General features: G+C 66.1%; 49 protein-coding genes (1 of these 49 running past the window's edge). 23 read left to right on the top strand and 26 right to left on the bottom strand.

Annotated features, from left to right (window positions below; translation table 11 throughout):
• A protein-coding gene (locus GRX31_RS21575) for a PhnE/PtxC family ABC transporter permease (protein ID WP_160854716.1) crosses the window boundary here: on the top strand, window positions 1–1,191 show its 3' portion. It extends 375 nt beyond the left edge of the window; the window shows 1,191 of its 1,566 coding nt (coding positions 376–1,566); its start codon lies beyond the left edge, outside the window; its stop codon occupies window positions 1,189–1,191.
• Here the strand turns inward: GRX31_RS21575 and GRX31_RS21570 are convergent.
• Entirely contained in the window at window positions 1,188–2,120 is a 933-nt protein-coding gene (locus tag GRX31_RS21570; RefSeq protein ID WP_160854734.1) for a LysR family transcriptional regulator, read from the bottom strand. The genes GRX31_RS21575 and GRX31_RS21570 overlap by 4 nt on opposite strands.
• A 145-nt stretch (window positions 2,121–2,265) precedes the next feature.
• Between GRX31_RS21570 and GRX31_RS21565 the strand changes: the two genes are divergently transcribed.
• The 4 genes from GRX31_RS21565 to GRX31_RS21550 all read left to right on the top strand — a co-directional run bounded on the left by GRX31_RS21565 (window position 2,266) and on the right by GRX31_RS21550 (window position 5,847).
• On the top strand, window positions 2,266–3,213 hold the full coding sequence (locus GRX31_RS21565) for a DMT family transporter (RefSeq protein ID WP_160854714.1): 948 nt from the start codon (window positions 2,266–2,268) through the stop codon (window positions 3,211–3,213).
• 211 nt (window positions 3,214–3,424) lie between these two features.
• Window positions 3,425–4,033 carry a peptidoglycan recognition protein family protein gene (locus GRX31_RS21560; RefSeq protein ID WP_013802750.1) on the top strand — a complete coding sequence of 203 codons (609 nt, stop codon included), beginning with the start codon at window positions 3,425–3,427 and terminating at the stop codon, window positions 4,031–4,033.
• A gap of 3 nt (window positions 4,034–4,036) precedes the next feature.
• Window positions 4,037–4,498: a hypothetical protein gene (locus tag GRX31_RS21555; protein ID WP_012205170.1), complete on the top strand. Its 462-nt coding sequence runs from the start codon at window positions 4,037–4,039 to the stop codon at window positions 4,496–4,498.
• Between the two features lie 239 nt (window positions 4,499–4,737).
• Complete coding sequence (locus GRX31_RS21550) at window positions 4,738–5,847, top strand: hypothetical protein (protein ID WP_237426742.1); 1,110 nt, start codon at window positions 4,738–4,740, stop codon at window positions 5,845–5,847.
• A gap of 58 nt (window positions 5,848–5,905) precedes the next feature.
• Here GRX31_RS21550 and GRX31_RS21545 read toward each other — a convergent pair whose 3' ends face one another.
• From GRX31_RS21545 to GRX31_RS21525, 5 genes are all read right to left on the bottom strand, one after another.
• Window positions 5,906–6,409 (bottom strand): flavodoxin family protein, encoded by a 504-nt coding sequence (locus GRX31_RS21545; RefSeq protein ID WP_160854710.1) that lies wholly within the window; start codon window positions 6,407–6,409, stop codon window positions 5,906–5,908.
• 43 nt (window positions 6,410–6,452) lie between these two features.
• Window positions 6,453–8,786 carry a TonB-dependent receptor gene (locus tag GRX31_RS21540; protein WP_337193967.1) on the bottom strand — a complete coding sequence of 778 codons (2,334 nt, stop codon included), beginning with the start codon at window positions 8,784–8,786 and terminating at the stop codon, window positions 6,453–6,455.
• 180 nt (window positions 8,787–8,966) lie between these two features.
• Window positions 8,967–10,301, bottom strand: a complete 1,335-nt coding sequence (locus GRX31_RS21535) for a sigma-70 family RNA polymerase sigma factor (protein WP_160854706.1) — start codon at window positions 10,299–10,301, stop codon at window positions 8,967–8,969.
• A 44-nt stretch (window positions 10,302–10,345) separates the two neighbouring features.
• Complete coding sequence (locus GRX31_RS21530) at window positions 10,346–11,704, bottom strand: sensor histidine kinase (protein ID WP_160854704.1); 1,359 nt, start codon at window positions 11,702–11,704, stop codon at window positions 10,346–10,348.
• Window positions 11,685–12,383 (bottom strand): response regulator transcription factor, encoded by a 699-nt coding sequence (locus GRX31_RS21525; protein ID WP_043790363.1) that lies wholly within the window; start codon window positions 12,381–12,383, stop codon window positions 11,685–11,687. Before GRX31_RS21525 ends, GRX31_RS21530 begins: the two co-directional genes overlap by 20 nt.
• Window positions 12,384–12,663: 280 nt before the next feature.
• Here GRX31_RS21525 and GRX31_RS21520 point away from each other — a divergent pair, with 280 nt between their 5' ends.
• A complete protein-coding gene (locus GRX31_RS21520; protein WP_160854702.1) occupies window positions 12,664–14,676 on the top strand; it encodes a TonB-dependent receptor domain-containing protein in 2,013 nt (670 codons plus the stop codon).
• 69 nt (window positions 14,677–14,745) lie between these two features.
• Here GRX31_RS21520 and GRX31_RS21515 read toward each other — a convergent pair whose 3' ends face one another.
• Window positions 14,746–15,135, bottom strand: coding sequence for a hypothetical protein (locus GRX31_RS21515; protein ID WP_128422617.1), 390 nt, complete (start codon window positions 15,133–15,135; stop codon window positions 14,746–14,748).
• Between the two features lie 161 nt (window positions 15,136–15,296).
• The gene (locus GRX31_RS21510; protein ID WP_046987936.1) at window positions 15,297–16,196 is read right to left on the bottom strand and encodes a LysR family transcriptional regulator; all 900 of its coding nucleotides are present in this window, start codon (window positions 16,194–16,196) and stop codon (window positions 15,297–15,299) included.
• A 211-nt stretch (window positions 16,197–16,407) separates the two neighbouring features.
• On the opposite strand from GRX31_RS21510, the gene GRX31_RS21505 reads away from it, so the two are divergent.
• Together GRX31_RS21505 and GRX31_RS21500 are read left to right on the top strand one after the other, a co-directional pair.
• Window positions 16,408–17,019 carry a glutathione S-transferase family protein gene (locus tag GRX31_RS21505; protein WP_016452899.1) on the top strand — a complete coding sequence of 204 codons (612 nt, stop codon included), beginning with the start codon at window positions 16,408–16,410 and terminating at the stop codon, window positions 17,017–17,019.
• Window positions 17,020–17,065: 46 nt separating this feature from the next.
• Window positions 17,066–19,141: an FAD-binding oxidoreductase gene (locus GRX31_RS21500; protein WP_160854700.1), complete on the top strand. Its 2,076-nt coding sequence runs from the start codon at window positions 17,066–17,068 to the stop codon at window positions 19,139–19,141.
• An 86-nt stretch (window positions 19,142–19,227) separates the two neighbouring features.
• Here the strand turns inward: GRX31_RS21500 and GRX31_RS21495 are convergent, their stop codons facing one another.
• Window positions 19,228–20,259, bottom strand: a complete 1,032-nt coding sequence (locus tag GRX31_RS21495; RefSeq protein WP_160854698.1) for an AAA family ATPase — start codon at window positions 20,257–20,259, stop codon at window positions 19,228–19,230.
• A gap of 154 nt (window positions 20,260–20,413) precedes the next feature.
• Here GRX31_RS21495 and GRX31_RS21490 point away from each other — a divergent pair, with 154 nt between their 5' ends.
• From GRX31_RS21490 to GRX31_RS21475, 4 genes are all read left to right on the top strand, one after another.
• Window positions 20,414–21,112: a hypothetical protein gene (locus GRX31_RS21490; RefSeq protein ID WP_160854696.1), complete on the top strand. Its 699-nt coding sequence runs from the start codon at window positions 20,414–20,416 to the stop codon at window positions 21,110–21,112.
• A 15-nt stretch (window positions 21,113–21,127) separates the two neighbouring features.
• A complete protein-coding gene (locus tag GRX31_RS21485; protein ID WP_026062350.1) occupies window positions 21,128–21,340 on the top strand; it encodes a hypothetical protein in 213 nt (70 codons plus the stop codon).
• A gap of 111 nt (window positions 21,341–21,451) precedes the next feature.
• Window positions 21,452–21,916, top strand: a complete 465-nt coding sequence (locus GRX31_RS21480; protein WP_160854694.1) for a GNAT family N-acetyltransferase — start codon at window positions 21,452–21,454, stop codon at window positions 21,914–21,916.
• A gap of 555 nt (window positions 21,917–22,471) precedes the next feature.
• Entirely contained in the window at window positions 22,472–23,401 is a 930-nt protein-coding gene (locus GRX31_RS21475) for a hypothetical protein (RefSeq protein ID WP_160854732.1), read from the top strand.
• On the opposite strand, the gene GRX31_RS30620 is transcribed toward GRX31_RS21475, so the two are convergent.
• From GRX31_RS30620 to GRX31_RS21410, 13 genes are all read right to left on the bottom strand, one after another.
• Window positions 23,373–23,708, bottom strand: coding sequence for a hypothetical protein (locus GRX31_RS30620; RefSeq protein WP_202396668.1), 336 nt, complete (start codon window positions 23,706–23,708; stop codon window positions 23,373–23,375). The genes GRX31_RS21475 and GRX31_RS30620 overlap by 29 nt on opposite strands.
• Before the next feature lie 272 nt (window positions 23,709–23,980).
• Window positions 23,981–25,825 carry an acyl-CoA dehydrogenase gene (locus GRX31_RS21465; protein WP_016452906.1) on the bottom strand — a complete coding sequence of 615 codons (1,845 nt, stop codon included), beginning with the start codon at window positions 25,823–25,825 and terminating at the stop codon, window positions 23,981–23,983.
• 108 nt (window positions 25,826–25,933) lie between these two features.
• Complete coding sequence (locus GRX31_RS21460) at window positions 25,934–27,109, bottom strand: acetyl-CoA C-acyltransferase (RefSeq protein WP_016446755.1); 1,176 nt, start codon at window positions 27,107–27,109, stop codon at window positions 25,934–25,936.
• Between the two features lie 59 nt (window positions 27,110–27,168).
• Window positions 27,169–29,280, bottom strand: coding sequence for a 3-hydroxyacyl-CoA dehydrogenase NAD-binding domain-containing protein (locus GRX31_RS21455; protein ID WP_160854692.1), 2,112 nt, complete (start codon window positions 29,278–29,280; stop codon window positions 27,169–27,171).
• A 150-nt stretch (window positions 29,281–29,430) separates the two neighbouring features.
• Entirely contained in the window at window positions 29,431–30,126 is a 696-nt protein-coding gene (locus GRX31_RS21450) for an ABC transporter ATP-binding protein (protein ID WP_016446753.1), read from the bottom strand.
• Between the two features lie 10 nt (window positions 30,127–30,136).
• Window positions 30,137–30,964: an ABC transporter ATP-binding protein gene (locus tag GRX31_RS21445; protein WP_013802770.1), complete on the bottom strand. Its 828-nt coding sequence runs from the start codon at window positions 30,962–30,964 to the stop codon at window positions 30,137–30,139.
• 3 nt (window positions 30,965–30,967) lie between these two features.
• Entirely contained in the window at window positions 30,968–32,332 is a 1,365-nt protein-coding gene (locus tag GRX31_RS21440; RefSeq protein WP_160854690.1) for a branched-chain amino acid ABC transporter permease, read from the bottom strand.
• 4 nt (window positions 32,333–32,336) lie between these two features.
• Window positions 32,337–33,290 carry a branched-chain amino acid ABC transporter permease gene (locus tag GRX31_RS21435; RefSeq protein WP_016452908.1) on the bottom strand — a complete coding sequence of 318 codons (954 nt, stop codon included), beginning with the start codon at window positions 33,288–33,290 and terminating at the stop codon, window positions 32,337–32,339.
• Between the two features lie 52 nt (window positions 33,291–33,342).
• Window positions 33,343–34,578, bottom strand: coding sequence for a branched-chain amino acid ABC transporter substrate-binding protein (locus GRX31_RS21430; protein WP_043790376.1), 1,236 nt, complete (start codon window positions 34,576–34,578; stop codon window positions 33,343–33,345).
• A 241-nt stretch (window positions 34,579–34,819) separates the two neighbouring features.
• Window positions 34,820–36,055 (bottom strand): branched-chain amino acid ABC transporter substrate-binding protein, encoded by a 1,236-nt coding sequence (locus tag GRX31_RS21425; RefSeq protein ID WP_016452910.1) that lies wholly within the window; start codon window positions 36,053–36,055, stop codon window positions 34,820–34,822.
• Window positions 36,056–36,225: 170 nt separating this feature from the next.
• Entirely contained in the window at window positions 36,226–37,863 is a 1,638-nt protein-coding gene (locus GRX31_RS21420; RefSeq protein WP_016446749.1) for a 3-(methylthio)propionyl-CoA ligase, read from the bottom strand.
• Window positions 37,864–37,974: 111 nt separating this feature from the next.
• Window positions 37,975–39,810 carry a CocE/NonD family hydrolase gene (locus GRX31_RS21415; RefSeq protein ID WP_160854688.1) on the bottom strand — a complete coding sequence of 612 codons (1,836 nt, stop codon included), beginning with the start codon at window positions 39,808–39,810 and terminating at the stop codon, window positions 37,975–37,977.
• 90 nt (window positions 39,811–39,900) lie between these two features.
• Entirely contained in the window at window positions 39,901–41,613 is a 1,713-nt protein-coding gene (locus tag GRX31_RS21410) for a carboxylesterase/lipase family protein (RefSeq protein WP_160854686.1), read from the bottom strand.
• 187 nt (window positions 41,614–41,800) lie between these two features.
• Between GRX31_RS21410 and GRX31_RS21405 the strand changes: the two genes are divergently transcribed.
• The 6 genes from GRX31_RS21405 to GRX31_RS21380 all read left to right on the top strand — a co-directional run bounded on the left by GRX31_RS21405 (window position 41,801) and on the right by GRX31_RS21380 (window position 46,702).
• Window positions 41,801–42,817: an AraC family transcriptional regulator gene (locus GRX31_RS21405; protein ID WP_047327614.1), complete on the top strand. Its 1,017-nt coding sequence runs from the start codon at window positions 41,801–41,803 to the stop codon at window positions 42,815–42,817.
• A 69-nt stretch (window positions 42,818–42,886) separates the two neighbouring features.
• The gene (locus GRX31_RS21400; protein WP_126312202.1) at window positions 42,887–44,419 is read left to right on the top strand and encodes a protein adenylyltransferase SelO; all 1,533 of its coding nucleotides are present in this window, start codon (window positions 42,887–42,889) and stop codon (window positions 44,417–44,419) included.
• Window positions 44,416–44,829 carry a peptide-methionine (R)-S-oxide reductase MsrB gene (gene msrB, locus GRX31_RS21395; protein ID WP_016446744.1) on the top strand — a complete coding sequence of 138 codons (414 nt, stop codon included), beginning with the start codon at window positions 44,416–44,418 and terminating at the stop codon, window positions 44,827–44,829. The genes GRX31_RS21400 and msrB overlap by 4 nt, the downstream gene beginning before the upstream one ends.
• A gap of 128 nt (window positions 44,830–44,957) precedes the next feature.
• A complete protein-coding gene (locus GRX31_RS21390; protein ID WP_017406454.1) occupies window positions 44,958–45,557 on the top strand; it encodes a septation protein A in 600 nt (199 codons plus the stop codon).
• Window positions 45,554–45,835, top strand: a complete 282-nt coding sequence (locus GRX31_RS21385) for a BolA family protein (RefSeq protein ID WP_013802780.1) — start codon at window positions 45,554–45,556, stop codon at window positions 45,833–45,835. The genes GRX31_RS21390 and GRX31_RS21385 overlap by 4 nt, the downstream gene beginning before the upstream one ends.
• An 81-nt stretch (window positions 45,836–45,916) precedes the next feature.
• Window positions 45,917–46,702 carry a foldase protein PrsA gene (locus tag GRX31_RS21380; RefSeq protein WP_160854684.1) on the top strand — a complete coding sequence of 262 codons (786 nt, stop codon included), beginning with the start codon at window positions 45,917–45,919 and terminating at the stop codon, window positions 46,700–46,702.
• Between the two features lie 218 nt (window positions 46,703–46,920).
• Here the strand turns inward: GRX31_RS21380 and GRX31_RS21375 are convergent, their stop codons facing one another.
• Window positions 46,921–49,122 (bottom strand): TonB-dependent receptor, encoded by a 2,202-nt coding sequence (locus tag GRX31_RS21375; protein WP_160854682.1) that lies wholly within the window; start codon window positions 49,120–49,122, stop codon window positions 46,921–46,923.
• A 115-nt stretch (window positions 49,123–49,237) separates the two neighbouring features.
• Window positions 49,238–50,017, bottom strand: coding sequence for an ankyrin repeat domain-containing protein (locus GRX31_RS21370; protein WP_047327611.1), 780 nt, complete (start codon window positions 50,015–50,017; stop codon window positions 49,238–49,240).
• 196 nt (window positions 50,018–50,213) lie between these two features.
• Between GRX31_RS21370 and GRX31_RS21365 the strand changes: the two genes are divergently transcribed.
• Entirely contained in the window at window positions 50,214–50,690 is a 477-nt protein-coding gene (locus GRX31_RS21365) for an SH3 domain-containing protein (RefSeq protein WP_160854680.1), read from the top strand.
• A 21-nt stretch (window positions 50,691–50,711) separates the two neighbouring features.
• Here GRX31_RS21365 and thiD read toward each other — a convergent pair whose 3' ends face one another.
• Entirely contained in the window at window positions 50,712–51,593 is an 882-nt protein-coding gene (thiD, locus tag GRX31_RS21360; protein WP_133073022.1) for a bifunctional hydroxymethylpyrimidine kinase/phosphomethylpyrimidine kinase, read from the bottom strand.
• Between the two features lie 354 nt (window positions 51,594–51,947).
• Here thiD and GRX31_RS21355 point away from each other — a divergent pair, with 354 nt between their 5' ends.
• From GRX31_RS21355 to thiE, 4 genes are all read left to right on the top strand, one after another.
• A complete protein-coding gene (locus tag GRX31_RS21355; RefSeq protein WP_160854678.1) occupies window positions 51,948–53,066 on the top strand; it encodes an FAD-dependent oxidoreductase in 1,119 nt (372 codons plus the stop codon).
• 120 nt (window positions 53,067–53,186) lie between these two features.
• Entirely contained in the window at window positions 53,187–53,384 is a 198-nt protein-coding gene (gene thiS, locus GRX31_RS21350; protein ID WP_034392649.1) for a sulfur carrier protein ThiS, read from the top strand.
• Between the two features lie 32 nt (window positions 53,385–53,416).
• Window positions 53,417–54,226 carry a thiazole synthase gene (locus GRX31_RS21345; protein WP_016452920.1) on the top strand — a complete coding sequence of 270 codons (810 nt, stop codon included), beginning with the start codon at window positions 53,417–53,419 and terminating at the stop codon, window positions 54,224–54,226.
• Between the two features lie 11 nt (window positions 54,227–54,237).
• A complete protein-coding gene (gene thiE, locus GRX31_RS21340) occupies window positions 54,238–55,161 on the top strand; it encodes a thiamine phosphate synthase (RefSeq protein ID WP_043791457.1) in 924 nt (307 codons plus the stop codon).
• Window positions 55,162–55,225: 64 nt separating this feature from the next.
• Here thiE and GRX31_RS21335 read toward each other — a convergent pair whose 3' ends face one another.
• Entirely contained in the window at window positions 55,226–57,310 is a 2,085-nt protein-coding gene (locus GRX31_RS21335) for a type IV pilus assembly protein FimV (protein ID WP_237426741.1), read from the bottom strand.
• Between the last annotated feature and the right edge of the window lie 202 nt (window positions 57,311–57,512).

Here is a 57,512-nt window from a genome sequence, read left to right as displayed (position 1 = left end):
CCCGAGCTGGTCTGGGCCCTGGTCTTCGTGCGCGTCTTCGGCCTGGGGCCGGCCGCTGGCGTGCTGGCCCTGGGCCTGACCTATGGCGGCATGCTGGCCAAGGTCTATGCGGAAATCCTGGAGTCGGCCGACCCCGCGCCCGCACGCGCCCTGGCGCAGGCCGGCGCGCGCCGGCCGATGGCCATGCTCTACGGCCTGCTGCCCCAGGCCGCGCGCGAACTGACCTCGTACACCGTCTACCGCTGGGAGTGCGCCATACGCGCCTCGGTGGTCATGGGCTTTGTGGGCGCGGGCGGCCTGGGCCAGCTCATGGACCAGGCCATGAAGATGCTCAACGGCGGCGAGGCCTCCACCATCTTGCTGACCTTCATGCTGCTGGTCTGGGGTGCCGACCTGCTCTCGCGCGGCCTGCGCCGCGCGCTGGACACGCCACCCGCCGCACGCGCCAGCGCCTGGGGCTGGCGCAGCGCCCTCACCTGCGCCGCCCTGGCGCTGGGCGTGGCCGCCAGCTTTGCCATGCTGGAGATGGACCTGCCCTCGCTGTTCACCGGCGCGGCGGGCCGGTCCATGCTGGAATTCGTCATCAGCTTCTTCCCGCCCGACACCAGCGCCGAATGGCTGCGCAAGGTGGCCGTGGGCGTGTGGGAGACGCTGGCCATCTCCGTGGTCGGCACCTTGCTGGCGGCCGTGCTGGGCCTGCTGCTGGCGTTGCCGCGCTGGCGCGCTCCCTGGAGCCTGGTGCTCAACGTGCTGCGCTCCGTGCCCGAGCTGGTCTGGGCCACCATCACCGCCCTGGCCGTGGGCCTGGGCCCGTTCGCAGGCGCGCTGGCGCTGGCGCTGCACACGGCGGGCGTGCTGGGGCGCCTGTATGCCGAGGCCCTGCAGAACCAGCCCGCCGCCCCCACCCAAGCGCTGCGCCTGTCCGGCAGCGGCCGCGCCATGGCCTTCCTCTACGCCACCCTGCCCGGCGCCGCGCCGCAGTTGCTGGCCTACACGCTGTACCGCTGGGAGATGAACATCCGCATGGCCGCCATCCTGGGCTTCGTGGGCGCGGGCGGGCTGGGGCAGCTGCTGTACTTCGAGCTGTCGCTGTTCCACTACGCCCAGGCCAGCACCGTCATCATCGCCATGCTGGCGCTGTCCGTGGCCGTGGACTGGGCCAGCGCGGCGCTGCGCAGGCGCATGGGTTAGGTGGTGGAGGCCACGGCGCCATCACCCTCCACCTCGACCAGGTAGTCGATCAGCGCCCGCAGCTTCAGCGGCACATGGCGCGTCGGCGCATAGACCGCATGCACCACGCGCGGCGCGTACTTGCCGCACAGCCCCCAGCCCGGCAGCACGGGCGCCAGCTGCCCGGCCTGCAGCGCCGCCTGAGCCGCAAAGTCGGCCACCACGCCTATGCCCGGCCCCTGCTGCAGCGCGTGGATGATGCCCAGGCTGCTGGCAATGGTGATGGGCGTATTCACCAGCAGCCGCATGGCGGGCGCGGCCGCAGGGTGGAGCGGGCGCAATTCCACCTCGTTCTGGAACTGCCCGTAGCCCAGGCTGATGAAGGGATGCGCCAGCAGTTGCCCGGGCTCCGTGATCTGCGCATGCCGCGCCAGATAGCCGGGCGTGGCCACCAGCACATAGCGGATGGTCTTGAGCGGCCGCGCCACCAGTCCCGGCGCGATCTGGCCCGGCACGCTGATGCGCAGGCCCAGGTCCAGCCCCTCGGCCACCAGGTCCACCATGCGGTCCGTCATGTCCACCTGCACCTGCACCTCGGGCCAACGCGCGCAAAAGCCCGGCAGCAGCGGTGACAGCCAGAGATCGCCCAGCACGGCCGGCGCGCTGATCTTCAGCAGCCCGCGCGGCTGTTGGCGCAGCTGGCCGGCCAGCGCCTGCACGGCCTGGGCATCCTCCACCAGCCGTAGGCAGGCCTGGTGGATCTCGGCCCCCGCCTCGGTCAGCGACAGCGAGCGCGTGGTGCGCTGCAGCAGCCGCAGCCCGAAATGCGCCTCCAGCCGCCCCACGCTGCGGCTCACGGCCGAGGTCGTCAGCCCCAATTGCCGGGCCGCGCCCGCAAAGCTCTGGTGCTCCACCACGCGGGCGAAGACCAGCATTTCATCCAGGGGCATGGCGGTATCGGGCAAGGCGCTACTCCGGTCTTTGTTGCATGGCAGGCAATATTAATTTGAATGACTGGCGGATTGTTGATTGATTGCAAGGTCCGCAAGATACGCCCATGCGCTCCATACCGTAGCGCGCCCAGGAATCGACACCATGTCCCACAGCCCCAGCCTCACCTCTGCAACCTCACCCACACGGCCCCGAACCAGCCAGGGCGGCACCTGGCGCATGCTGCTGGCCATGGCGCTGTCGGGCACCATCGGCCTGCTCGTCGTGGAAAGCGCGCTGCCGCCGCTGCTGGTCGTATTTGCCCGCTGCGTGCTGGGCGCACTGGGCCTGGGCCTGTGGCTGGCCTGGCGGCGCGACTGGGTCAAACCCCAAGGCCGGGAATGGCTGTGGCTGGCCGGGGGCGGCATCGCCCTGGTATTGAACTGGGTCGCCCTCTTCAGCGCCTACCACTACAGCTCCATCGCCGTGGCCACCGTGGTCTACCACGTGCAGCCCTTCATGCTGCTGGCTCTGTCGGCGCTGCAGGGCGAGCCCGTCGAACGCCGCAAGCTGCCCTGGCTGCTGCTGGCCCTGCTGGGGGTGGCGCTGAGCAGCGGCCTGGTCGGGCTGGATGGCGTGGATGCATCGCATGCTGGAACAGGCGCCTGGATAGGCGTCGCCCTGGCCCTGCTGGCCGCCGCTCTCTACGCAGGCACCACGGTCGCCACGCGCCGCCTGGGCCACATGCCCTCGGCCCAGATCGCCATGCTGCAGATGCTGGCGGGCGGACTGGTGCTGAGCCTGTGGGCCCTGCCGCTGCTCACCCATATCGCCGCAGCCAGCCCGCAGTTGCTGTCAGCGCGGGCCGCCTCCATGGTGCTGATCCTGGGACTGGTCCATACGGCCTTCATGTACACGGTGATGTATGCCGCATTCCAGCGGCTGCCGGCGCCCGCCATTGCGGCACTGTCCTTCGTCTACCCCGCCATGGCCTTGCTGGTGGACCTGGCCTGGTTTGGCGCCGTGCCGTCGGCGGCGCAGTGGGTCGGGATGGGCTGCATCCTTGTCGCAGTCGTGGGCCATCGCGCAGGCATTGCATTGCGTCGCCATTGAGCCCCTGTGAATTCCGGAGATTTCCGGAATTCATACATCCTTCATGAACTCCACCCAATTGTTTCAATATATTTCCAATAAAGAGGTACACAGTACATTTCGAATTATTTTTATCCCTTCAGCCCGTATGCTCTCCCGGCTTTCCGCCATTCGCATTCACTCAGCCGGAATACAGAGGGAGAAATAATTGGCCACTATCGAAAAAGGATTGATGGTAGACAAAAGCGTCGAAGTCAAGACCTATCCGTCCATAGAGCACGGCGCCTTGCTGTCCGTCACCTCCATCGTGCTGCACCGCACTGACTCGTCCACGGCCGCCAGCGTGCTCAATGCCTACAAGAGCGGCCAGAAGACAGGGGCGCACTTCCTGATCGAGAAGGACGGGAAGATCTACCAAACCGCCAGTCTGGAAAAGATCTGCTGGCATGTGGGAATTCTTCAGCCGCGCTGCGTCAACGAGAGCACCTGCGATCCCACGGAACTCAAGAACATCAATGCCCTGCTGCACCAAAAGGGCCTGAGCTTCAGCAAGCGGGCCAAGAATGTGTCATCGCATGAGAACACAAAGGCCTATCCGTTGCGTTATCCGGCCAACAGCGACTCCGTGGGCATCGAGGTGGTGGGCCGTTTCCTGCCATCGACCAAGGACTACGAGGCGCCCACCCAATCGCAGCTGTTCCAGACCAAATGGCTGACCCAGCAATTGGTGGACCACTACAAGCTCAAGCTGCTGTCCGATGTCTACTCCCACGGCGCCATTGCCCGCAAGGAAGCGACCGAAGGCGCCCAATTGCTGCGCTACATCTTCACGGGAGCCTGAGCCATGCCATCCAGCCAGCTTTTCAACAATCCCTCTCGCAGCCTGCGCATTGCCGCCTGGGCTGCCGTGATGCTGTGCCTGCATGCGCCGCTGCAGGCCTCATCTACTTCCACATCCACGCCCAAACACGCGGCCAAGGCGGCGCCCATTTCCGTCATCGGCCCGGTCACCCGTTCCGTGGGCACGGGCGAGACCATGGGATGCGAGAAAGTCAGCCTGGACGCCGCCGACGTGGCCCGCTATTTCGCGACGGCAAAGCAAGTCTCGGCTGGCAGCTTCCATGAGGAATCCATCATCCTGCCCTGCAGTTTCAGCGGACGGCTGCTGCGCTCGGGCAAGGTCTATGAATGGAACATCAACGCCGCCGGCGCCGGCTACCTGCGCAGTGAAGATGGTGAACAGGACCTGCGCTACCTGTGCCGCAAGGCCTGCGAGAAGGCATTGCCGCAGTTGACGGGGCTTTGACCTGTTGTTCAGACATTGTCTGCACGGGCGTCTTATCGCTCCCATTGAGTGGTGCCCCATCCTCCTGTCAAACACAGCGGATACGATGGCGCCTCCCACAATATTCCCAACAGACCATGGAACGACTGATTTCCCAAGGAATGCATGCCCTCAGCCAGGGCGACCACGCGCGAATGCATGCGCTATGGTCTGGCACCACGGTTTTCAGCCATCTGGACAATGAAGCGATTGCCAGCCTCTTGACCAGCATTCAGGCCACTGCCGAATCAGGCCAGGGTAGCGAATGGTCATGGCTGATGCTGTGCCTGGTGTATCTCGATTCCAGTGACCAATTCACCGAGGACCGCAGTGCGGCATTGCGCCAGGTCGGCGAATGGGCGCAGCGCGCACTGGCAATGTCACCAGGCAATGCCTATGGACACCGCTATTTGGGCAGTGCCCACTATTGGCTGGACGAACCCGAGCCCGCGCTGGCCGCCTACCGCAAGTCTCATGCCTTGCAGTCCCAGGTGGACTTGCAAGCCCGCATTTTCGAGATGGAGCATGCCGTGCCCTGGCGCAGCATCTTTTCCTATCCCGAGTTGGCTGATAGCCCGGTGGCACCCGACTACTACACGGCCGGCGTGACCGTGGGCAAGTGGAAGCGCCCCGACACGGATGCAGCAGCCCTGCAGGAAATCGAGCGCCTGCAGACCACACTCTACGAACGCTGTCTGGAGCGCTTCGCCAGCGCCGGCACGCCGGCAAACGGCCAGGAGGCCGCGCCCGCCGCGCTGGACATCCACACCTATGCCATGTGCTGCAACAACCTGGGCGTGCTGTACAACGCGCAGGAACAGTACGAGCAGGCGGCCACCGTCCTCGAAGCCGGGCTGCAGCAGACCTGTTTCCAGGCCCTGCTGGAAAACCTGCGCCATGCCTATCGGCAACTGGGGAACCGCAAGCAAGCCACCGACCTGTCCCTGCTGCTGATGGAGGACTACGCGCTTGACACCGGCCTGTATCTGGACTGCGCGCAGACCGCGTGCGCCTATCTCAACGAGACCAGCCACCACCAGGACGTCCTCGACATCGTGGCCGAAGCCGAGCGCCGCTATGCGCAGCTTTCGTCTCAGCAACAGCAAGCGCCATGGGAAGTTCGCAGCATGAGCTTCGTTCATGCGCACAAGGTCACCGCCCTCAGGGCCCTGGGCCAGCTCAAGGCCTCGCACCTTCAGCCTGAACTGGTCGAGATCGCCCTGCGCCACGATCCGGACGATGCCCAATTGCTCGGCATACGCGCCCACATGCAGGGAGCCCGGCAGCAGGTGGGTGGAAAAGGCGGATTCTGGTCGCGCCTGTTCGGCTGAGCCACACCGGGCGACCGGGCCACCAAGAAATGTAGGGCACCCAAGATGCTGGCAACCCTCAAAAGACTCCCAGCGCCAGCCCGGCCCCCATCGCCTCCCCCAGCGCCCGGCACTGTTCCAGCTCAGTTGCGGCAATCTGCTTGGGCGCCAGGATGGCTTCGGTGGTCTGGGCGTGGGTGCAGATGATCAGGGGCTCGGCCACGGGCTTGAGGCGCCAGCCGGTGGCGATGCGGGCGATCTGGCGGGCCGCATTCTGGCCGTCGCTGCCGGCGCAGATGAGGCTGGCATAGGGCCGGCCGTTGATGCGGTCCAGCGCCGCGTAGTAGCTGCGGTCGAAGAAGTCCTTGAGCTGGCCGCTGATGGCGGCCAGGTTTTCCGGGGTGGCGAAGAGGTAGCCGTCGGCGGACAGCACATCGTCCGGGCCGGCCTCTGAGGCATGCAGCAGGCGCACCTGCACGCCCTGGCCTTCGGCCGCTGCGCCGTCGCGCGCGGCCTCGGCCATCTGGCGGGTGCCGCCGGTCATGGAGTGGTAGACGATCAGCAGGGTCTTGCTTGCGTTCATGCCTCAAGCATAGAGCGCGGCCCGCCCAGCCACCGCGCCGACCTCAGAAATCCATCGATGCCGACACCACGAAGGTGCGCGGAATCATCGGCGAGACGGCGCCCCAGGACGTGACGCCGGCCCAGGCCTTGCGGTCGGCCACGTTCTGCACCGTGGCGCGCAGCGTGGTCTTGCGGCCCGCGATGCGGGTGGCATAGCGCAGGCCCAGGTCGGTGCGTGTCCAGCCCGGGATGCGCAGGCGGTTGGCCTGGTCCACGAACTGGGCGCCGGTGTAGGCCAGGTCGCCGACCAGGGTCAAGCCTTCCGCGGCGGGCACATCCCATTCCACGCCCAGGTTGGCCAGCAGGCGCGAAGTGCCGATGGGCCGGTTGCCCACCAGCGCAGGCGTGGCCGAGCGCGTGATCTCGGGCTTGAGCCAGGTCACGCCACCGAGCAGGCGCAGGCCGCGTGCGGCCTCGCCGTAGGCATACAGCTCCATGCCCAGGTTGCGCTGCTCGCCGTTGGTCTTGTAGACGCCCTGGTCCAGGCCGCCGCTGGGTTTTTCAATGCTGAACAGGGCGGCCGTGGCCATGAAGCTGCCGAAGTCGTACTTGCTGCCCACTTCGTACTGGCGGCTCTTGTAGGGGCGCAGCACCTCGCCGTAGTTGCTGGCGGCGGGCGGTGCGATGTCGCCCTTGCTCAGGCCTTCGATGTAGTTGGCGTAGAGGCTCCAGTTGGGCGCCTGGCGCCAGACCACGCCCACGGCGGGCGTGGTCACGCTCTCGTCGTAGACATTGGCGGCGCCGCCCGTGAGCACGTTGTAGTTGGTGGACTTGATGGCCTGGTGGCGCAGGCCCAGCGACAGTTGCAGCCTGTCCTGCAGCAGCGAAAGCGTGTCCACCAGGGCCAGGCTGGTGTTGCGGTTGTCATGGATGCGCGGAATGGCCGAAGGCCGCGCAATGCTTTGCGGCGCATGGGCAACAGGCGCATAGATGTTGGACGCCACCGCCGAGCCCGCCTGCAGCGCACGGTGGAAATCCTCGCGGTAGCTGGCCAGCTGCAGCGTGACCGAATGCTTGACACCGGCCAGCGCAAAGCGCGAGCGCAGGCCTGCGTCGATGGTGCTGCGGTCCACGTCGAACACCGCATAGGTGGGCGTGATGCTGGTGGCACCCGCAGCACTGGTCAGGCGCGGGGCGGAGTCATAGATGCGGTCCACATTGGCGCGCGACTGGCCGATGTTGGCGAACAGCGTGAGCTGCTGCGTGAGGTCCAGCTCGGTGCGCAGCAGCACGGCGCGCTCGCGATTCCTGGACCATTCCCAGGGCTGGGTCACGTTGAGTGTGCCGTCGGGCGCAGCAGGCATGGAGGAGAGCCCCGTGGGCATGATGGGCCGGCCCACGCCGTCGATGCGCTCGTCCTGCGAGAGCAGGTCCAACGTGGCGCGGAAGCGCTCCACCTCGTAGTCCAGCGCCACGGCCAGCACATGGCCGTCGGTGCTTTGATGGTCCATGGACGTATCGCCGCCGTACTTGCTGGCGTTCACACGGATGCCGTACTGGGCCTCGTCGCCAAAGCGCCGGCCCACGTCGGCATGGGCACGCCAGAGGCTGTCCGAAGTCCAGCCCGTGGTCAGCCGCGCCACATCTTCATTGGCGCGCTTGGGAGCGATGTTGATCACGCCGCCCACCGAGCCGTTGGGCGACATGCCGAACAGCAGCGCGCCCGGCCCCTTGACCACCTCGATGCGGTCCACGTACTCGGTGCGCACGCGGTAGTTGGGGGCAATGCCGTAGATGCCGTCAAAGGCGATCTCGCCCGAGTTGCCCTCCCAGATCGGAAAGCCCCGGATATAGAGGTTGTCCACGTTGCCGCCCGGCAGCACGGTGTAGCGCACGGAAGGGTCGCGGTTCACCGCCTCGGCAATGGTGCCGGCCTGCTGGTTGCGCACGGCCTCGGACGTGTAGCTGGTGGTGCTGAACGGCGCCTGCATGTTGCCGGTATTGCCCAGCACGCCCAGGCGCACGCCCTTGGCCACCTGCCCGCCGGCGTAGGGTGCGGGCAGCAGGCTCACATACTGGTCGCCGGCCGTCACGGTGATCTCGGACAGGCGGTGTGCATTCTCAGGCGCGTTGGCCGCAGCGGGAAGCAGCGTCAGCGTGCCGCCCTCGATGCGCCCCTGCAGGCCGCTGCCCTGCAGCAATGCCGCCAGGCCCTGGCGCACATCGTGGCTGCCGTTGAGCGCCGGGGCCTGCCGGCCCTGCACCAGTTCGGAGGAGTAGGTGAGCTGCAGCCCCGCCTGGCGCGCAAACAGGCTCAGCGCCTGGGCCAGCGGCTGGGCCGGCACGTCGAAGGACACCGATTGCGCGGCGGCCAACTGCAGTTGCAGGCCCAGCACCAGGCCTGCACATGCATGAAAAACCGCTGTGCGGCGGAGGCGGAATCGGAATCGGGAGGACTTGGGAGCGGACATAAGGACTTTCTGGAAGACAGGCTCATTGCGAATCGCCGGCACAGGCAGGACGCCCGGCCTTTCATATGCAAATACGAGTCACTCCCAAAAACCCTGAAAAAAACTTCACGGCTCCGCGCGCCCGCCGCGCCGCGCAATCCGCAGCCCGCCGTCGTCCAGCACGCTGACCTGCACCGGCGCGAACTGCGGCAGCCCGCGCAGCCAGCGCTCGGTCTGGGCAATGCGCACATGGCCGCTGATGGCCAGTTGCGCCGCGCCCTCCTCCACCACCAGGCGGCGCCGCGTGTAGCGGCCCAGCCGGTGGGCGACGCGGCCCAGCGGTTCCTGCTCGAAGACCAGCTCGCCCTCGCGCCAGGCCGCGGGCCGTTGCTGGAGCTGCGGCTGCCAGGCAGCGCCGTCGGTATCTCCCGCACCGCCGTCCAGGGGAATGCGCAGCGACTGGCTGTCCTGCAGCAACTGGCTGCGCCCGGTGGCCGCATGCTCCACCCGCACCTGGCCCGACTCCACCTGCACGCGCACCGCATCGGGCTCCAGTTCCACACCAAAGCGCGTGCCCAGCACGGTCACGCGCAGGGGGCCGGCCTCCACCACAAAGGGCCGTGCCGCATCGCGCGCCACGGCAAAGAAGGCGGCGCCTTCCAGCAGCCGTGCCTGTCGCAGGTCGGCACGGTAGGCCAGCGCCACGCGGCTGGCGGCGTCCACGCGCAGCACGCTGCCATCGGGCAGCTCCAGGCTGCGCTGCACGCCCGGGGCGCTGGCCAGTTCACCTTGCCACAGCACGCGGCGGCTCCACATCTGCCAGGCGGGCCAGGCCGCGCAGGCCATGCCGGCCACGCCCAGCAGTGCGCCAAGGGCACGCCGCCGCCGCTTTCTGGAAGAGGCCTGCAAGCCCGCATCCACCCCGCCGCGCCAGCGCAGCAAGGCGGCTTCCAGGCAGGCATCGGCCTGCATCAGGTCACGCTCCACGGTATTCAGGGAGACCTGCAGACGCTGGGCGATGTCGGCCTGCCGCTCGCCATGCAGGCGGTGGGCCAGCAAGGCGGCCTGCATGCGCTCGGGCAAGTCTGCAATCGTGCGCTCCACCACGGCCAGTGCCTGCCGGTACATGGCGCGGTCGGCCACATCGCCTTCGGCCTCGGGCTGCAATTGCGCCCAGTCGTCCATGCAGCGCTGCTGCGCACCGCGCTGGCGCAGCCGGTCTATGGCCAGATGCTTGGCCGTGGCAAACAGATAGGCCCGCGCGGCTTCGAGCGTGGGCGAGCTGCCATCGGGCAGCTGCGGCGGCACATCGGCCAGGCGCAGCCAGGTTTCCTGGGCCAGTTCCTGCGCCTCATCACGGCTGCCGGTCTTGCCGGCCAGATAGGACACCAATTGCTGCTGGCAGGCACAGAAAAGCTGGTGCCAGCGCGCAGCGGTCCAGGAAGCGGAAGGGGTGGGCATGGCCGGGGGGAGGTGATGAATCGATAACGAGAATGACTATCATTTTAGTTTTGTTTGCCAATGGCCCCTGGCGCAACAGCCCCATGCGATGCACTCCTGAAGCACAGTTCCAGCTCGCAATGGGGACTGCCCAGAAAGCGGATGTCCCCGCCTGCATTGCGCAATATCTTGCGGGTGATGGCCAGTCCCAGGCCGGCGCCCCTGCTGCCGGGCCGCGCCTTGCTGAAGCGGGTGAACATGGCTTCCTGCCGGTCGGACGGAACGCCTGGCCCCTGGTCGGCCACCGTCAGGCGGATCACGTCACCTTCAACCGCCGTCATGACCACCAAGACATCTCCCTGGCCATGGTGAAAGGCGTTCTCGAGCACATTGGAGATGGCGGTGTGCAGCAGGCTTGCGTCGCCCTGGCAGTGCACGCCATCGATGAGGTCCACCTGCATGCTGCGCGAGCCGGCCTCGAACAACGGCAGGATTGCGGCGATGGCCTCCCTCACCAGCCGCGTGAGATGCGTGGATGCTGCTGCGGGAGCAGCCTCGCCTGCGCCCAGGTCCTGCTCCTGGCGCGCCAGCAGCAACAGCTGCTCGGCCACGCGGCGCAGGTAGCGCACGTCGCCGTCCACGGCCTGCCAATCGGGGCTGGGGTCCGTGCGCGCCTTCTGCAGGCGCAGGTCCAGCACGGTCAGGGGCGTGCGCAGTTCATGCGCCGCGTCGGCGACCAGGCGCTTTTCGTTGGCCAGCGACTGCGCCAGATTCTCCAGTGCGCGGTTGACGGCTTCGGCCAGCGGCAGCAGTTCGCGCGGCAGCCGGGCGGTCGGAATGGGCTGGACCTGACCTGGCTTCATGCCCTGCACAAAACGTGCGGCCTGCTGCACGGGCCTGAGCGTCCAGCGCATCATCCAGTAGATGAGCAGCAGTGCCAGCAGGCCTACAGGCACCAGCATGACCAGGCTTTGCAGCAGCTTGGCGTGCAGCAGATCACCAATGGCCTGGCGCTCCAGCACATCGCGCTTGGCCACCATCAGGGTGGCTCCATCGGCCAGCGGTGCGGCCACGTTGACAACCTGGCCGCTGTAGATGGGCAGCCGCAACAGCGGCGCCCGCGCACGGTCGGGCGGCAGGCGCAGGCGGCGCGGGGATTGGAGGTTGTCGGAGAACCAGAGCACCCTCCCCTCGGGCGAATACAGCGTGTACGACAGCTCGCCGCCCGCATGGCTTTTGGGCAGCCGGGCCGGATCGCTTTGCATGGTGAAGCCTTCGGCGATCTCCCGCGCCTGGATCACCATCGCCACGCGGCGCAGCTGGTCGCGCGTGTCGTACAGCGACAGCGACAGTGCTCCGGCGCCAGCCGCAAAGGCCAGCGCCAGCCCCAACAGCACGCGCCGCTCAAGACTGGTGCTCTTCATGCGCGGCAGCGGGCAAGACCATGCGATAGCCCACGCCACGCACGGTATCTATCAGCACATTGGCGCCGCCGTCGCGCAGCTTGCGGCGCAGGCGCGAGATCAGCGCCTCCACGGCATTCAGGGTCACGCTCTCGCGCGAGGCGTACAGGTGCTCTTCCATGCGTTCCTTGACCACGATGCGGGGCCACACGCGCAGCATCTCCTCCAGCAGCATGGCCTCGCGCCGGAGCAGATCGATGTGCCTGCCATCCACGGTCGCATGGCGGGAATCGGTTTCAAAGGCCAGATTGCCCAGGCTCAGCCGAGGCTCGCGGCCGCCCTGGGCACGGCGCAGCACGGCGCGTACGCGCGCTTGCAGCTCGGAGATGTCAAAGGGCTTGAGCACATAGTCATCGGCGCCGCAATTGAGCCCGGCCAGACGGCTTTCCAGCGCGTCGCGTGCCGTGAGGATGATGCAGGGGGTTCTGCGGCGGCGGTCATCACAGCGGGCCAGCACCTGCATGCCATCCATATCAGGCAGCCCCAGGTCCAGGATCAGGGCCTCATAGTCGGTGACGGCAAGCGCGTCCAGCGCCTGCCGTCCGGTGGCGGCCACATCCACCGCGAATCCCATGCGCTCCAGATGGGCCTGCAACAGCGCTCGCAAATCTTGGTGGTCTTCAACAACGAGCAGCTTCATCGGTCAGACGTTGATCAGGAATGTCAGATACAAATACGAATCAGACGTATTTTAAATTTGAAAGCTGCAAGGCCAGCGCCATGACACCGCAAGATCCAGAACCTGCGCCCCCACAAGCCCTGAGCCGGCTTAGCCAGCCGCCTGCAGCGCAGTCCCCCGCTTGACCGTTGCCCGGGCGAGCGCCCCACCCCACCCCAACCCATCACCCGCACCGCCTGCCCGGCGGCGCGTGCCGTCGTGTACGGACAACCCCATTTTCAATAGCGACCGGAGCCAACCAGTGATCGACTCTTTCCTGCAGCCGGCCAGGGCCTGCACCCCTGCACACCCGCTCACCCTTATCGGCAAAGGCCTAGCCTGTCTGCTGACCGGCAGCACCGTGCTGCTGGCCCATGCACAGCAGGCGGCCGGCGAAGGCAAGCTGTCCGAAGTGGTGGTGACCGCCACAGGCTTCGAGCAATCGCTGGCCGACGCGCCTGCCTCCATCACCGTGGTGACAGCCAAGGAGCTGGAAGGCAAGCGCTACCGCGACGTGACCGATGCCCTGCTCGACATTCCAGGCGTCACCATCGAGGGAGGTGCGGGCGGCAAGATCGAATCCACGCAGATCTATATCCGCGGCCTGGGCGAGGACTACACCCTGTTCCTGGTGGACGGCAAGCCCCTGGGCAGCTCCTCCCAGGCCTACTACAACGGCTTTGGCGGCGCGCAGCAGACAAGTTGGCTGCCACCCATGTCGGCCATCGAACGCATCGAGGTCATTCGCGGCCCCATGTCGTCGCTGTACGGATCCAGCGCGCTGGGCGGGGTGATCAACATCATCACCAAGAAGGTGTCCACGCAATGGACCGGCAGCGTCACCGTGGACGGAACGATGCAGGAAAACCCGCAGGCCGGCAGCGAGGGCCAGCAGCGCTTCTACCTCAGCGGCCCGCTGGTACAGGACCGGCTGGGCCTGACGCTGTACGGCTCGCGCTTCAAGCGCCATGAGGACCGGTTCACCGGCGGCTACGCCGCCCGCGAGAACCGCGACATCACCGCCAAGCTGGCCTGGAAACTCACCGGCAACCAGACCCTGGGCCTGCAGGCCACGCGCGGCACCGGGGACAACGAGCGCACGGCCCGCACGGGCGCCGCAGGCTCGGTGCAGAACGAACGCAACTACTACGCGCTGACGCATGACATCGAATGGGGCTCGCGCATCCGCACCAGCTCCTTCATCACGCGGGAGAACGTGCAGGTCACCAATGGCGCCTACCAGTCCGAATACCGGGCCACCTACCTGCAGTCCAAGACCGTCGTGCCGCTGGACCGGCACATGGTCTCGTTCGGTGCCGAGTACAAGAACGAAGAGACTGCGCATGACGGCAGCCGCTTTCCGGGATCGCGCAACATCAACCTCGAACGCTGGCAGATGGCCCTGTTTGCCGAGGACGAATACTTCCTGACCGACCGCTTCTCCGTCGTGGGCGGCATACGCTACGACCGCAACCAGCACTACGGCAGCGAATGGATTCCGCGCCTGTACGGCATCTACCGACTGAGCAATGCACTGACCCTCAAGGGCGGCATCAGCGGCGGCTACAAGGCACCCACCCTCAAGCAGGCCGACGACAACATCGTGGAAATCGCTGCACGTGGCGCGGCCTGGGACATGGGCAACAAAAACCTCAAGCCCGAGAAAAGCACCAACTACGAAATTGGCCTGAACTGGACGCCCGCGCAGGACGTTAACGCCAGCATCACCGCCTACCAAACCGACTTCAAGGACAAGATCAGCACGCAGACCATCTGCACCAGCCCCATCTCCGCCCCAGCCTGCGAATACAACGGCGAAGTGCGCTCGCGCATCAACCAGTACGTCAATGTCAGCTCGGCCACCATCAAGGGACTGGAGCTGGCCTACGGCATGCCCATCGCCCTGCCGCTGGGCCGAGGTCGGTTCAACACCTCGTACACCTTCACCTCCAGCGACGTGGCCAGCGGACCGGATGCCGGCAGGCCTCTCAACAACCTGCCCCGCCACATGCTCAATCTGGGCGCGGACTGGAACATCACAGGCCAGATCAAGCTCTGGGGCAAGGCCCGCTACAAAAGCAGGAGCATAGACGGCGGCACGGCCCAGCTACCCGCCTACACCCTGGTGGACATCGGCGCCAGCTACCAGGCAACGCCCAACATCCAGCTGTTCACGGGCCTGTACAACCTGCTGGACAAGACCGTGAACCTCGCCGACTACGGCAAGACGCTGGATGGACGGCGCTTGTATTTGGGGGTGACGGCGCAGTTTTGAGGGTAGCGGCATAGAAGACCGAGCTATTTCACCGCATCAGGTGGAGAAAGCTACGGGCACGAGTATTAATCAGTCCCAGACACTGGGAACGTGCAGGGTCTCGGCCTTTCTCGCCCTGGGAACCGGAATATATTTAGACAGGGCATCTTTTTCGCGCCGGACTTCATTGCAGGTGATTTCCGCGCTGCGGAAGATGCGCTTTCCCTGCGGACCACCGCTGGAGAAAGGCCTCACTTCAATGCGCACGCTTACGGTCTCAGGCATAGGAGACCCGTTTGCCGCTTCAGCGCCGCATAGCAGGTTCAGTTTTCTCTGAGCACTACTGTGAGATGAGTGACGAGAACTCTTGGTGGGATTGCCCTGGGCATCGAATCCGAGAACATTCCAGTCCAAAACCGGTTCAGCACGAACAAGGCATGCGCTGCACGCCACTAAAACAAAAGCAACAAGGGATTTCATGGTTCTATCGAGAAATTGCACCGGCTCTTAACGCCCATTCATCAATGGGCATTGAATGAAAGTGCCTGCCTGTAGAAAGATGACTAGCTGTCCGGATTATGCAGTGACTTCAATAGGCGGACTTGCCGCCAGTGTGCCGAGGAAAACCCAATCCGGGCCCGCTACCACTTCAACGCCGCCACCCGCAGCGCATCCACCGCCATATCGATGAACGCCCGCACGCGGTGCGCGGCGTGCCGTCCTTCCCTGTGCACTACATGAATCGGTAGCGGCGGCCGCTCGAAGGGCTCCAGCACCAGGCGCAGTGCGCCGTCCTGCACGGGCTTGGCGATCTGGTAGAGCGGCAGGCGCGTGATGCCTTGCCCGGCCAGGGCGCAGTCTGCCGCAGCCTCGTTGGTCATGGACATGAGGCGCGGCTGCAGGCGCACGGCCAGTGCCTTGTCGCCTTCGAGAAACCGCCATTCGGGCGTGGAGGTGAGGCCGGATGCGGTGATGGTGGTGTGCTGCGCAAGCTCCTCGGGCCGCTGGGGCACGCCGTGGCTGGCCAGGTATGCGGGCGAAGCGCATAGCACCTGCCGCACGCTGCCCACGCGGATCGCCTGCAGCGAGGAGTCGGGCAGATCGCCGATGCGCACGGCCACGTCCACGCCCTCGTCCACCAGGCTGACCACGCGGTCCACAAACCAGCAGTTGACGTCCACCTCGGGAAACCGGCCCAGGTAGTCGTGCACCACGGGCAGCACGTGCATGCGCCCGAAGTTCACGGGCGCCGTGAGCGTGAGCCGGCCACGCGGTGCGGCGTGGGCGCTGGCGGCATGCTCGTCGGCCTCTTCCAGCTCGGCCAGGATGCGGCGGCAGCTGTCGGCGTAGGCGGTGCCGGCCTCGGTCACGCGCACGAAGCGTGTGGTGCGCGTGAGCAAGCGCACGCCCAGGCGCTCCTCCAGGTCGGAAACCGCGCGCGTCACCACCGAAGGCGAGACCTTGAGCCGACGTGCAGCCGAGGCGAAGCCGCCCGTGTCCACCACTGCGAGAAATGCCGTCATGGACTGGAAGCGATCCATCTGTGCCTGCCTTGTCTGTGTCGTGTATCTGCCCGGCTGCGAGCGGCCCGCGCAGGACTGCCCAGGTTTGCCCAGGTTTGCGCCGGCGCTTTGTTCGCGTTCCCGCAAGAGTGACTTGCCGCCGCCAGGGATTCTAAAGATGCGGGCGGAGAAGGAGGATACGTCCCGTGGTGCCGACAACCGGCGCCTTCACCAACCCCAAGGAACCGCAATGAAGCTCTACCACTTTCCCCTGTCCGGCCACGCCCATCGCGCCCGCCTCTTCCTCGGCCTGCTGGGCGTGGAGCATGAGTTGGTCCACGTGGATCTGGCCAACGGCGCGCAGAAGAAGCCCGAGTTCCTGGCGCTGAACCCGCTGGGCCAGGTGCCGGTGCTGGATGACAACGGTACGGTGATTGCCGACTCCAACGCCATCCTGGTCTACCTGGCGCGCAAGCTGGACCGCCAGGACTGGATGCCCCTGGGCGCCCGGGCCGAGGCCGAGATCCAGAAATGGCTGAGCATCGCCGCCGGCCCCATTGCCTTCGGCCCGGCGGCGGCCCGGCTGGTCACGGTGTTCAAGGCCTCCTTCCAGGCCGAGGAAGTGATAGCCCGCGCCCACGCCATCCTCGGCAAGATCGAGGCGCAATTGACCACTCGCCCCTTTCTCACCGGCAGCGCGCCCACGATTGCCGACGTGGCCCTGTACAGCTACATCGCCAGCGCGCCCGAGGGCAATGTGGACCTGCAACCCTACCGCGAGGTGCGCGCCTGGCTGGGCCGCATCGAGGCGCTGCCGGGCTTCGTGGCATTCGCCCAGACACCGGCCGGCCTGCGGGCCTGAGTGCCTGAGCCACACCTCACCTGAAACCCCGGCAAAGGAGCGCACCATGCACCCGCAACCCCTGCAAAACCCCGCCTCGCCCTGGCATGCGGGCGAACTGGCAATCCAGCACAGCGTTGGCGTCGTGGGCCGCATGGACATGCCGGGCCGCAAGTTCCTGCGCCCCTTCCTGCTGGACCAGCACCGCGAGTTCTATCCTCTGCTGCATTTCGTGGTGCTGGGCAGCGTGGATGCGCAAGACGATGCCTGGGCCACGGTACGGGCCGGCGAGCCGGGCTTCCTGCACTCTCCCGATCCATCGACCCTGCATGTGGCGGCGGGCCGCGATGCGGCCGACCCGGCCGAGCCGGGCCTGGGCGACGGCCATGCCGTGGGCCTGCTGGGCATGGACCCCATGACGCGCCGGCGAAACCGGCTCAACGGCACGGTGCGGCGCAAGGCGGGCGTTGATGGGGCGGGCGCCTTCGACATCGGCGTAGTCCAGAGCTTCGGCAACTGCCCGCGCTATATCCAGAACCGCAGCGTCCGGTTTGTCCGGCCTGCCGGGGAGCCTACGCAGGTGCCGGCGGTCGAACTGGCATCGCTGGACCCGCGCGCACAGGCCCTGATTACGCAGGCGGATACGTTCTACGTGGCGTCCTACGTTGATGGGGAGGATGGCCTGCGCCAGGTCGATGTCTCCCACCGTGGCGGCAAGCCGGGCTTTGTGCGGATCGACGCCGATGGAACGCTGACCATCCCCGACTTCTCGGGCAACCTGTTCTTCATGACCCTGGGCAACTTCCTGGTCAATCCCAAGGCGGGCCTGCTGTTCATCGACTCCGAAACCGGGGAAATGCTGCAGATGACGGGCGAGGCCAGCGTCATCCTCGACTCCCCGGAAATCGCCGCCTTCGAGGGCGCCGAGCGCCTGTGGACCTTCAAGCCCCGCCGCATCGTGCGCCGGCCCGACGCCCTGCCGCTGCGCTGGAGCATGGCGGCCGACGGCTGGTCGCCCCACCTGCAGATGACCGGAAGCTGGGCCGATGCCAGCCAGCGCCTGGCCGCCGCCCGGCTGGGGCGGCAGTGGCGACCGTTCCGGGTGGCGCAGGCCGTGGATGAGAGTTCCACCATCCGCTCGCTCTACCTGGAGCCGGCCGATGGCATGGCCACGGTGGCTCCCCTGGCCGGCCAGCACCTGCCGCTGCGCCTCACGCTGGCGGACGGCAGCCATCTGCAGCGCACCTATACGCTGTCGCTGGCGCCTTCGGACGGGCGCTTGCGCATCAGCGTCAAGAGGCAAGGCCGCGCATCCAGCCATCTGCATGGCCTGAAGCCCGGCGATCTGGTCGAGGCCCGCCCGCCCGCTGGAAGCTTCACCGCCGATGCGGCCCTGCGCCGCCCCGCCGTGCTGCTGGCCGCGGGCATAGGCATCACGCCCTTGCTGGCCATGCTGCGCCACATCGTCCACGAAGGCCGGCGCACCCGCAGCCTGCGGCCCACCTGGCTGTTCCAGGCGGCTCGCACGCGCAGCGAACGGGCCTTTGACACGGAGATTGCCGAACTGGTGAAGGCCGGCAATGCCGAGGTGCACTGGGTGCGAACGCTCAGCCAGCCCGGCACGGCAAAGGCCGGCCGCGACTACGACCATGAGGGCCACATCGACATGGCCCTGCTGAAAGCCACCCTGCCCTGGGACGACTACGACTTCTACCTCTGCGGCCCGGACGCCTTCATGCAGGCCACCTATGACGGCCTGCGCGAACGCAACGTGCCCGACGAGCGCATCCACGCAGAAGCCTTCGGTCCCTCGGCCCTGAAGCGCTCCATGGCAGGCGCAGCACCCGCCGCCGAACTGCCGGCACCCGCCACACAGCCTGTCCGCATCATCTTTGCCGACTCGGCCAAGGAAGCGCGCTGGAAGCCCGGCGACGGCAGCCTGCTCGAAGTGGCCGAGGCCCGGGGGCTGGAGCCCGCCTTCGGCTGCCGGGGCGGCAGCTGCGGCGACTGCCGCACGCGTGTGCTGCAGGGCGGGGTGACCTATGCCTCGCCACCCTCCTTCGCCGTGCCAGCAGGCGAGGCCCTGATCTGCTGCGCCGTGCCTGCGCAGGGGACGGGGGAGGCTTTGCATCTGGCGTTGTGAGGAGCCTGTCTCTGCGCGCTTTCCACATCAGGACATACCGACGGCAAAAGGCACATCAGCGATTGCTGCCCAATGCCTCGCTGCATCTAGCTTTCTATCTGGACGAGTATCGATTCATCAAGCTCTATGACTTCAAACAGGCCCTGACCCCGCTCATAGACCTCCCCTGACAGGAACCGAACCACTTTCTGGCCGATGTGCATGCACATCTCCACGACAAAGCCATCTGCATCCCGGCGCATGTCTTTTATCCGCACAAGGCCCAAGGGCAACTCAGCCAGCAGTCGGTCACGGTAACCAATGGATGCAGGCACGCCGGGACCCGACTCAGACGCCTCTGGAGTCACAAGGTACAGGCCGTGAAACCCGCTGCCATCGTCGATACGGGAAAGCATTGACCAGACACGTCCTTCCATCAGTTGGAGCCAAATCTCGATGAACTGGAGATAGGGCACCTGCGGATGACTCCAGACTGCTTCGCCAGGTACCCAGTGCTGCCGACCTGATTCATCCATATCCCAGCGGCCGCCTACGGCCAACGCCATCTCGCAAGCTCGCCAGCCCACAATCACCTGCTGGTCGAGATCCTGAAGGGACGGGAACTGGCGCGGCCCCATGGGCTGGATGGAGCTCCCGGGGGCCGGCTCGGTGTCGTCGATATGGACTACCGCGAACCCTTCCTGCTCACTCGGCGGCTCGAACATGGCAAACACGCTGCGAATGGCCTGCTCCGGCACTTGGTGATCGGCCCGCCGCTGCGCGTTTCTCTGCAAGGACGTCTGCAAATCGGCTTTGAGCCAAATACAGACTACGGGCACGCCATGTGATCTGGCGATCTGAATGGCACGCTCACGATGCACCGTCTTCGGAAGGGCGGCATCAAAGAACACCGCATCACCACCCAAAGCTGCGGCGTTCTGTTGAATCCAGCTGCTCTTGCCTGCAGCTTGCACCCCCACCACCACATAGAGCTTGGTCGCGGGCGAGCCGGCAGACAGTGCTTTGTCCAAGTCCCGGTACGCCAACTCCCATGCGGCAGCACTGCGTTCCGGGGTGAACAGGCGACCTTGTTCGGTTTCCAAATAGTGGTCTGGATTGATGTGCTTTGTGGTTTCCATGAATGACCAAGGCTTTATGGAGGAGCAATGTAACTGTGCGCCGCACCACACGGACACCAGACAAACGGCGTTGCCAAGACCAATGGTCTTCATCGATACACTCGCTGCAATTCCGGCGCTGGCCATCTACACCGCAACTCCCAAGCCCCTGCCCATGAAACTCGCTGTCCACCTGCTACGCCTGCCGTCCTTGGTTCTTGCCTGCCACATCGGCGTAGCCAGTGCACAGCAAACCACACCATCACCGGGCACCTATGTCCGCAAAGGCGGGGGCGGCGATCTGGTGGTGCAGGCTGGCGGCAAGTTCCACATCCAGACCGTGGGAGCCAACGGCCATACCTGTGAGCTGGAAGGCACCATCACCAACGGCCGGGCCAGGATGGCGAATTCGGCCTGCGCCGTGGACTTCACGCCTGCAGGCCAGCGCGTCGGGGTCGACACGGCCACCGGCGATGCATGCCGGGACTTCTGCGGCATGCGGGCCTGGTTTGGCGGCGATTACCTTCGGCCCACACCCGGCTGCACGGACAAGGCCATTGCCGCATCGCGCAGAAACTTCAAGCGCGCGTACGACGCCAAGGACTACCGCCTGGCGCTGACCACGCTGGCGCCGGTGCTGCAGGACTGCGATGAGGTGCTGACCGGCGTTACCAAGGGCTGGCTGCGCAACGACCTGGCGCTGGCGCAGCTTCGCTCGGGCGACGCAGCCGCCTGCCGCCAGACCCTGGCCCCGCTGGCCGAGGAAGCCGGCAAGACGGATCAGGAACTGCGCGAGGCCTATCCACCCACCGATGCCGATGTGGTGCTGCCCATGCTCAAGGCTGCGCGCACCAATCTGCGCTTGTGCAGTTGAGGCGGTGCCATCGCCATGAAAGATCCCGCATCGCCCAACGCAGGAATCTCCGGGCATTTCCGGCGTGAGGCGAAGTGGATGCTGTGGGTGCTGGTGGTGCTGCCCTTGGCGCTGACAGCATTGGCGGTTTGGCTGGGTCCGCTGGTCCTGAACCATGTGGAGAGAAGCAAGTGCTTGGATGCGGGCATGCAGGCTTCCCAGGAAAAGCGCAAGTGCGAGCAACGATAGAGAGAAGGAGCTGCCGCTCAAAGCCTGATCGAACCAAATCCCTGCCTACTCTTGGCCCCTTTTTTGTTTGCACGACAGGGCCCTTCATCAGGGCCATGCACACGCCTTTACATGACCGATATCCGCCCCGCCCACTTCCCCGAAGACCTCGACGCCGTGGTCCGCATCTTCCGGGAGTACGTGACCAGTCCCACCGTGAGCCTGGACTTCCAGGACTTCGAGACCGAGTTCGCCGCCCTGCCCGGCAAGTACGCCGCACCCGAAGGCTGCGTGCTGCTGGCCTGGAAAGACGGCCAGCCCGTGGGCTGCGCCGCCCTGCGCCAAGTGGATGCGCAGACAGGCGAAATGAAGCGTGTCTACGTGCGCCCCACGGTACGCGGCGAGAACCTGGGGCGGCGACTGGTGGAAGGCATCCTGGACGCTGCGCGCCACGCAGGCTACACCCGCATCTGCCTGGATGTGCTGCCCGAGTTCCAGGCCGCGCAGCGGCTGTATGAGTCCCTGGGTTTTGTGGATGCAGAGCCGGTGAGCTTCAATCCCGTGCCGGGCACGCGTTATCTCGGACTGGATCTTTGAGGCATGCACCCTCCGGCAGGCGGCCTTCAGCGCCTGCACGGCTTCCGATGCGCTGACACCCGGTCCCTGAGTCCTCGTCTGCAAGCATTCAGCACGGTGAGACCGTAGCCCATACCCCGGTCCAACAGCCTGCCCGCAAGCGCAGCGGCGGTACGGACCACCTCTCCCCGCATCCTTCATCCGCAAATGCCCGTGGCCGAGCCGGGCAGCCTGCGCTTGTGCCCCGTGAATACCACCCATGGCGAATGGCGCTGCCTGGGACCCAACGCTTATTGGTAGCATCTCTATTCACCTGGCATTTCAAACCTGATTTTAGGAATTGTCCTAAGGATAATTCTGAAAATGATCTGCGGGCGACTTCTTTGATTGACCTCGTGCAGGCCATGAAATCAAATGAGGACTCTTCGCACAGCAAACATCAGAAACCCGCTTGGGCACTGACAGCGGATTATTCTCATGCTTGCAACCACTCATTTCCGTCAAATTGCCTTTATTGATCAAGGCGCATTGGCTGGAAACCTCGATTCCGCTTCTGAGCCAGCGTCTCCATACACCATGCCAGCCTCCATTGCTGCCACCTTCTATCAGATCGGCTATGCCGACATGCTTGCTCGCCAAATGGAGCAAAAACAGATCGATGCCATTGTGCTCACGCCACAGGAATACGCAGACATACTGAGCGACAAGGCGCGTAACAATCCTCGCCTGGCGGCCACGCTGCATGCCATGCTGGCCCACAGTGCGCTTGGGCGATACTGGACACACACCGCCAGCCCGAATGCAGGCAAACCCTGGGTCGCTCCCGCCTCCCTGATGGTCAGCGACGCGTACCTGATCACCAAAACGCTGATTGCATTGGGCCTGGCCGGTGCCCGCTCCTATATCAAGACAACCGCCACAGGCACCTATATCATCATCACGGGCTACGCGGGACTTCGCCGCCAGTTGCTGCAAGGTACGCGATTCCTTGCCGCCAATCCACGCATGGTCCAGATGGGCCTGGGTATTCGCGGTCTGCAGAATGTGGCCAAGGGCGGGTTTCTCCTGAGCCTGGTGGTGGGCACCGGCATAGAGACACTGGACTTCATCTTCAATGATGAGAAGACCATGCATGATCTGGTGGGGGGAATTGGAGTGGAGGCGGTCAAGGCGGGATTGGCGACGATGGTGGGCCTTGGCTTGGGAATAAAGCTTGCAACGGCAACGTCCCTTGCAATTCTTCCTTTGGCTGCTGTGGCAGTGGCCGTACTTGTCACAGGAATCATCTTGAATCAAATAGACGATGATTTAAAAATCAAACAACGTGTGATCCATATGCTGCACATTTCCACCAGCAGCATACCTCAAGGCATATATCGGATAAATATCGACAAACTCAATTTTGATAATCAGAAAACTTATCAGCAGATAGAGTATAAATTTAACAACTGTTCCACAGAAATTTTCAAAAATGAATTTATGTGCCGCACAAATCGTAAAAACTAATTAAGAAAATGTTGGACGCAAAAAAAATAAGGAAAACCTTGATATGGGGCATTCCATTAAATGTTTTCATTTTTATTCTCTGCATTTGGTACATTAAGCATGCAATATTTAATGATATCAAAGATCTCATTGAACTATCAGCATCAATAAGAATAACACCCGGAGCACCAGTCGTAGCATATTTTCCCGTAATATTGGCAGTTGGTCTAATTTCTTCATTATCCAAGGCAATACCATGCAAAACATCAATTTTAAAGGTAACTGAACGCAGCTTTAACGCAGCCATGCTGGCAGGATTAATAATCATGGCTTCTTGCCTTGCCCTCATAGCTCCCTTGCAATACTATGCAATGCCCAAACTTGGCTATACACGCTGTAATATCCTGGAAGGGCACCCCACCATATATTTCACGGACTGGGTCAAAAACCCCGAGTGGTGCGTTCGCGGAAAAACCAGGGAATGGGTCAAAGAGCAGGCCAGGCTCTCCGGCAACCTTGAAAATCCCTGAAATAAAAAAAGCGCAGACCACATGGTCCGCGCTTTTTTTGCATCCTCCGGCAGCCGTGCTGCCAACTCCCTCAGAACGCCTCTTCACTCATCTGCGCGCAAGTCATGTCGCGCTCACGCACGACTTTGAGCCAGGCGCCGATCTTCGGCAGTTCGTAGCCGAAGAAGTAGCGCATGGCGGCCATGCGGCCAGCGTTGGCGGGGGCGGTCAGGCCCGGGTCTTTGTCCAGCACGGCCAGGGACACGTCCAGCCAGGTCCAGGCCAGTACCGTGTGGCCGAAGGCCTGCATGTAGGGCACGGCATTGGCCAGGGCCTGTTGCGGGTCGTCGGTGGCCCATGCGGCCTTGGTGGTGGCGCCGACTTCCTGCAGCGCCTTGGCCAGTTCATTGGCATGGCCGGCCAGTTCGGGCCGGGCCATGGCGCGCTGGATGGTGTCGTTGATGCGCGTGGCCAGCAGCTGCAGGCCCTTGCCGCCTTCCATGAGCACCTTGCGGCCCAGCAGGTCCATGGCCTGGATGCCGTGCGTGCCTTCGTGGATCATGTTCAGGCGGTTGTCGCGCCAGTATTGCTCCACGGGGAAGTCGCGCGTATAGCCGTAGCCGCCGTGGATCTGGATGGCCAGGGAGTTGGCCTCCAGGCAGAACTCGCTGGGCCAGCTCTTGGAGATGGGGGTCAGCACTTCCAGCAGCAGCCGGGCCTCGGCCACGGATTCGGGCGTGCCGGTGTGCTGCTCATCGACCAGGCGCGCGCAGAACAGGTTCAGCGCCAGCGCGCCTTCGCAATAGGACTTCTGCGCCAGCAGCATGCGCTTGACGTCGGCGTGCTCGATGATGCGCGACTGGGGCCGCGTGGCATCCTTGCCGGCTGCACCCGGCGCCCCCTTGATCGGCCGGCCCTGCGGGCGGTTCTGCGCGTAGTCCAGGCTGGCGTGGTAGCCCGCCATGCCCAGCATGGTGGCGGCCATGCCGATGGAGATGCGGGCCTCGTTCATCATGTGGAACATGCATTTGAGGCCCTCGCCGGGCTTGCCGACCAGGTAGCCCACGGCCCCGGCGCCGCCGCGCACGGGAAAGCGCCCTTCCCCGAAGTTCAGCAGCGTGTTGGTGGTGCCGCGCCAACCCAGCTTGTGGTTGAGGCCGGCCAGGGCCACGTCGTTGCGCTCGCCGGTGAGTTGGCCTTCGGTGTCCACGAGCTTCTTGGGCACGATGAACAGCGAGATGCCCTTGACGCCGGGCACGGGCTTGCCGTCCGGCCCCGGGATCTTGGCCAGCACGAGGTGAACGATGTTCTCGGTCAGCTCATGGTCGCCCGCGCTGATCCACATCTTGTTGCCCTTGAGGCGGTAGCGCGGGCCCAGCGCATCGCTCTCGAAGTCGGCGCCATCGGGCTCGGCGCGGGTGGCGATATCGCTCAGCGAGGAACCGGCCTGGGGCTCGGACAGGCACATGGTGCCGGCCCAGCGGCCGTTGAATTCGTTGGCGGCGAAGACCTGTTTTTGCATGTCCGTGCCGTGGGCCATGATGGCGTTGGCATTGCCCGAGGTCAGCATGTTGGAGCCGATGCTGATGGAGGCCGCCGCGAAGAAGCTGTTGGCGGCCGCCTCCACCGTATAGGGCAGCTGCATGCCGCCGATGTCGTAGTCCTGGGAGGCGCTGAGCATGCCCGAGTCGGCATAGGCCTGGCGCGCATCGTGGGTGCACCGGGGCAGGATGACTTTCTCGCCATCGAACTGCGGCTCCTGCGTGTCCACGGTGCGGTTGAAGGGGGCGTATTTCTCGCGGGCGATGCGCTCGCAGGTGTCGAGCACGGCATCGAAGGTGTCGCGCGAATGGTCGGCAAAGCGCTCGCGCTCGCCCAGCGCATCGGCGCGCAGCCATTCATAGAGCAGGAAATCGATGGTGGAACGCAGGCGCATGGTGGGGTCCGGAATCAAAAAAGAAGCCGCAGGCGCCGCCAGAGGGAGCGCGTGCGGCCAACAGGAGTAACGGGAACAGGCGGTGGCGGCCGCAGCCGCCACCTGTACTTACAGCACTTCGAACACGCCGGCGGCACCCATGCCGCCGCCGATGCACATGGTCACGCAGACACGCTTGGCACCGCGGCGCTTGCCTTCGATCAGGGCATGGCCGGTCAGGCGCTGGCCCGACACGCCATAGGGATGGCCCAGGGCAATGGCGCCGCCGTTCACATTGAGGCGATCGTTGGGGATGCCCAGCTTGTCCCGGCAGTACAGCACCTGCACGGCAAAGGCTTCATTGAGCTCCCACAGGTCGATGTCCTGCACCGTCAGGCCCAGCTTCTTGAGCACCTTGGGCACCGCGAAGACGGGGCCGATGCCCATTTCGTCAGGCTCGCAGCCGGCGACGGCAAAGCCCAGGAAGCGGCCGATGGGCTTGAGGTTGTTGCGCGATGCATAGTCCTCGCTCACCACCACGCAGGCGCCTGCGCCGTCGGAGAACTGGCTGGCATTGCCGGCCGAGATCACACCGCCGGGCAGCGCGGGGCGGATGCCCGAGATGCCTTCCTTGGTCGTGCCCTCGCGCACGCCCTCGTCCTTGCTGCAGGTCACTTCCTTGGTGATCAGGCCGCGCACCTTGTCGGCCACGCCCATGGTCACGGTGATGGGGGCGATCTCGGCATCCAGCAGGCCGGCGGCCTGGGCCGCGCAGGCCTTTTGCTGGCTGGCGGCGCCGTATTCGTCCATGGCGTCACGCCCGATGCCGTAGCGCTTGGCGACCTGTTCGGCGGTCTGCAGCATGCTCCAGTAGATCTCGGGCTTTTGCTTGGCCAGGGCCAGGTCCTGGATCATGTGCAGGTTCATTTCCTGCTGCACGCAGGAGATGGACTCCACGCCGCCGGCCACGTAGACATCGCCCTCGCCCGCGATGATGCGCTGCGATGCGGTGGCAATGGTCTGCAGGCCCGAGGAGCAGAAGCGGTTGATGGTCATGCCCGATGCGGTGATGGGCAGGCCGGCCTTGAGCGCGATCTGGCGCGCGATGTTCATGCCGGTGGCGCCTTCGGGGTTGGCGCAGCCCATGATCACGTCATCGACGGCGGCGGGGTCAACGCCTGCGCGCTGCACGGCGTGCTGCACGGCATGGCCGCCCAGCGTGGCGCCATGGGTCATGTTGAAGGCACCCTTCCAGCTCTTGGCCAGGGGGGTGCGGGCGGTGGAAACGATCACGGCGGATGTCATGGATATTCCTTGTATGGCGGGTTTGCGGTGGTTCGCAAAAAGTTCGTGCGCCGCACGTCTCAGCTGAATTGCTTGCCTTCGGCCGCCAGCTTCGCCAGCAGCGGCGCGGGCTGCCAGAACTGGGCATCGTCGTTGGGGTTCCTGGCGAAGCGGTTCATGGCCTGGACCACGTTGAACAGCCCGACCTCGCCCGCGTAGTGCATGGGGCCGCCGAGCCAGATGGGAAAGCCGTAGCCGGTCAGGTAGACCATGTCGATATCGCCCGACTTGCCGGCGATGCCGTCTTCCAGGATGTGGGCGCCTTCGTTGACCAGGGCGAAGACCAGGCGCTGGACGATTTCCTCATCGGAGATCTTGCGCGGGGTGATGCCCAGCTCCTTGCGATGCGACTCGATCATCTGGTTGACCAGCTCGGACGGGATGGCGTCGCGCTTGCCCGCCTGGTAGTCGTACCAGCCCGCACCGGTCTTCTGGCCGAAGCGGCCCAGCTCGCACAGCTTGTCGGCCGTGCGGCTGTACTTCATGTCGGCGCGCTCGACGGCGCGGCGCTTGCGGATGGCCCAGCCGATGTCGTTGCCGGCCAGGTCGCCCATGCGGAACGGGCCCATGGCGAAGCCAAACTTCTCGATGGCCTTGTCCACCTGGGCGGGCGTGGCGCCTTCGTCCAGCAGGAATCCGGCCTGGCGCGAGTACTGCTCGATCATGCGGTTGCCGATGAAGCCGTCGCACACGCCCGAGACCACGGCGGTCTTCTTGATCTTCTTGGCCAGCTTCATCACGGTGGCCAGCACGTCCTTGGCGGTGTGCTTGCCGCGCACCACTTCCAGCAGCTTCATCACGTTGGCGGGGCTGAAGAAGTGCATGCCCACCACGTCCTGCGGGCGCTTGGTGAAGGCGGCGATCTTGTCCACATCCAGCGTGGAGGTGTTGGAGGCCAGGATGGCGCCGGGCTTGGCCACTTCGTCCAGTTGCTTGAACACGGTTTCCTTGACGCCCAGTTCCTCGAACACCGCCTCGATGATGAGGTCAGCGTTCTTGAGCGCGTCATACGACAGCGTGGTGCTCAGCAGGGCCATGCGCTGGTCGTACTTTTCCTGGGTGAGCTTGCCCTTCTTGACCTGGGCTTCGTAGTTCTTGCGGATGGTGGCCACGCCACGGTCCAGCGCTTCCTGCTTGGTCTCCAGAATGGTCACGGGGATGCCCGCGTTCAGGAAGTTCATGGAGATGCCGCCGCCCATGGTGCCGGCACCGATGACGCCCACGGTCTTGATCTCGCGCACTGGCGTGTCCGAGGGCACGTCGGCGATCTTGGAGGCCGCGCGCTCGGCCATGAACAGGTGGCGCAGCGCGCGCGACTCGGGCGACCACATCAGTTGCATGAAGGCTTCGCGCTCCAGGGCCATGCCTTCGTCGAACTTCTTGCGCGCGGCGTTCTCCACCGTGTCCACGCAGCGGGCCGGGGCCGGGTAGTTCTTGGCCATGCCCTTGACCATGTTGCGTGCGAACTGGAAGTAGGCGTCGCCCTGAGGATGCTTGCAAGGCAGGTCGCGCACGCGCGGCAGCGGACCACCCGCCGCGTGCTTGTCGGCCACTTCCAGCGCAAAGGCCTTGGCCTCGTCCAGCAGGGACTCGGGCGAGGCGGCCATCTTGTCGAACAGCTTCTGGCCGGGGATGGAGGCCAGCAGCTCGCTCTTGACGGGTTCGCCGCTGACGATCATGTTCAGCGCGGTCTCCACGCCCAGCACGCGCGGCAGGCGCTGCGTGCCGCCTGCACCGGGCAGCAGGCCCAGCTTGACTTCAGGCAGGGCCACCAGGGTGCCGGGAGCGGCCACGCGGTAGTTGCAGCCCAGCGCCAGCTCCAGCCCGCCGCCCATGCAGACGGTATGGATGGCGGCCACCACGGGCTTGCTGCCCTGGTCCAGGGAGTTGATCAGCGAGACCAGGCGCGGCTCGCGATACGCCTCTTCCTTGCCGAACTCGTTGATATCGGCACCGCCCGAGAAGGCCTTGCCGGCGCCCGTGATGACGATGGCCTTGACGGCCGGGTCGGCGTACGCCTTGTCCAGCCCCTCGACGATGCCCCGCCGCGTGGATAGTCCCAGGCCGTTGACCGGCGGATTGTTCAAGGTGATGACGGCGATGGCACCGTCCACTTTGTATTCAGCAGTCATGCTGTTGTCCCCTATGCGATAGAAAAAGAACGATCGTGCGATTTTGATTGTAAAAAAAACGCGGGCCGGCGCCACTGCGGTTTGTCCCAAGCGGGACAAGCGCCGTGGCCCGGGCCGCCTGCCGGGCAGCAGGCCCAGCCTTGTACGGCATCAGACCTCCAGCCACTCCTTGCGCACCTTCTGGTCGGCGCGCAGCCCGTCGGGCGTGCCGTCGAAGACGATGCGCCCATGACCCATGACCAGGGCCCGGTCCGAGATGCTCATGGCAATGGTGAGCTTTTGCTCGATCAGCAGCACGGACACGCCGCGCTGCTTGATCTTTTGCAGGTACTCGCCCACCAGCTCGACGATCTTGGGAGCCAGGCCCTCGGTGGGCTCGTCGATGATGATCAGGTCCGGGTCGCCCATCAGCGTGCGGCACAAGGTCAGCATCTGCTGCTCGCCGCCCGACATCACGCCGGCCTCGGTGTGCTGGCGCTCCTTCAGGCGCGGGAACATGGCGTACATGTCGTCGAAGCCCCAGCGGCTGTCCCGGCCCTTTCCCTTCTGTCCCAGCAGCAGGTTCTGGTGCACGGTGAGATTGGGGAACACGTCGCGGCTCTCGGGCACGTAGCCCAGGCCCAGGTGAGCGATCTCGTAGGCCTTTCTGCCAGTCAGGCTCTGGCCCTTCCACTCCAGCGCGCCCTCCCAGTGCACCAGTCCCATGATGGCCTTGGCCGTGGTGGAGCGGCCCGAGCCATTGCGCCCCAGCAGCGCGACGATCTCGCCGGGCTGTACGGAAAATTCCACGCCATGCAGCACATGGCTTTTGCCGTAGTAGGCATGCAGGTTGTTGATGTTCAGCATCCGCGCTCCCTCAATGTGCACCAGCTTGTTGATCCGCCACGGACGAGCCCAGATAGGCCTCCTGCACGCGTGGATTGGCACGCACGGCCTCGGGCGTGTCGTAGGCGATGACTTCGCCGTAGACCACGACGGCGATCTTGTCGGCCAGGCCGAAGACCACGCCCATGTCGTGCTCTACGGTCAGCAGCGTCTTGCCTTCGGTGACCTTCTTGATCAGCTGGATGAAGTGGGCCGTTTCGCTGTTGCTCATGCCGGCCGTGGGTTCGTCCAGCAGGATGACGCCGGCGCCGCCGCCGATGGTGATGCCGATCTCCAGCGCGCGCTGTTCGGCATAGGTGAGGTTCACCGCCAGCGTATCGCGCTTTCTGTGCAGGCCGATCATCTCCATCAGCTCATCGGCGCGGGCGTTGGCATCGCGCAGCTTGGACAGGAAGCGCCAGCAGCTGTAGCGGTAGCCCAGGCTCCACAGCACGCTGCAGCGCAGGTTCTCGAACACGCTGAGCTTGGGAAAGATGTTGGTGATCTGGAAACTGCGCGACAGCCCCATGCGGTTGATTTCATAGGGCTTCTTGCCGTCGATGCGCTGGCCGTTGAGCAGCACCTGGCCGCTGGTGGGCTCGAAGCGGCCGCTGATCAGGTTGAACAGCGTGCTCTTGCCCGCGCCGTTGGGGCCGATGATGGCCACGCGCTCGCCGGGCTTCACGGCCAGTTGGGCGCCGCGGATGATCTCGGCCTTGCCGAAGCGCTTGTACAGGTCGCGCAGCTCCAGCGCGTAGGTGGCCTCGCCGGTCGCGGCAGCGGCGGCAGTGCCTGGTCGTTCGATTGCAATGCTGGACATGGTTCAGCCCTCCCCGCGCTTGATGGCTTCTTCGATCTCTTCCTGGATACGCTCCCAGCGCCGCAGGCACCAGCGCCGGGCCACTTCCAGCAGGCCCAGGCCCACGACGAAGACGGCAACGGCCAGAGTCCAGGTGGAGGCCGAGCTGGTATCGAGCTGCACGCCCATGAACGAGACCTGGGAACCCAGGGCCGCGTTGAGCTGCAGGTGGTAGATCATCTCGACGATGGCGGCGCCGCCCACGATCATGACCAGGGCGCTGGCGGCGATGGCCAGGTAGGGCTGGGCCAGCCGGCGCCATTTGCCGAACCGCGCCACGCGCAGGTTCATCATGATCAGGCTGGCAACGCCACCGGGCGCATACATGACCATCAGCAGGAACACCAGACCCAGGTACAGCAGCCAGGCCTTGGTCAGCTCCGACAGCAGCACCGAGGCCAGCACCAGCAGCACGGCGCCGATGATGGGCCCGAAGAAGAAGGTGGCGCCGCCCAGGAAGGTGAACAGCAGGTACGAGCCCGAGCGCATGACGCTCACGCTGTCCATGGCCGTGATGATCTCGAAGTTGATGGCCGCAAGTCCCCCGCCCACGCCCGCGAAGAAGCCCGCGATGATGAAGGAGAAGTAGCGCACGCGCTGCGTGTTGTAGCCCACGAACTCCACGCGCTCGGGGTTGTCGCGCACGGCGTTGAGCATGCGCCCCAGCGGCGTGCCCGTGAAGGCGAACATGGCGGCCGTGCAGACGAAGCAGTAGGCGGCGATCAGGTAGTACACCTCCATGCCCGAGCCGAAGGTCAGCCCGAAGAAGGGCTTGCCATAGACGCGGTCGGTGGTGATGCCGCCCTCGCCCCCGAAGAACTCGGGGAACATCAGCGCCATGGACGCCACCAGCTCGCCGATGCCCATGGTGATCATGGCGAAGGTGGTGCCCGACTTCTTGGTGGTCACATAGCCCAGCAGGGCCGCGAAGAACATGCCGCCCAGGCCGCCGATGACGGGAATCAGCACCAGCGGAATGCCCCAGTCGCCGGAGCTGGCCCGGTTCATCGCATGGATGGCGATGAACGAGCCCAGCCCCGTGTAGACCGCATGGCCGAAGCTCAGCATGCCGCCCTGCCCCAGCAGGATGTTGTAGGACAGGCAGATGATGATGAGATAGCCGATCTGGCTGAGCATGGTCAGCGCCAGGCTGCTGGTGAACACCAGCGGCGCGACGATCAGCGCCAGGGCGAAGGCGCCCCAGATCAGGATGCGGCCGATGTTGAGCGGCTGGAAGCTGTAGTGGCGCCCCGCGCCCGCAGCCCCTGAAGCGCCCGAAGCGCCTTTTGCGGCAGTGGATGTCATGGTCGTTTTGGTGATCGAGGACATGGTGTCAATCTCCCCGCGTGCCCAGGAGGCCCTTGGGCCGGAAGATGAGGATCAGCACCAGGAACAGGTAGGGCAGGATGGGCGCGACCTGGGAAATGGTGAGCTTGAGCAGCGGCCAGCCGAAGGTCTGCTCGCCGACCGGGCTGCCCAGCGAGGTCAGCAGGCTGGCCAGCGACCAGTCGATGGCCACGGCAAAGGTCTGCACGACGCCGATCAGCAGCGAGGCCACGAAGGCCCCCGCCAGCGAGCCCATGCCGCCGACCACCACCACCACGAAGATGATGGAGCCGACCGACATGGCCATGGCCGGCTCGGTCACATACGTGTTGCCGCCGATCACGCCGGCCAGCCCCGCCAGCGCGCAGCCGCCGCCGAACACCATCATGAACACGCGCGGCACGTTGTGGCCCAGCGCCTCCACCATCTCGGGGTTCTTGAGCGCGGCCTGGATGACCAGGCCGATGCGCGTGCGCGTCAGCAGCAGCCAGACGGCCACCAGCATCAGCATTGCCACCAGCATCACGAAGGAGCGCGAGCGCGGGAACTGCGTGCCGTACAGCGTGAACAGCGGGCCCTGCAGCGCGGGCGGCAGGCCGTAGGGCACGGTGCCCCGGCCCCAGACCAGCTGCACCACCTCGAGGATGAGGTAGGACAGGCCGAAGGTCACGAGCAGTTCTGGCACATGGCCGTACTTGTGCACGCGGCGCAGGCTGTAGCGCTCGAACATGGCGCCCAGCACGCCCACCAGCAGGGGCGCGACGAACAGCGCGCCCCAGAAGCCGATGATGCCGCTGAGCGTGTATCCGAAGTACGCGCCCAGCATGTAGAAGCTGGTGTGGGCGAAGTTGAGCACGCCCATCATGCTGAAGATCAGCGTCAGCCCCGAGCTGAGCATGAACAGCAGCAGTCCATAGCTCACGCCGTTGAGCAGCGATATGGTGAAGAACTCAAGCGTCATCGAAAGGCCTTGGTTTCGGTGCGTTGGGGACAGGAGGCGGTGCGTGCCGGTCTCAGGACGGGCGCTTCATCTGGCAGGACGTGGGCGTGCTGGCCACGTAGGGCTCGTAGTACTTCACCGGGGCGAAGGTGTAGCCCGTGTTCTCGGCGTCATAGGGGTTCTTGCCGCCGGCCTTTTCCCAGCGCGTGATGTACAGGCCCTGCTGCAGCTGGTGGTCGGTCTTGCGCATCTCCACTTCGCCGTTGAAGCTCTTGAGCTTCATGCCCTCCAGCGCGGCTGCCACCTTGACGGGGTCGGTGCCGCCGGTCTTGGCAAAGGCCGCATCCAGCAGCGCGAACACGTGGTAGATCGAGCTTTGCGTGAGGTCGTCGTTCATCTTCTTCTTGAACTCGGCCATCAGCGGCTGGATGGCCCCCCCCATGTTGTAGTGGCCGTAGCCCACGGTGTAGACCTTGCCGTCGGACGCCGCGCCCATGGCCGTGGGCGAGCCCGAGCCGAAGGCGTAGTAGGTGTAGAACTTGACGTTGTTCAGGCCCGCGTCATTGGCCGCCTTGAGCAGCAGCGACAGGTCCGAGCCCCAGTTGCCCGTGATCACCGTATCGGCGCCCGATTGCTTGATCTTGGCGATGTAGGGTGCGAAGTCGCGCACCTGGGCCAGCGGCGCGAAGTCATCGCCCACCACCTGCACGTCGGGCCGCTTGGCCTTGAGCATTTCCTTGGCGTACTTGGAGACCTGCTGGCCGTGCGAGTAGTTCTGGTTGATCAGGTAGACCTTCTTGACCTCCGGCACGTCCTTCATATAGGTCGTCAGCGCTTCCATCTTCATGGAGGTGTCCGCATCCAGGCGGAAGTGCCAGTAGCTGCACTTGCTGTTGGTCAGGTCCGGGTCCACGGCCGCATAGTTCAGGTAGACGACTTCCTTGCCCTTGTTGCGCGCGTTGTGCTTTTCCAGCGCATCCATGATGGCCAGGGCCGGGCCCGAGCCGTTGCCCTGCACCACGTAGCGTGCGCCCTGGTCCATGGCCGAGCGCAGCACGGCCGTGGTCTCCTGCGGGCTGAGCTTGTTGTCCAGCGGGATGATCTCGAACTTCACGCCCGAGGCATTTTTCTTGTTGAACTCCTCGGCCATCAGCTGGAAGGTCTTGAGCTGGTTCGTGCCCACGGCGGCCATCAGGCCCGACAGCGGGTCGATCCAGCCGATCTTCACCGTCTCGCCCTTTTGCGCCCAGGCGCCCGAGGCACAGGCCAGCATGGCCGAGGCGGCCACCGAATGCACGATCCACTTCATTTTTCTGTCTCCTTTTTCCGGTTGATTCGGATATCTGTATTGGCGCCAGACTAACGCCTGAATGACAATTTCCCTTCGGGGAATGCCTTAGAAACTATCGCGCATGCGACTTCGCCGCAGTCCGGGACACATTGGCGACAGATCGCCATCGATCAGCCCATGAACCCGTGTTTTGACCGATTTCAGGCAAAAGAAAGGGGCGCCTCGCGCCCCTTGCGAAGTCAGCCTGCCTGCCTGGGCGTCATGAAGGACGCTTCATCTGGCATGAGGTGGGGGTACTGGCCACATAGGGCTCGTAATATTTCACGGGCACAAAGGTGTAGCCGGTGTTCTCCGAGTCCATCGGGTACTTGCCGCCGGCCTTTTCCCAGCGCGAGATGAACAGGCCCTGCTGCAGCTGGTGGTCGGTCTTGCGCATCTCCACTTCGCCGTTGAGGCTGTTGAACTTCATGCCCTCCATGGTGGCCGCCACCTTGGCCGGGTCCGTGGTCTTGGCGCGCAGGAAGGCCTGGTCCAGCATGGTCAGGCCCGAGTACAGCGAGCCGGTGTACATGTCGTCGTTGAACTTGGCCTTGTAGCCCTTGGTGATGCGGTCCAGCGGGCCGGGCAGGTTCAGGTGGCCGTAGCCCACCATGTAGACCTTGTCGGCGGCGGCCGCGCCCATGGCCGTGGGCGCGCCCGTGGCAATGGCGTAGTAGGTATAGAACTTGACGTTGTTCAGGCCCGCGTCGCTGGCGGCCTTGATCAGCAGCGCCAGGTCCGAGCCCCAGTTGCCCGTGATCACCGAGTCGGCGCCCGATTGCTTGATCTTGGCGATGTAGGGGGCGAAGTCGCGCACCTGGGCCAGCGGCGAGAAGTCGTCGCCCACGATCTCCACATCGGGGCGCTTGCGCTTGAGCATCTCCTTGGCGTACTTGGAGACCTGCTGGCCATGCGAGTAGTTCTGGTTGATCAGGTAGACCTTCTTGACCTCGGGCACGTCCTTCATGTACGTGGTCAGGGCCTCCATCTTCATGGAGGTGTCCGCATCCAGGCGGAAGTGCCAGTAGCTGCACTTGCTGTTGGTCAGGTCCGGGTCCACCGCCGCATAGTTCAGGTAGACGACTTCCTTGCCCTTGTTGCGCGCGTTGTGCTTTTCCAGTGCGTCCATGATGGCCAGGGCCGGGCCCGAGCCATTGCCCTGGAAGACGTAGCGCACGCCCTGGTCCATGGCCGAGCGCAGGGCTGCCGTGGTTTCCTGCGGGCTGAGCTTGTTGTCGATGCCGATGATCTCGAACTTCACGCCCGAGGCCGTGCCCTTGTTGAGCTCCTCGGCGATGTACTGCAGGCTCTTGAGCTGGTTGGAACCCAGCGCGGCCATGAGGCCGGACAGCGGGTCGATCCACGCAACCTTCACCGTCTCGCCCTTCTGGGCCATGGCGCCCGTGGCGCAAGCCAGGGCCAGGGATGCCGTCAATGCCTTGATCGCAAACTTCATGAAGCGTCTCCTCTTGTGGTGGTTTCTGGGCGAGGCCCAGGGTAATGGCCCCTGTGCCCTGCCCTGATCGGTGATTGCCCCTAGCGGCTATCGCCGACGAGACTCGGACCGGCCGCCCCTATCAGCACATGCCCCCGCATGCCCTGGCACGGCGGCTGGCCCGCAGCGGCTCACAGCCCCGGCAGCCGGTAGCCGGCCAGTTGCTCGCGCAACCGGGTCTTGAGCATTTTTCCGGTGGCGCCCAGCGGAATGGCATCGACGAAGACCACGTCGTCGGGGATCTGCCACTTGGCGGTCTTGCCCTCGTAGAACTTGAGCAGTTCCTCGCGCGTGACCTCGGCACCGGGCCTCTTCGCCACGGCGACGATGGGGCGCTCGTCCCACTTGGGATGCGGCATGCCGATGCAGGCGGCCATGGCCACGGCCGGATGGGCCATGGCGATGTTCTCGATGTCGATGGAGCTGATCCATTCGCCGCCGGACTTGATCACGTCCTTGCTGCGGTCGGTGATCTGCATGAAGCCGTCCGGGTCGATGGTGGCCACGTCACCCGTGGGGAACCAGCCGCGGCCCTGCGCGTCCTTGATGAGCGGGCTTTCGCCCTTGAAGTAGCTGTCCACGATCCAGGGGCCGCGCACCAGCAGGTCGCCGTAGCTCTTGCCGTCCCAGGGCTGGTCCGTTCCATCGCTGCCCACGATGCGCATGTCCACGCCGTAGATGGCGCGGCCCTGCTTTTGCAGGATCTTCATCTGCTCGTCCTTGGGCAGCTGCAGCTGCTTGTTCTTGAGCGTGCACAGCGTGCCCAGCGGGCTCATCTCGGTCATGCCCCAGGCATGCAGCACCTCCACGCCGAACTCGTCCTGGAAGGCCGTGATCATGGCCGGCGGGCAGGCGGAGCCGCCGATGACCGTGCGCTTGAGCGTGGAAAACCGCAGGCCGCCCGGCCTGATGTGGCCCAGCAGCATCTGCCAGACCGTGGGCACGCCGGCCGCGTAGGTGACGCCCTCGGCCTCGATCAGCTCGTACAGCGACTTGCCGTCCAGCGCCGGGCCGGGGAACACCAGCTTGCAGCCCGTGAGCGCGGCCGAGTAGGGAATGCCCCAGGCGTTGACGTGGAACATGGGCACGACGGGCAGCACCGAGTCACGCGCCGATATGCACATCACATCGGGCAGCGCGGCCGCGTAGGCGTGCAGCGTGGTGGAACGGTGGCTGTAGAGCACCGCCTTCGGGTTGCCCGTGGTGCCGCTGGTGTAGCACATGCTGGAGGCCGTGTTCTCGTCGAATTCAGGCCACTGGTACTGGTCGGACTGGCCGGCAATCCAGGCCTCGTAGCTGACCAGGCCCGGAACGCCGCTGTCGGCAGGCAGGCGGTCCGCATCGCACAGCGCCACCCACTGGCGCACCGTGGGGCACTTGGCATGCACGGCCTGGATGATGGGCAGGAAGGTCAGGTCAAAGCACATGACGCGGTCTTCCGCGTGATTGATGATCCACGCCACCTGGTCGGGGTGCAGGCGAGGATTGACCGTGTGCAGCACGCGGCCCGAGCCGCTGACGCCGAAGTACATCTCCATGTGGCGGTAGCCGTTCCAGGCCAGCGACGCCACGCGGTCGCCAGGCTGCAGGCCCAGGCCGTCCAGCGTGTTCGCCAGCTGGCGCGAGCGCCGTGCCAGGTCGCGGTACGTATAGCGATGGATATCGCCCTCCACCCTGCGCGAGACGATCTGCGCATCGCCATGGTGGCGGTCGGCGAAATCGATCAGCGACGAGATCAACAGTGGTTGGCTTTGCATCAGACCCAGCATCTATAGGCTCCTAAGGTGATTGAACTTCGTGAACGTCGTGAACTGCGGACCGCGGATTCGCGCAAGGCCAAGGCCCTGGTGCGCGATGCCGCTGCCCGCATGGAGGGTGGCTCAGGCCGGCGCCTTGGGTCCGATCCCCGCAGGGACAGGCGCATCGTTTTTCCGGCATGGTTGACGCATTGTCTTGTCGCAACTCGGCAGCGTCTTCGCATGCTCGTATGGGATATACCCTAGGACGATGCTGGAGGTATGCGCCGCGTCATGCCACAGCGTGTTCGTGGACGGCGTCTTGTCGTTGCCGAAGATCCAGTATCCGGTCTGCGATGGCGAATCCACTGTCACGCGAATGCTTGAGCCGGCGCGAAACACATGCGCGAATTTCTGGATCTCTACGCGCAGCAGTTCGGGCTTGCCCGACACCATGGGCACGTCCTTGTCCCGCGTGAACGCGCCCCACGGCCTCAGCGTCGTGGAGCGCGCCGTGTCCAGGGCACGCTTGGACGCACGCAGCCAGCCACGCTGCACGAACATCTCCTGCCCGTCCGGCCGCACCTCGGACACGGTGACCTGGATGTCGGTGTTGGCGGCCGTGGCGCTGAGCCACAGGTCGGCCGAGCCTTCGCCATAGAAGCTCAGGTCCTGCGGCAGGGCTGCCGTGGTGAAGACCAGTTGGCCATCCTTTTCCGACGCGGGCACGGCGGGCCAGCCTTCGGCCGCCGGGTTGTTCACCTGCGGACTCAGGGCCGGATAGCGGTAGCTGGACGAAGCCGTGCCGGAGGCAGGCAGGCTGTCGCCCAGCGCCTGGCCCGGCTGCATCCACAGGCGCAGGGGCTTGACCTGGACAGGCAGCCGGTCAAACCGTGCCTCGCCCGTGGGCATGAGCTTGGCGCCGCCATTGGGGGCCTTGGCGTCCGTGGTCTGCATCTCCTGCAGCAGGCGCACGCGCGGCTCCTTGTCGAAACCGTTGTCCTCGCCCTTGACGAAGCGCGCCAGGAAGCGCTTCAGCGTCTGGTCGATATGGTCCGAGGTGATGTTCGTGTGGTGGTCGCCGTTGGAGCTGACCAGCCACATCCTGTCAGGCGCAATGGTGTCCTCGTAGTAGCCCGAGCGCGGGCCGATCTGCTCGTCCTGCCAGGACTGCGTGCCCAGCGTGGGGATATTGATCTTGCCGCTTTGCAGCATGGCGCTGCGCTCCAGGTACAGGCCATCGGCATAGGGGTTGTCCAGCCACTTGATGAGGTCCAGCTCGGGCCGCTTGATCTTCTCGATGTTGTCGGCCACCGTCTTGGCGCATTCCGTGTCGCCGCCGTTCTTCACGGCCAGGTCGGCGGCCGTGCGCCAGATGCGCGGGAAGCCGTTCCACCACTGCGCCGGAAAGCCGATGTTGGCAATGCCGCCCGGATAGCCCACGTCGCGGTAGGGATCGCCCACATTCTTGCTGGGCGTGATGGCCATCAGCCCCTTGGGCCGGTGCGCCGCCACCCACAGCTGGTTGTAGCCCGAGTACGAGTAGCCGATCATGCCGATGCGGCCGTTGGACCAGGCCTGCCGCCCGGCCCACTCGATGGCGAAGGCCCCGGCCGCACCTACGCTGGCGTCAAACACCTTGTCATCCCCCGTGGAGCAGCCCGTGCCCGGCACGTTCAGCCCCATGACCGCATAGCCTTCCTTGGTCCAGGGACTGCTGATGTTGGGGTACGAGCCCGAGATATAGCCGTCGTACTCGACCAGCAGCGGGAACGGGCCCTGCCCCTCGGGCAGCAGCAGCGAGTAGCGCATCCTGCTGCCGTCCGGCAGGGTGATGTAGCCCGATTGCTGGCCCGGCCCCATGGGCGCGGGCATGCCCGACGATCCCCCTCCGCAGGCGGCCAGGCCCACGGCGGCGGCGGCAATGGCCCCCGCCAGCGGCCAGCGCCAGGCCTGTGTGAAAACGGTCTTGGCTGTCATGGGTACCTGTCTCCTTCGTTGTTGTTGGCTATCTCTCGGGGCTTGCCGCGGCAAGCCCCTGCTCGCTCATCTACTCGCTCACCTGATCGCTCACTGCAGCCGGATGCTGGTCGCGCCCAGCTCGGCGTCGAAGACCAGGCTGGACGGCCAGGGCTTCCATGTCTGGCCCAGGGCCGCGTTCTGCGGGTCGCCCGTCTGCATGAAGGCCTTGAGGCTGGCCATCATGGCGTTCGACAGCGCCAGCCGCCCCGGTGCATTGGCCGTGCTGTTGGTCACGCGGGAGAACACGGATGGCCCGAAGTTGCCGAAGAGAAACGGCAGATCGAAGGCATGGGCCGCGCCGTAGACCGTGTTCCAGGGCGCGGGCTGGCGCGCCCAGTCGAAGCGGTAGCTCCAGACCTCGGCCTGCCGGGTGCGCAGCGTATTGAGCAACTGGTCGCGGCTGGGATCGGCGAACAGATGGGTCAATTGCGCCATGCGGGCGTTGTAGCCGGTGACCGGCGTATCGACGGGCAGGTAGGCAGCATCGATGATGTCGGCCAGGCCCGGCGCATTGGGCGACTGCGCGTCGAAGGACTGCATCATGCGAAAGCGCGCCGCATCATCGATCCTGAAGCCCGGCTTGCCGCCCAGCGCAGCCAGCAGGGGCGCGAACAGCTTGCCCTCCTCGGCCGTGTAGCCGGCCATCACAGGCATGCGGTTGTATTGGCCCGCAGCCAGCGCGGCCATGGGGTCGGTGGGCAGCAGCAGGCCGTCGGGAATCGGCCCCGCGCCCGTCAGGCCCTTGGCCACCAGGGTCTGCAGCAGCACGCGGGCGTCCTTGCCGCGCAGGTAGGCCGCGATCTGCGCCGGTGTCCAGCCGGCAGCCACCGTGGCCGCAGCCGCCACATCGGCAGCCAGCCCATCGGCCACCATCAGATGGGCCAGCAGCAGCGCGGACTGGGTGGCGTAGGCCGAAGCCGGCTTGAGCGTGGCCAGCACGCCGGCCGGCAGGTTGGACGGCAGCGACAGCCCGCCGCTGATGGGCACCAGCCTGTGGAACAGGCCGCGCGCCGACTCGGCCGCCAGCAGCGCCAGCACATTGGTGGCCCCCGCCGACTGGCCCATGAGCGTGACATTGCCCGGATCGCCGCCAAAGCCCGCGATATTGCGCTGCACAAAGCGCAGCGCCTGCAGGTTGTCCAGCAGCGCGAAGTTGCCCGTGGCCGGCGCGCCGGCCTGCATCTGCGGCATGTGCATGTAGCCCAGGATGTCCAGCCGGTAGTTGGCCGTGACCACCACGGCATTGGCGGCGCGTGCCAGGGCGGCGCCGTCATACAGCGGGTCGGCCGTATAGCCCGAGATGGCGCTGCCGCCATGGATGAACACCAGCACCGGCAGCTTCTCGACGCCGCTGGCCGGGCGCCAGATGTTGAGCGTCAGGCAGTCCTCGCTGCCCACGGGCTGGCCCAGGGTGGAGGCAATGGTGTCGTCGAAGCGGTTGTTGGCGCCCGGGCCGTACATGCGCCCGATCTGCAGGCAGGCATTGCCGAACTGGCGCGCCTCGCGCACGCCCTCCCAGGCCTTGGGCTCGGCCGGCGGCTGCCAGCGCAGCGCGCCCACGGGGGCCTGGGCAAAGGGCACGCCCTTCCAGTAATAGGTGCCCGTGGCGGCGCCGTCGTCCACGCCGCGCAAGGGGCCGTAGGCCGTCTCGCGCAACTCGGGGCCGCCGCCGCCCGAGCCGCCGCAGGCCGCGAGCCACAAAGCCATTGAAGCCACGGCCAGGCGTATGCCGCCAGCCATCCACCGCTGTCCTGTGCACATGCTTGTCTCCTATGATTTTGGGGTTTCCCGTATGGGCCGTGCCCGGCCCTTGGGCCACACTGCGCAGTCGTTCGCCGCGCTGCAAAAATTCTAGGAACAGCGCGCCCGCACGCCGCTATCGCAACCAAGCCAAAAAAGTGACTTCAGAACGCAAAAGGCGCCCCGGACGGCCCAGGAAAACCCGGCCATGACAACGCAGCGCAGCAGCTCCGCCGCATGGGTGCGGGGCATCCTGGACATGATGGCCGCCGAGGGGCTGGCCGTGGAAAGGCTGAGTGAGGAGGCCAACATCGACCTTGCCGCACTGCAGCATTCGCAGACCCGCATCGATGTGGACCGCGTGAGCCGGCTGTGGGAGCTGGCAGTGGCGCAGTCGGCCAATCCCACGCTGGGCCTGGACCGGCAGCTGGCCGCGCGCCACGGCAACATCGACCTGGTGGGCTACTCGCTGGCTTCGAGCCCGCACCTGCTGGCGGGCTTTCGTGACCTGGAGCGCCACATGGCCGTGATCTCGGACGCCACCGCCTTCACGCTGGAGCGCGATGCGCGCGGCCACTGGCTGTCCATACACCACATCGGCGCCACGCGCGCCGTGCCGCGCCAGCGCGTGGAGTTCGCCGTGCTCACGCTGCTGGTGCTGTGCAGCTGGCTGACGCGGCGCGAAGTCCAGCCGCTGGCCGTGGAATTCATGGCCCAGGCGCCCTCGCCCCTGCACGAGGCCCGCTACCGACAGGCCTTCGGCCTGCTGCCGCGCTTTGGCGAGCGCGCCAACCGCTTCCTGCTGTCGCAAGACGACCTGCTCGCGCCCATCCCGACGCACAACCCCGAACTGCTGGCCCTGCACGAAAAACTGGTCGAGTCCGAGCTGGACCAGCTGGGCCAGGCCGGCGTGGGCGCCCGCGTGCGCCATGAGATTGCGCGCCTGCTGCCCCAGGGCGAGCCGCGCCGCGAGGAAGTGGCCGCAGTGCTGGGCCTGACCGACCGTACCTTGCAGCGCCGCCTGCAGGCCGAGAGCACCAGCTACCAGCAATTGCTGGATGACACCCGCCGCGAGCTGGCCCGGCAGTACCTGGGCGAGCCGCGCCACAGCCTGGCCGAGGTGGCCGACCTGCTGGGCTTCGTGGACCAGAGCAACCTCTTTCGCGCCTGCCGCCGATGGTTCGGCATGCCGCCGGGCCAGTACCGGCAGCAACTGCGTGCGTGAATGCATGCGGTGAATGCGCGCATGAACCTTGCGCCCCACGGGGCATAGGCGCTGGGGGACAATTCCCTCATGAACCTGCACGCTGCCGCCGAAGGCCGGGCTCCGGCGACCTCCCCGCGCCTTCCCATCTCCTGGCAGGATGGCTTTGCCGCCCTGGGCCCCGACTTCTTCACCCATCTGCGCCCCACGCCGCTGCCCGAGCCGCACTGGATCGCCACCAGCACCGGCACTGCCGAGCTGCTGGGCCTGGACCCGCAATGGCTGGCCTCCGATGAGGCCCTGCAGGCGCTCACCGGCAATACCGTGCTGCCCGGCAGCCATCCGCTGGCCAGCGTCTACAGCGGCCACCAGTTCGGTGTCTGGGCCGGCCAGCTCGGCGACGGCCGTGCCATCTTGCTGGGCGAGACCGCCTCGGGCCAGGAAATCCAGCTCAAGGGCGCGGGCCGCACGCCCTACTCGCGCATGGGCGACGGACGCGCCGTGCTGCGTTCGTCCATCCGTGAATTCCTGTGCAGCGAAGCCATGCACGCCCTGGGCATTCCCACCACGCGCGCGCTGAGCGTGACCGGATCGCCCGCCCCCATTCGCCGCGAAGAGATCGAGACCGCCGCCGTGGTGGCGCGCGTGGCGCCCAGCTTCATACGCTTTGGCCACTTCGAGCACTTTGCGGCGCGCGACCAGATGGCGCCGCTGCGCCAGCTGGCCGACTACGTGATCGACCGCTACTACCCCGAATGCCGCACGGCCGAGGCACTGGCCGGCAACGCCTACGCCAACTTCCTGCAGGCCGTGAGTGAGCGCACGGCGCGGCTGCTGGCGCACTGGCAGGCGGTGGGCTTTTGCCATGGCGTGATGAACACGGACAACATGAGCATCCTGGGCCTGACCATCGACTACGGTCCCTTCCAGTTCCTCGACGCCTTCGACCCCGGCCATATCTGCAACCACAGCGACACCCAGGGCCGCTACGCCTTCAACCGCCAGCCCCAGGTCGCGTACTGGAACCTGTACTGCCTGGGCCAAGCCCTGCTGCCGCTGATCGGCGAAGAGGAGCTGACCATTGCGGCGCTGGAGTCGTACAAGCAGGTGTTTCCGCAGGCCTATGGCTCTCTCATGCTGCGCAAGCTGGGCCTGCCCGAAGATGCTCCCGGCACGCCGCCTGCCGAGGCGCGCTTTGCCGCCCTGGTGAACCCGCTGCTGCAGCTCATGGCCGACAACGCCGTGGACTACACCATCTTCTTCAGCCGCCTGACCGATGCCGTGGCCACTGCCGGCGGCACCGAGCCCGACCTGGAGCCCGTGCGCGACCTGGTGCTGGACCGGCCCGCCTTCGACGCCTGGGCGGCAGGCTACGTACGGCAGCTTGCGACCGTGGATGGCACGGCAGCGGCCGCGCTGATGCAAGAATCGAATCCGCGCTTCGTGCTGCGCAACCACCTGGGAGAAATCACCATCCGCGCAGCCAAGGCGGGCGACTTCACCGCGGTGCGCCAGCTGCTGGCCGTGCTGCAGACCCCGTTCGCACCCCACGCCGAGCATGCCGAATGGGCAGGCTTCCCGCCCGACTGGGCTTCCTCCATCGAGATCAGCTGTTCATCATGAGCTTTCCCATCCACAAGACCGAGCAGGAATGGCAGGCCGAGCTGCAGGCCAAGGGCGCCGAGCCCGCCGCCTTCCAGGTGACGCGCCACGCGGCCACCGAGCGCCCCTTCACAGGCCGCTATGAGCAGTTCTGGGCCGATGGCAGCTACCACTGCATCTGCTGCGGCGCCAAGCTGTTCGACTCCGATACCAAGTTCGACGCCGGCTGTGGCTGGCCCAGCTTCGACCGCGCCATCCCAGGCGCCATCACCGAAATCGTGGACCGCAGCCATGGCATGGTGCGCACCGAGACTGTCTGCAGCCAGTGCGGCGCCCACCTCGGCCATGTGTTCCCCGATGGTCCCTCCGACACAGGGCTGCGCTACTGCATGAATTCCGCGTCGCTGGAATTCGAGCCGCCCAAGGCCTAGGCCCCAGGCCCGCAAAAACCCCAGCCGGCGCGGCCCTGCACCGATGCCGGGCCGCGCCGGCTGCGCCACAATGCGCCTGCCAAGCGCTCAGGCACCATGCCTGACTCCAAGCCCATCGAAATCTTCCAATGAAGTTACTGATCGACTTTTTCCCCATCATCCTGTTCTTCGTCGCCTTCAAGGTCTGGGGCATCTACACGGCCACGGCCGTGGCCATCGTCGCCACCATCGCGCAGATCGCCTACCTGCGCGTGCGCCATGGCAAGGTCGAGCCCATGCAATGGGTCAGCCTGGGCGTGATCGTGCTGTTCGGCGGCGCCACCTTGCTCGCCCACAACGACACCTTCATCAAGTGGAAGCCCACGGTGCTGTACTGGCTCATGGGCGGCGCCCTGGTGATTGGCCAGCTGGTATTTCGCAAGAACCTGCTGCGCTCCGTCATGGGCGCGCAACTGCAACTGCCGGACAACGCCTGGCGCACCATGAACTGGAGCTGGGCAGCCTTCTTCGCGGTGATGGGCGCGCTCAACCTGGTCATCGCCTACCGCTTCGACACCGACACCTGGGTCAACTTCAAGCTGTTCGGCGGCATGGGGCTGATGCTGGTCTTCGTGATCGGACAGGCCATCTACATGAGCCGCTTCATGCAGGAAGACAAGGGCGAGGCAGCCGCCGCCACGCCCGACGCCCTGCCCCCGTCCGGCGTGCAACAGGACAAGCAGCCATGAGCGCCCCCGCCCATCCACTGCCCATCACCGCAGAAGCCATGCAGGCCGTGCTGCGCGAGCGCCTCGCCCCCGATCACCTGGAAGTGATCGACGAAAGCCACCAGCACGCCGGCCATGTGGGAGCCAACGGCACCGGCTTCGGCACGCATTTCCGCGTGCGCATTGCGTCACCTTTGTTTCAAGGCAAGCCGCGCGTGGCACGCCACCGCCTTGTGTATGATGCGCTGCAAGAATTCATTGACCAGGGCGCTCACGCCATCGCCATCGAGGTTCTTTGAACTTTTACAGGCTCCGAAGATTCGGAGCCTGTTGCGTATCCACGCTATAGAATCAATTTTTCCTTCATCTCTGGAATTCGCATGAAAAAACAGCTTCTGACCAGCCTGGTGACTGCCGCCGTGCTGAGCACCGCAGCCCTGTCCGCCTCGGCCCAGAACATCGCCGTCGTCAACGGCAAGGCTGTGCCCAAGGCACGCGCCGAAGTGCTCAAGCAGCAGATCGAGCAAAGCGGCCGCCCCATCACGCCCGAGATGGAAGGGCAGATCAAGGAAGAAGTCATCGCCCGCGAGATCTTCATGCAGGAAGCCAACAAGCGCGGCCTGGCCAACAGCGAAGCCTACAAGCAGCAGATGGAACTGGCCCGCCAGACCATCCTGATCCGCTCGCTGTTCGAAGACTTCCAGAAGAAGAACCCCGTGACCGACGCCGAAGCCAAGGCCGAGTACGACAAGGCCGTCGCTGCCAACAGCGGCAAGGAATACAAGGCCAGCCACATCCTGGTCGAGTCGGAAGACCGCGCCAAGGCCATCATTGCCGAGATCAAGGCCGGCAAGAAGTTCGAAGACATCGCCAAGAAGGAGTCCAAGGACCCCGGATCCGGCGCCCGTGGCGGTGACCTCGACTGGGCCAACCCCGGCAACTACGTGCCCGAGTTCTCCGAAGCACTGATCAAGCTCGAAAAGGGCGGCATGACCCAGGAGCCGGTCAAGAGCCAGTTCGGCTACCACATCATCCGCCAGGACGACGTGCGCCAGGCCGAACTGCCCAAGTTCGAGGAAGTCAAGCCCCAGATCGTGCAGCAGCTGCAACAGCAAAAGCTGGCGCAATTCCAGGAATCGCTGCGCGAAAAGGCCAAGATCCAGTAAGATGCTTGCGTGTCGGCGGTTTTTGCCGTCGGCCTGACCATCACCAGCCCGCCTTGTGCGGGCTCTTTTTTTGCCCCAGGCAAGGTGGCCGCCAAAGAAAAAAGCTGCCCCTGGGGGCAGCCCGATTCAAGCCTGATTCATCCTGTCCCGGCGTCCCGGCGTCCCGGCGTCCCGGCGTCCCGGCGCCCACGGCACCGGAAACCAGGCCATCGTGCTTCTCAGAACTGGTAGAGCGCGGTCAATCTGACCGTGCGACCCTCTCCGTACTCCACGGCCGAAGAACGCGACTGCTCGCCCAGGCGCTGGCGCACGCCGGCCACGTAGGCCTTGTTGCCGATGTTGTCGAGATTGAGCCGGAGCTTCCATTGCCCGTTGAGTTCATAGCCGACCATGGCGCTGTGCACCCAGTAAGCGGACAGCTTGCCGTCGCCGGCCGAGGTGACATTGCGCGTGCCCACGAAGCGCGCGCCATAGCCCACCGTCCAGCCCTGCGGCAACGCATAGGTAGTCCACAGGTTCAGCGAATGGCGCGGCGTATTGCCCAGCGCCTGGCCCACACGCGCAGGCTCGTTCAATGACTTGAGGGTCTTGCTGGCCATGAAGGTGTAGTTGGCGAAGAGGTCCCATTGCGGAGTCACCTTGCCTGCAGCCCCGAGTTCCAGCCCCCGCACGCGCTGCTCACCGGCCAGCAGATAGCTGCCATCGGCCATCTGCTCTCGGGCATTGGTCTTGTCCACCTGGAACAGCGCGGCTGTCAGCGCCAGCTGGCGGTCCAGCACATCCCACTTGGTTCCCAGCTCCAGGCTGGTGTTCTTCTCGGGCGCCAGCGAGGCCGTGGCCGCATCCAGGCCGGAACCATTGGAGACCAGGAATTCCGCGGAGGGGTTGAAGGCCGTGCCATAGGCCAGGTAGATGCGGCCGTTGTCGGCGGGCTTGAAGCTCAGGGCCGTGCGGCCGCTGAGCCGGCCGTCGGAACTGTCCACCGAGGTGCGCACGCCAGCGGCCGTTGCGGCGTTGGAGCGCCCGTCGATCCAGTCGTAGCGCAGGCCCAGGTTCAGATCCCAGCGCGGCCCCAGCGCAATGGAGTCGGTGGCATACAGCGCGCGGGTGTCCAGGCGGGTTTCGTTCCTTCCGCTGTTTTGCAGATCCGTGGTGCCCGTCCAGTATCCGGGCGGACGGGCCAGCGGATAGCCGCCGGCCGGGAACTGCCGGTTGATGCTGTAGGAAGAGGTGGTGCGGTCATAGGTCTCGCGTGCGATCTCGAAGCCCGTGACCAGCGTATGCCCCAGCACGCCTGTGTCGAAGCGCTGGGTCAGGTTGGTCTGGTTGATCCACAGGGTGGTGGCCGCATCGCGGCCATAGGCCTGCGGACCTGCGGGCCGGTAGTAGCCAGGCTGCATGCCCCTCAGATCGACATGCGAGGCCGAGATCACGGTATCGCGGCTCAGCCGCGAGTAGCGCGAGAGGTTCTGCAGCTTGGCGCCCGAGGCGAAATCATGCTCGATCTTCGCGGTCAGGGCATCCTGGCCGATCTTTTCCCGATCAAGGTTGCGCCAGCCGAAATAGGCATTGCGCGAGACGCCATCGAGCATCTTGCCGCGAAAGGCCGGCACGCCATAGTCGGGAAGATTGTCATCGTTCTGGTGGAAGAAGCCGAGGGTCAGGCGCGTGGGCGAATTCAGCCCCAGGGCCAGCGAGGGCGCCACGCCCCAGCGCCGCTTGAAGATGGCATTGCGCCCCGCCACGTCGCTGTCATGGCCCATGAGGTTCAGGCGCATGGCAGCCTTGCCGCCAGCCAGCACCCTGTTGGTGTCGAGCGTGAGGCGCCGGTAGCTGGCCGTGCCCAGGCCAGCGTCGGCCTCGGTGAAGTCATGGGCCTTGGGCTGCTTGCTGATCATGTTGATGCTGCCGCCCGAGGTGCCCGCGCCGCCGAAGACCGAGTTGGGTCCCTTGATGACCTCGACGGATTGCGTGTTGAAGAGATCGCTTCGGCTCTTCTGCCCGCTGTCGCGCAGCCCGTCGATCTGCAGGTTGGCGTTGGCGCTGAAGCCGCGGATGTTGATGCTGTCGCCCGAGCCTGCACCGCCCTCGCCCGCATTGAAGGTGATGCCGGATACATTGGACAGCGCCTGCTGCAGGCTCAGGGCGTTTTGCTCCTGCAGCACCTGCCCGGGCACCACGGTGATGGTCTGCGGCACATCCAGCAGCGGCTTGGCGTATTTGGCCGATTCGGATGCCTCGGTGCGCGAGCCGGTGGAGCGCTGCCCGGAGACGGTCAAGGGCGCCAACTGCACCTGACGCTCATCGGCAGTGGCGTCCTGCGCATAAGCGGGCGTGACCAGCGCCGCAGCGAACACCGAAAAAAGGCACGACTGGGGGCCGGAGACGAAGGGTCGAGATAGCAAATGTGCTGTGCGCATGGCAAAGATCCACGTTGAAAATGGGAATCATTTGCAACGCAGCCTTTCCAAAGCAATCAGACCCGTCTGAATCTGGCGCATCACCCCTGGTTTCAGGCGTTTTCGCTTGCGCCGATCAGCGCGCTCCAGCCTCCTGCAACAGGCGCTCCACCTCATGCTGGCTGCGCTGGCGGGCGTGGACGACGGCGGTCACGCCATCCTTGTCGGGCAGATTGAGATCGGCCCTGGCCGCGATCAGCTGGCGGACGATGTCCTGGTAGCGCGGGCCTCCGTCGCCCAGCAAAACGGCTTCGAGCAGGCAGGTCCAGCCCAGCCGGTTCACATGGTCGGCCCGTACACCGGCGGCCAGCAGGGCCTGCACGGTATCGACATGGCCGCGCTCGCAGGCCGGGATCAGCGCCGTGCCGCCGTAGCGGTTGGTGCTTTGCAGATCGGCGCCGTACGACAGCGTCATGCGCAGTATCTCCAGGCGGCCCAGGGCACCGGCCAGCAGATAGGCACTGTCCTGCAGGTCATTCTTGAGATTGGGGTTGGCCCCATGGACCAGCAGCGAGCGCGCGACTTCCACATGGTTGCCGCGCACGGCCAGCAGCAGCGGCGTATTGCCCTGCCGGTCACGCACATCGACAGGTGCGCCGCGCTTGAGCCAGTCGCGTACCTGCAGCGCTTCGCCGGCCTGCGCGGCCGCCAGCAGCGCGGGTCCGAATTCCGGGCGATTCACCGCACCCTCCTGCGCCCTGGCCGCATCGCGGCCCTCGGCGGCTGTGGCCACAGCCTGCGCCTCCTGCGCCTGCGTCTCTGGTCCCTGCGCATCCGCCAGTCCCGCGGCAAGACAGGCCGTCAGGATTGCAGCGTGCCGGACATGGGCGCCGGATCGGGAAACAGCATGGTGCATACAAGCCCTCCTGGAAAACACGGTTGTGCGGCAAGCGTAAGGCAAGCTTGCCCGGTTGCGCATGAAGCCGGGGCGTCGCACGTCAGTTTCATTCAGGAACTATAGCTACATCGCCTGATCCCACGCGCTTTCCCCGGGCTCGCGCCGGAAAGTCTTCGCGCGCCAGCCTTTCTCAAACGAAAGGAGACCTGTTCCCGTGTCTTGCAACAAAAGCCGTGCCGCCCGCTGGATGGCCGCAGCCGCCACCGCCCTCGCCGTCCTCACCACCACCCTGGCCCCGGCCGCCGCCCATGCGCGCGAGTTCGTCAGCGTCAAGGGATCCAGCGTCAATGTGCGGCAGCAGCCCACCACGCGCTCGGCCACGCTGTGGGAACTGGGCAAGGGCTATCCGCTGCAGGTGGTGCAGCGCAAGGGCCAGTGGCTGCGCGTCAGGGACAACGAGAGCACGCTGGGCTGGGTGCATGCGCCGCTGACCGGCAAGACCCCGCACATGGTGGTGACCGGGCGCACCGCCAATCTGCGCGCAGGCCCGGGCCAGAAACACCGCGTGGTGGGCAAGCTGGCTGAGCTGGAGGTGGTGCGCACGCTCAAGAAGCAGGGCTCCTGGGCCCATGTCCAGCGCGACAACGGCCAAAAGGGCTGGGTGGCGCGCAGCCTGACCTGGGGCTGGTGAACCAGGCGCTGCGCCGAACGTTCAGCCGTTGACCACGACCTGCGCGCGCGGCGCATAGCCGTGGTTCAGCGGACCGTGGCCGGCGCCCGTGAACACATCGGCACCGGCCGCAATCGCGCCCAGGATGTACTCGCGCGCCTGGGCCACGGCCGTCTCCAGCGGCAGGCCCAGCGCCAGGTGCGAGGCAATCGCCGAAGACAGCGTGCAGCCCGTGCCGTGCCCGTTGTGCGTGGCAATGCGCTGCGACTGCAGGCGCAGCCGCTGGCCGTTGCCATGGCCCAGCAGGTCCACCACCAGATCGCCCGACAAGTGCCCGCCCTTGAGCAATGCGGCCGGCGCGCCCAGCGCCAGCAGTTCCTGCACGGCGCCGCCCAGTGCGTCTATGCCATCAATGGAGTGGCCCAGCAGCAGCGCCGCCTCGTCCAGATTGGGCGTGACCACGGTGGCCAGGGGGAACAGTTCGCGCACCAGCACGGAGGCGGTTTCCGGGGCAATCAGCCGGTCGCCGCTGGTGGCCACCATCACGGGGTCGAGCACCACGTTGCGCAGCTGGTGGCGGCGGATGGCATCGGCCACCACCTGCACCACCTCGGGCGTGGCCAGCATGCCGATCTTGACGGCGTCGGCGCCGATGTCCTCGACCACCGCATCGATCTGGCCGCGCAGTATGTCCACGGGAATGCCGTGGATGCCGCTGACGCCCAGCGTGTTCTGCACGGTGATGGCCGTGATGGCCGTCATGCCGTAGCAGCCCAGGGCGCTGCAGGTCTTGAGGTCGGCCTGTATGCCGGCGCCGCCGCCGCTGTCGGAGCCCGCGATGATGAGCACGCGTGCATAGCGCTTGCGCGCGGCGGGAGCCGGTTCGGGGGATGCGGCGGTCGAAGGGGAGTGGTCGGCAGTCATGGGCGAAAATTATCACCCATGCGCATGGTCAATACCGGCAGCTGCGGGATGTGCTGTAATGCCTGCTGACGGACGAAACAGGGGTGTCCCGTCGGTGAAACAGGGCCTGGCCCGCCTCACCGATGCGTGACTGAGAAACACCCTGGGGCCCCGGGGCGACCAGCCCCCTGCCGCACAAGCCTGCACCACAGGCACCTTGCCGCGCAGCGCCCCTGCACCCGATCCAGGTCATGCTGGCGTGGGGAGTTTCAATCAATCGGGGTGGTACGCCGCGTTTTGTCCAGCACATGCCCTGTGCGCGGACAGCCGGCCGGCAGTCCCACGGGCATGGGCGCACTTGACCACCAGATGCACATGTCCGTTCTACAAGCTTCTTCCCGCATCGCCATTCTGGGCGGCGGCCTCATGGGCCGGCTGCTGGCATTGGCGCTGGCCCGTCGCGGCCACGGCATTGCCGTATACGACGCCCACGGCCCCGAAGGCGATGGCGCCGCGGCCCGCGTGGCCGCCGCCATGCTCGCGCCCCTGGCGGAATCGGCCATCACCGAGCCCGGCGTGGTGCGCATGGGCCAGCACGGCCTGACGCGCTGGCCCGAACTGCTGGCCCAGCTCGATGCGCCCGTGTTCTTCCAGCAATACGGCACACTCATCCTCTGGCACCGGCAGGACGCGGGCGATGCCCAGCGCTTCTTCGGCCTGCTGGAGAAAAACCGCCGCATCAACCCCAGCCTTCCCGCGCTGCAGCCGCTGGCCGACCAGGCCCTGCACGACTGCGAGCCCGCGCTTGAGCGGCGATTTGCCCAGGCCATGTACCTGCAGGGCGAAGGCCAGCTCGACAACCGCCAGCTGCTGGCCGCGCTCCACGCCACGCTGACCCGCCTGGGCGTGGAGCAGCACTGGAACCAGCCGCGCGAGCTGGCCGACTTCCGTCCCGGCACGCCGGGCCAGCCCGACTGGGTGCTGGACTGCCGGGGCCTGGGCGCACGCGGCCAGTGGCCTGCGCTGCGCGGCGTGCGCGGCGAGGTGGTGCGCATCCATGCGCCCGAGGTCACGCTGCAGCGGCCCACGCGCCTGATCCATCCGCGCTATCCGATCTACATTGCGCCCAAGGAGGACCACCTCTTCGTCATCGGCGCTACCGAGATCGAATCCGACGACATGTCGCCGGCCAGCGTGCGCTCCACGCTGGAGCTGCTGAGCGCCGCCTACACCGTGCATCCGGGTTTTGCCGAGGGCCGCATCGTCGAGATCGCCACCCAGTGCCGCCCCACCCTGCCCGACAATCTGCCGGCCGTGCGCTGGAGCGCGCCGCGCGTGATGGAGGTCAACGGCCTGTACCGCCATGGCTTCATGATCGCGCCGGCCATGCTGGACGTGGTGCTGGAGCTGCTCGACAGCGGTGATTCCGAACTGGCCCGCCGCTTCGATGTTGCCGTCGAGCATGCGCCATCGCAGCACAAGGCAGCCGCCTGAACGGCACGCACGGCACTTTCACGCACAACAGACCGGACATGCATGCAGGGCCGACAAGACCGGCTCTGCCTAAGATCGAACAAGCCCCCCGTACCCGCCTTTCGTTTCCCCTCAGCCGCCATGAACATCACCATCAACCAGCAAGCGACCGAACTGAGCGACGGAGCCACCGTGGCCGACGCGCTGGCCCAGCTTGCGCCGCGCCCGCCCTTTGCCGTGGCCATCAACACCGTCTTCGTGCCCAAGACCCGCTATGCCGAGCAGGCGCTGAACGACGGCGACCGCCTCGAAGTGATCTCGCCGGTGACCGGCGGCTGATGCCCCATCCGACTCTCCCATTGCCTCACGCCATGACGACTTCCGCCCCTTCCTCCGACGACAGCCTGGTCCTGTACGGCCAGCGCTTTGACAGCCGCCTGCTGCTGGGCACCTCCCGCTACCCCTCGCCCGCCGTGCTGGAAGCTGCCGTGCAGCGTGCCCGCCCCGCCATGGTCACGGCCTCGCTGCGCCGCCAGGGCAGCAATGCCGCCGAGACCGGTGCCAGCTTCTGGGAATTGCTCAAGAAGCTGGCCGTGCCCGTGCTGCCCAACACGGCCGGCTGCATGACCGTGCAGGAAGCCGTGACCACGGCCCAGATGGCACGCGAAGTCTTCGAGACCCCCTGGATCAAGCTGGAGCTGATCGGCGACGACTACACCCTGCAGCCCGACACGCTGAACCTGGTCGAGGCCGCCTCCATCCTCATCAAGGACGGCTTCCAGGTCCTGCCCTACACCACCGAGGACCTGGTGCTGTGCCAGCGCCTGGTGGATGTGGGCTGCCAGGCCGTCATGCCCTGGGCAGCGCCCATCGGCACGGGCCGCGGCCCCGTCAACCCCTATGCCATGCAGACGCTGCGCGAGCGCCTGAAGGTGCCGCTGATCGTGGATGCGGGCCTGGGCCGCCCCTCGCACGCCTGCCAGGTCATGGAATGGGGCTATGACGCCGTGCTGCTGAACACGGCCGTGGCCTTGTCCGAAGATCCCGTCGCCATGGCCGGCGCCTTCGCCGACGCCGTGAACGCCGGCCACGCCGCCCACCGCGCCGGCGCCATGGCCGAGCAATCGGCCGCCCAGCCCAGCACGCCCGTGCTGGGAACGCCGTTCTGGCACCACGGCTGAGGAGACCGGCCATGAGCAACGACTCCATCCAATCCTGGGCAGATGCCATCGTGCGCCTGCACGGCGCCACCTTTGCCCCTGAAGGCTCCGCCCTGCCCTCGCAGCCCGTGCCGCAGGCACAGCGCCAGGAGCCGGCCTATCTTGCGGCGCTGCAGGCCTGCAGCGCCCTGGGTTTCATCGCCATCGACGCCGAGACGCTGGCCTGTGCCTGGCAGGCGCAGACGCTGCGCAGGGGCCGCTTCGAGGCCACGCTATGGCCCGACGATCCGCGCGACTTCGGCCTGGAGGGCGCCGATCCCGCACTGGCCTTCCCGGAGTGCCCAAGGTCCCTGGGCCTGTACGGCGTGCTGCCCGACGCGCAATGGGTGGGCCGCATGGCCCGCGCCGGTGTGCCCACCGTGCAGCTGCGCTTCAAGTCCGAGGACCGCGACGCCATCGCGCGCGAAGTGCGCGCCGCCGTGGCCGCCGTGGAAGGCACGGGCGCCCTGCTCTTCATCAACGACCACTGGCGCGAGGCCATCGATGCCGGCGCCTATGGCGTGCATGTGGGCCAGGAGGACCTGGACGCGCTGGCCGGCGCCGACTTGCAGGCCATCCACGCCTCGGGCCTGCGCCTGGGCGTGAGCACGCATGGCTATGCCGAAATGGTGCGCGCCCATGCCGTGCAGCCCAGCTACATCGCGCTGGGCGCCGTCTTTCCCACCACGCTCAAGAAAATGGCCACGGCTCCGCAGGGCCTGGCGCGCCTGGGCGCCTATGTGCGCCTGATGCAGCGCTATCCGCTGGTGGCCATCGGCGGCATCTCGGCCGACCAATTCCCGGCCGTGCGCGCCACGGGCGTGGGCTCGGTGGCCGTGGTGCGGGCACTGGTCAATGCCGAGGACCCGGAAGCGGCGGCGCAGCAGTTGCTTGCCAGCATGCAGGCTGCGAACTGATCCTTTGCGGGACCACACATCAAAAAAGGGAGCATCTGCTCCCTTTTTTGCATGTGCACCTGGCTCAGTCCTTGGACGGCTCCTTGCCGTCACCCTGCGGCGACGGAGCCTGTGGCGTGGTCCGAAAGGCCGGGTCGGTCTCGCGCGACAGCAGCATGTCCACCGAGCGGCTCAAGGGCTCGTCCAGGCCGCGGTGATCGCGAAGGGTTTCGGGCGGTTGCAGTTCCCAGTTCTCCAGCGCCAGATCCATGCTCAGCGGCGCCTTGAGATTGTGCTCGCTGAAGCCCACGGGGCCTGAGCCGGGCGCCGACAGCACCACGGGCGGAAAGCGCGAAGGCACGTCCACCGTGGGCAGTTCATCCTCGCCCAGCGCGGTGAGGTCTATGTCCAGCAGCGGTGCCGCCGCATCGTGGATGAAGGACGGCGTCTCGCTCAGCGGAACGGCACGCACCTGGCCGGCAGGCAGCTGGCCTGCCTGATCCAGGTCGAAGTCCAGCGGCTGCATTTCGAACTGCAGCGGCGCGGACAGGGAGTCCGGCGCGCGGCTGTCGGCTGCCTTCTCACCGGCTGTACCGGAGACCGTGGACAGCGCCTGCGTGTCCATGGGCGTGAACTCCAGGCCCGGATCCTGCGGCGACAGGGAAGAGGCAGCCTGCTGCGGTGCGGCCTCTACCGGAGGCGGTTGCAGCTCGGCCATCCAATCCACATCCATGAAGGCGGCAGCGGCGGCCGGTGCGGGAGCGGGTTCCGCGGCCGATGCGAGGACGGCTGCGCCGGCCGTGGCTGCGCCGGCTGCGGCCGTGCCCGCCACCATGCGCGGCGTGGTGCGCTCGCGCGGGCCGGGCTCGCCGCGCGTTCCGGCAGGCGAGGTGCGCGCGATGGACAGCAGCAGCAGCAGGTCATCGAAAGCGGCCAGGTCGAAGGGGGCTGGCGCATCGGGGTCGGGTGCACCGTCCTGCTTGAACAGGTAGTGCGCCAGGCAGTCCTCGACTTCGTCCACAGGCCACAGCGCCTCGATGCGTGCCAGCTGCTCGGGATAGCCCTGCAGCAGGCTGCTGCCTTTGTCGGTGAAGCCCGGCATGGCCGGCACGCGGGCGTTGAAATGCTTGGCAAAGCGGGCGCGCAGCTGGTCGAAGTCGTCTCGGCGGCTCAGCGTGTAGTACAGGTGCAGCAGCTCCAGATAGGCCAGCGGCGAGGAATCCTCATGCGTGGCGATGTGCGAGCGCAGCAGCTCGATGGCCTGCTGGTGCTCGCCCACCGAGATGAAGAATTCCGCCTGCTGCTGCACGTCGAACATTTCGCCGGGCTGCACCATGCGCCGGGCCTTGATGGCCTCGGGCGCAGGCGAGCGCGCTGCGGTCTTCTCGCCCTCCGGCTCGGGCAGCTCGGCCTGCACGGACACAGGCACGGGAATGGTGGCCGGGCCGAAGTCGCCGGGGTCCACGTCCTCATGCAGCTCGTAGGTCACGCCAGGGCGCATCTGCGCGCCGCGCTGCACATAGGGCGAGGCCAGGGTATCCGGGCCACGGCGATCATCCGGCGACGGCGCAGGCCGGTGTTCACGCAGGCTGGGTGCCATGGGCCGCGTGGGCCGATGGGGGTCCAGGGAATGCGGCAGGGTGTTGATCCCGTCATCGTGCGAATGCGGCGGGCTCGACGGCACGGGGTCCTGCGACGAACGCTCCACCGATTCCCGCCAGGCATCCGGCTCGCGCGAGAACAGCGAGGCGCCCGAGCGCATTTTCCAGGCCATCCATGCGATCACGGCCACGGCGGCGATCAGCGCCAGCAGCAGCGCATTGAACAGCCACGACGAGCCGCCCGACTCCTGGCGCATGGCCTCCAGTTCGGCCCGTAGCTGGGCCAGTTGCCCACGGTCGGCGGTGTCGCGCTTCTTGAAGGCCGCCATTTCGGCCTCCAGCGCCTGCACGCGCTTGTTGGCCTCGGCCAGCTGCTCGCTGCCCGCATCGAACATGGGAGCCGCAGATGCGGCGCCGCCCTCGGGTGTCCCGGGTGTTCCGGCTGCGCCAGCGGCGCCCGGGGTGCCGCCCGTGCCCAGCCATTCCTCCACCGGCTCCATGCGCAGGCGCGGTTCTATGCGCAGGCCCGCCTGCAACTGCCCGGCCTGGGCCTGGGCGGTCACGCCCACGGGCGGCCTGGATTTCTCGGCCGCCGCCTTGGGTTTGGCCTGGGGCCTTGGCCGTGTCTTTGGCTTGGACTGGGGTTTCGGTTCCTTGGCAACGGGCACCGCTGCGGGCCTGGAATCGGCCCGGGCGCTGCGGCCAGCGGCCGGGCGGGAGGAAGTCGAAGATGGGTCGGAAGCGGCTCCCGCTGCCCCCGCTGCCCCCGCT

The organism is Delftia sp. CH05, from assembly GCF_009827015.1.
GTDB lineage: Bacteria > Pseudomonadota > Gammaproteobacteria > Burkholderiales > Burkholderiaceae_C > Comamonas > Comamonas tsuruhatensis.
The sequence above is the reverse complement of the archived record's forward strand: the minus strand, read 5'-3'. Positions and strand labels throughout refer to the sequence as shown.

Coding starts and splice junctions, on each gene's coding strand:
- GRX31_RS21560 (WP_013802750.1), top strand. CDS start 3,425: ATGGTAGACAAAAGCGTCGAAGTCAAGACCTATCCGTCCATAGAGCAC.
- GRX31_RS21460 (WP_016446755.1), bottom strand. CDS start 27,109: ATGACATCCGCCGTGATCGTTTCCACCGCCCGCACCCCCCTGGCCAAG.
- GRX31_RS21455 (WP_160854692.1), bottom strand. CDS start 29,280: ATGACTGCTGAATACAAAGTGGACGGTGCCATCGCCGTCATCACCTTG.
- GRX31_RS21410 (WP_160854686.1), bottom strand. CDS start 41,613: ATGTGCACAGGACAGCGGTGGATGGCTGGCGGCATACGCCTGGCCGTG.
- GRX31_RS21480 (WP_160854694.1), top strand. CDS start 21,452: ATGACCGATATCCGCCCCGCCCACTTCCCCGAAGACCTCGACGCCGTG.
- GRX31_RS21495 (WP_160854698.1), bottom strand. CDS start 20,259: ATGGAAACCACAAAGCACATCAATCCAGACCACTATTTGGAAACCGAA.
- GRX31_RS21565 (WP_160854714.1), top strand. CDS start 2,266: ATGTCCCACAGCCCCAGCCTCACCTCTGCAACCTCACCCACACGGCCC.
- GRX31_RS21525 (WP_043790363.1), bottom strand. CDS start 12,383: ATGAAGCTGCTCGTTGTTGAAGACCACCAAGATTTGCGAGCGCTGTTG.
- GRX31_RS21385 (WP_013802780.1), top strand. CDS start 45,554: ATGAGCGCCCCCGCCCATCCACTGCCCATCACCGCAGAAGCCATGCAG.
- GRX31_RS21490 (WP_160854696.1), top strand. CDS start 20,414: ATGAAACTCGCTGTCCACCTGCTACGCCTGCCGTCCTTGGTTCTTGCC.
- thiE (WP_043791457.1), top strand. CDS start 54,238: ATGAGCAACGACTCCATCCAATCCTGGGCAGATGCCATCGTGCGCCTG.
- GRX31_RS21375 (WP_160854682.1), bottom strand. CDS start 49,122: ATGCGCACAGCACATTTGCTATCTCGACCCTTCGTCTCCGGCCCCCAG.
- GRX31_RS21430 (WP_043790376.1), bottom strand. CDS start 34,578: ATGAAGTGGATCGTGCATTCGGTGGCCGCCTCGGCCATGCTGGCCTGT.
- GRX31_RS21355 (WP_160854678.1), top strand. CDS start 51,948: ATGTCCGTTCTACAAGCTTCTTCCCGCATCGCCATTCTGGGCGGCGGC.
- GRX31_RS21570 (WP_160854734.1), bottom strand. CDS start 2,120: ATGCCCCTGGATGAAATGCTGGTCTTCGCCCGCGTGGTGGAGCACCAG.
- GRX31_RS21500 (WP_160854700.1), top strand. CDS start 17,066: ATGCACCCGCAACCCCTGCAAAACCCCGCCTCGCCCTGGCATGCGGGC.
- GRX31_RS21510 (WP_046987936.1), bottom strand. CDS start 16,196: ATGGATCGCTTCCAGTCCATGACGGCATTTCTCGCAGTGGTGGACACG.
- GRX31_RS21465 (WP_016452906.1), bottom strand. CDS start 25,825: ATGCGCCTGCGTTCCACCATCGATTTCCTGCTCTATGAATGGCTGCGC.
- thiS (WP_034392649.1), top strand. CDS start 53,187: ATGAACATCACCATCAACCAGCAAGCGACCGAACTGAGCGACGGAGCC.
- GRX31_RS21440 (WP_160854690.1), bottom strand. CDS start 32,332: ATGTCCTCGATCACCAAAACGACCATGACATCCACTGCCGCAAAAGGC.
- GRX31_RS21505 (WP_016452899.1), top strand. CDS start 16,408: ATGAAGCTCTACCACTTTCCCCTGTCCGGCCACGCCCATCGCGCCCGC.
- GRX31_RS21555 (WP_012205170.1), top strand. CDS start 4,037: ATGCCATCCAGCCAGCTTTTCAACAATCCCTCTCGCAGCCTGCGCATT.
- GRX31_RS21485 (WP_026062350.1), top strand. CDS start 21,128: ATGAAAGATCCCGCATCGCCCAACGCAGGAATCTCCGGGCATTTCCGG.
- GRX31_RS21415 (WP_160854688.1), bottom strand. CDS start 39,810: ATGACAGCCAAGACCGTTTTCACACAGGCCTGGCGCTGGCCGCTGGCG.
- msrB (WP_016446744.1), top strand. CDS start 44,416: ATGAGCTTTCCCATCCACAAGACCGAGCAGGAATGGCAGGCCGAGCTG.
- GRX31_RS21475 (WP_160854732.1), top strand. CDS start 22,472: ATGCCAGCCTCCATTGCTGCCACCTTCTATCAGATCGGCTATGCCGAC.
- GRX31_RS21420 (WP_016446749.1), bottom strand. CDS start 37,863: ATGCTGGGTCTGATGCAAAGCCAACCACTGTTGATCTCGTCGCTGATC.
- GRX31_RS21530 (WP_160854704.1), bottom strand. CDS start 11,704: ATGAAGAGCACCAGTCTTGAGCGGCGCGTGCTGTTGGGGCTGGCGCTG.
- GRX31_RS30620 (WP_202396668.1), bottom strand. CDS start 23,708: ATGATTATTAATCCTGCCAGCATGGCTGCGTTAAAGCTGCGTTCAGTT.
- GRX31_RS21545 (WP_160854710.1), bottom strand. CDS start 6,409: ATGAACGCAAGCAAGACCCTGCTGATCGTCTACCACTCCATGACCGGC.
- GRX31_RS21515 (WP_128422617.1), bottom strand. CDS start 15,135: ATGAAATCCCTTGTTGCTTTTGTTTTAGTGGCGTGCAGCGCATGCCTT.
- GRX31_RS21370 (WP_047327611.1), bottom strand. CDS start 50,017: ATGCACCATGCTGTTTCCCGATCCGGCGCCCATGTCCGGCACGCTGCA.
- GRX31_RS21450 (WP_016446753.1), bottom strand. CDS start 30,126: ATGCTGAACATCAACAACCTGCATGCCTACTACGGCAAAAGCCATGTG.
- GRX31_RS21345 (WP_016452920.1), top strand. CDS start 53,417: ATGACGACTTCCGCCCCTTCCTCCGACGACAGCCTGGTCCTGTACGGC.
- GRX31_RS21445 (WP_013802770.1), bottom strand. CDS start 30,964: ATGTCCAGCATTGCAATCGAACGACCAGGCACTGCCGCCGCTGCCGCG.
- GRX31_RS21390 (WP_017406454.1), top strand. CDS start 44,958: ATGAAGTTACTGATCGACTTTTTCCCCATCATCCTGTTCTTCGTCGCC.
- GRX31_RS21400 (WP_126312202.1), top strand. CDS start 42,887: ATGAACCTGCACGCTGCCGCCGAAGGCCGGGCTCCGGCGACCTCCCCG.
- GRX31_RS21405 (WP_047327614.1), top strand. CDS start 41,801: ATGACAACGCAGCGCAGCAGCTCCGCCGCATGGGTGCGGGGCATCCTG.
- GRX31_RS21425 (WP_016452910.1), bottom strand. CDS start 36,055: ATGAAGTTTGCGATCAAGGCATTGACGGCATCCCTGGCCCTGGCTTGC.
- GRX31_RS21380 (WP_160854684.1), top strand. CDS start 45,917: ATGAAAAAACAGCTTCTGACCAGCCTGGTGACTGCCGCCGTGCTGAGC.
- thiD (WP_133073022.1), bottom strand. CDS start 51,593: ATGACTGCCGACCACTCCCCTTCGACCGCCGCATCCCCCGAACCGGCT.
- GRX31_RS21535 (WP_160854706.1), bottom strand. CDS start 10,301: ATGCCCACCCCTTCCGCTTCCTGGACCGCTGCGCGCTGGCACCAGCTT.
- GRX31_RS21435 (WP_016452908.1), bottom strand. CDS start 33,290: ATGACGCTTGAGTTCTTCACCATATCGCTGCTCAACGGCGTGAGCTAT.